The sequence below is a fragment of the Xanthomonas sp. NCPPB 2922 genome (genome assembly GCF_041520885.1).
GTDB classification, from domain to species: Bacteria; Pseudomonadota; Gammaproteobacteria; order Xanthomonadales; family Xanthomonadaceae; genus Xanthomonas; species Xanthomonas campestris.
Map to the genome: position 1 here is coordinate 1 of NZ_JBGOFY010000012.1, position 57671 is coordinate 57671.

The window sequence follows — 57671 nt, forward strand, 5'->3', positions numbered from 1 at the left end:
AAGACATTTTGGCACCTCCAACGGCGGCAACACCTCCATCAACACCTGCCCCTCGCTGGCAGTAATCCGTAGCTTTGTGCCGATAGCGAAGCCCAGTTGTTCCAGCCATAGACCGCTGAGGCGGACGTGAGGCACGTGTTGGTCGCCGGCGTGGTCGTGGGCGCCGGGGTACTGGGTGTAGCTGACGGTGCATTGGCGCGGGCGGCGGGCGCGGCGCGGTGCATGCAAACGGCCGGGGCCTTGCGGCGTTGTGTCTGGCTCGGGCGGGAGCATCGGTGGCAGCTGGGTGCGATCGGGTTCGACGATGACCCATTGCACCCGCTTGGGTGGCGCGGGGCGCGCGCGTTGACGGGTGGGCCGTGCGGTGGCGGACGCGTTGGGTAGGCGGCGGCGTGTCATGGCGCCTCCGGGTGGCGAGTGTTGGTGACAGGTGCAGCAACGCACTGCTGCAAGGCCACGTCGATGCGGGCAGATAGGCTGCGCAAGGCCTGCGACAACACACCGGGCTGGCTGAGCAGCTGCTGCGCGGGATCGTCGCTGGCTTGCTCAATAGCTGCGCGTGCAGCCAGCCGGCGCAGCACCTCGCCTACATCCCACAGCAGGCCGTGAGCAGAGGCTGGCAACAGATAACCCGGCACCGCTGCCGGCATGGATGGTGCGGTAGACATGGCAACGCCCTCCTGGAACAACCCAAGAACCGCCGCCAACGGCGACGGGATGCCGGGAGGTTCGAAACCGCTAAGAGCCGGCGGGCGTATTCCCCTTGCGAGTGTTGTATTAGCCGCCCTCCCGACGCAGGCATCGCATCGGCTTGTACCTGCGGGATGCAGGCACAAAAAACCCACCGGTTTGACGGAGGTGGGTACCGCTCTTAGAGGAGTTTCGACGCTCCTTAAGGCAGAGGTTGCAACGCGCAGATTGCGATGTCAACCCACGTGATCTCGACTTAGAAGGCGACTACAAGAAGCACCGACACGCAGCCCATGTGCCCACACCCTCAGGATCACAAGCTCCCGACTTGCTCCGCGCGCGCTCGCGCAGAATGGGTTTCGTGCTGTCGCAGAATTTCTACCTAGCCGTGTCGGCCAGACAGCTCTAATCTTGCCGCATCATTCAGCAGTGACGGGCGACATGGAAAGTAGCGATGTAGCACCGAGCGTGCCTTTGAATTTTAAAGCTTTAGAAGAACGCCTAAGGGTGCTGCCAGAGTTCCCGGCAGACACTGCCAGCCCTAGCCGCCTAGTGCGCGGCGCTGCCATCGTTTTGGCGTGCGGAATAGCCTCTACGCTGATTGCGTCGTTCTTCAGTTTTACGAGTATTCAAACCCAGTTGCTAGCGAAGGTCGCAACCGCCGGCTTCTGGGTTGCATTGGCGGCGCTAGGCGTCCTGATGATAATTAGTCTCTACGGGATAGTGAGTGATCTACGTCAATGGACAGTCGATCAGGCTATGCGCACTGATCATCAGCTAGAGCAATTTCTGCAGGAAGTGACTTGGTTGAAGGGGTATCCGGCAGCAACCCTGCAACTCATGCTGGATCACGCCCGCTACAGCCATACGCGCCGTGCGGGTCGAATTGCGTTATTAGCCGGTAGCGTCGACAAGCTAGGTCTGCTTCCAGTCGCGGCGTCGCTCTTCCTGGTTATGCGCGCTGGTGGAAATCCTCTAGCGATGTCTCCAATGACAGCGATGGTTGGTATTTTGCTGCTGTTCTTTTGGATGGTCTGCTGGGTAGCCACCTTGGCTAGGGGCAAGCTTCAGACCTATGAATATTTGCTCGAGATGGCATTGAAGAGCAAAGAAAAGGATGAAGCAGCAACCGGCGCATAAACTTGATTCAAACGAGGTCAAGTTGACCTGACACTGTTACGTCCTAGCTCCATTACTTTACGGGAGCATACTTGCAACCGACATCCACATGGATGATCGTCTGTGTGATTGCGTTGGAGTTGTCAAAACATGCAAACAAATCCTTTGGCCAACCGCAGCCTTCTGGCAATACTGGCAATCGCTAGTCTTTTTTTTATATCAGGATGCTCTGCCATGCAGCAAGACCCACGGCTCGGCTTTGATCCTCAACAGTCTGCCGCTAAAGCAAGGCAGCAGCTTGAAGCGGCCAACCCGGCTGGTTCGTCCGTCACGGCCGTGCAAAGGAGTCTTGAGAACCTTGGCTTTCATTGCAAAGCACCGAGCTCTCCGGGAGCAGGTTACAAGACATCAGTTGCGTGCACGCTCCCGCCCATCGTGAAAGAATCACAGCCATCAGTGACAGCACCAGCCGTAGCGGTTACCTGGATGGTCGGATTTCATTCAACTGACGGAATCCACTTAAGCAAGCTCGTAGTGAATCGAGCTCCTCAGGATATTGGGGAGTAGTCGCCAATCTATTTAGACGAGTCCACACAGGGGCATTGATGTGAATTTAAAAATTAGGCTGACTCTTGCTGCGGGATTACTTGCGATATCAACTTTGACTGCGTGTACAGTAGGAAAGATACGCTCTGATTACAAGAAAAAAGATGTTCAGCCGGTCAAGATCGAGAAAGCAGAGGGAAACGTAATCCGAATTAGCTACTACATGCCTGCAGAAAGCCTCTTTTATTCTCCCGGTGTGGATTTCGCGAACGACCACGGCGTATTGCGTATTGCCATTCGCAGATGCGGCATCAATGAGCAATGTGACCCCATGGCGAAAGTTGAAATTTCCAAGACTGAGTCCTCGTCACCTGAGGTCGCCTTACCGTATGCAGGCGAAAAGGTCGTGCTGGTCTACGCAGATACCGAAGAAACGTTGACCTTCTAATTCAATTATAAGAACGATAAAACCGTAATCTGCCATTATTCATGGCAGCGGCAGGGGCCCAGCCAGGCTGTCTTTCAAGCGTTGCTCGAAGTAAGGACCTGCTGCTTCGTCGGCGTCAAGCTCACTTATCGGTCACGCAAGCCAAGTGCCGCCAACTGATAAGTAACCCTGACCCCAGCTATTCCCTCACTAACCGCCTCCCTTTCCCAGCCAAACGAACGGCGATCAACCCATCTGCATCGGCGCCCGACTTTGCTCAAGTGCAGGCTCCTGCTGTGCTGCCAACGCACGTTCCTGTTGGGTGTTAGAGATTTGCTCGACCTTTGCGAATGACTGCTCGACAGGTGTTTTTGCTGCTTCTTCGGCCTTTATCGATGATCTGAGGTGAGCAGGGTTATTCAGCTCGCCTTGCACTACAAATAGGCGCTGGCCTGCTCCATCACCGGGAGTATTTCCGAGTACCACGTGGTCTACGCGGCTTAGTCCGCCTTCCTTCGCGGTTGCCAGTAAGCTAACTGAAATCTTCTCGCTAGTGGCATCGTAGGTCCTGCCATGTTGTTGATCGATGCCTGCAACCTGTTCCCGAATCGTGTTGAGCATCTGACGATCTTTTTCTGGCAACTGCGCATCACTGATCACGCGCTGCAGGAGTGTCCGCTCCGGCATGCGATTGTACTGCTCATTGTTCAGTTCGCTGTCGGGAACAGGAGCCTGGATACTACGAATGTACTCAACGTTGCTGAGCGGCTTCAGTCCACCCTCGAAGTCCTTATCCTGTATGACCTTCAGGTCGGTACGATGCAGACCAGCATAATTGATAGCACCCCATGTGTAATCGATGCAGCTGTTCATTGCGCCGTGATACTGCGTATTGAAGCCATGTTCGCCGGGTTTTGCACCAAACTCCATCAATTTTTCGTATTGATCCTTGCTGATCTCCATCGTGCGTTGATAGAAAGGCTTTTGGTATTGATCTGCATCATCGTTGTAGACCCTTCCAGGCCCTCTCATCACGCCGTGCTCGATGGGTGCAAACCCGAAGCTGGTTTGCTCCTTCCCGTGCGTGACTGTGTAGTACATGTGCCCTGCTGCCGATGTCCCACCGTCAAGAAGCGGTGTCCCCGGCGCGGCAACGTAGAGAGTGACAGAGTATTTATCGTCCATGAAGTTTTCCCTACTTTGATTTGTGTCGGTAAGCGACCAGCAACTCGGATTGGATCGGTGCAGGCTGCGGCGGCTGGCCAAGCAGCCTGATGCTCAACTGATACTTGCCAGGATGAATTCCTTGCGCCCATGCGAAGGCAAGCTGCGTGTAGCGGCGCCCTGGAGATTCCAAACCCGCAGATTGAAGGGACGAGCCGTCCACCTCGTCCAGCCACATGCCAGGAACATGCCCGTCTGCACACACCGCGATGGTCCGAGCGGGAGCTCCTGCCTGCGATTCAACACGCACCAGTGGCATCTTGATTGCGCCACTTGGTTCAAGCCGCTTCAGAACAAGCTCGGCCTGCAAGCCAGATCTGCGGAGTGCTTGAGCAGCTTCAAGTGACTTCAGAGCATCCTCGTCACCAACGCGGATACCCAGGAAGAGTGTGCCAGTCGCATTCTTGCCAGGAGGCTGCACGTTGAATTCGACCATCATCGGACTGGTCATCTCAGCCAACTGCAGCGGTCGTACGATGGGAAGCTGCCCATCAGACGCAGCGCGCGTTGGCACGTCCTGCATCTGGTTTGTCTGTGCGTGACAGCTTGTCAGAAGCAAGATGCCTGAGCAGACCAGAACACATAGAAGTAGTTGCCCGTATCGTTGCATGTGTATTCCTTCACTTTAAGCACGACTAGCAAGCCGCGCGTCTATGGCTCTACTTATTTATACACCGCTAACAGCGGTCAAGTTTACTTCCTACCCAAATTTCAGGCTACGGCCTCAGCTTTCGGGAGGGTGTCCTCGCTATCGGCACCAACGCCTTTCCGCGAGTATTGCCAGGTGGCCAGACTTCCGCGCATCGACCTTCCCGGCATCCCGCAGCACATCTTGCAGCGCGGGAACAACCGCTTGCCGTGCTTTCTGGATGATGGCGACCGATTGCGCTACCTGCACTTGCTGCATGAGGCTCTGCACGCCACAGGCTGCCAGCTGCATGCCTATGTATTGATGGACAACCATGTGCACTTGCTAGTCACGCCACCTGCAGCGGGACGAGTCGGGCAACTGATGCAGCGGATTGGGCGCAACTACGTGGCGCTGTTCAATGGCCGCCACGGGCGCACCGGCACGCTATGGGAAGGGCGCTACAAAGCCTGCCTTGTGGACAGTGCGGACTACGTGCTTCGCTGCTATCGCTACATTGAGCTCAACCCGGTGCGGGCTCGCCTGACCGACAACCCGGCAGCGTATCGCTGGTCCAGCTGCCCAGCCAATCTAGGCCAGCGCAAGCACTCCGCACTGGCACCACATCCCTGTTGGCTTGCGCTTGGCAGCGACCCAATTGAGCGATACAAGGCCTACCGCGCACTGCTCGATGAAGCTCTCTCCGACGAACTGCTCGCCAGCATTCGCCTTCATCTACAGCAGCAGCGAGCATTGGGCCACGATGCCTTCCGCGCAATGGTCGAAGCCAAGACCCGCCGCTTTGCGGGCATCAGGCCCGCGCATCGGCCGCGCAAGCCGAGCGCAGTCGATTGATAAGTGAACCTGACCCTGAGGTTTCCTCTCGGGCTAGACCCGCATGAAGCCACTTGCATAGACAGACACCCGCTCGGCTGCATCGCAGCCAAGATGCAGATACGCCTCGCGCGACGTGATGCGCTGGCTTTTCATGCCCCCCAAATGCGTGTGCACGCTTGGCCACTGGTACTCGGTTGGCAATGCCACCATGTGGGCACGCACCAGATTGAGTTCGATGTAGCGCAAGACCGTGAGCACATACCGTTCGGTCTGCACCAAGCAGGACTTGAAACGCCCCTGCCACAAGGTTCTGCTGCGCCGGTGCCTGACGTTGAAGGCCTGCACATACGATTGGCCGCTGAGCCGCATCGCCGAAGACACTGCGCCAGCCTTATCCGCCGAGACCAGCAAGTGCACGTGGTTGTCCATCGGCACAAACGCATGCACCCGCACAGCAAAGCGCTCGCAGGCCATGCGTAACAGCAGGCAATAGTGATGACGATCCTCATCATCCAAGAAGATCGCGCAACGACTCACGCCTCTCTGCACGACATGCATCGGAACGCCGGGCAGTTCCAGACGCGGCTGACGCGGCATGGCCGGGCCTCCTGCTCAAGAAGAAGATCTCAGCCTGACCGCAGCGACACAGGTCCGCTATCAGACATCACCGCGCAGGCCCGTACGACCGGTTCGCTTAATTACCTCCGTCCCCTTTTACCAATTGCCTCCGTCCCCTTTTACCCCCTTTTTCCCGCAGCACATCGCCCGCCTCAAACAATGTTTCGCGGCCGGAGGCGTGTAACAGCTCTAAAGAAGCAATATATAAAACCTCATACCATTCGGTGTTGAGGAGCAATCGTCTGCTCGTGCTGCTGCTCGTGCTGCTGCTCGTGCTGCTGCTCCTGCTGCTGTGATTGCTGCTGACGCTGCGTCTCGCCCAAGGCCTGCAATTGCGCTAACGATTGGTCGACCGGCTGGGCAATGGCATCGCTTGTCTTCATATGCGCCATCTTGTGAGCGGGGTCGTTCAACGCGCCCTCCACAACGACGACGTTCTCGCCCTGCTGCACGGACTTGGTATTCTCGCTCAGTACGACATGATCGATCCGCGACAGCCCGTGTTCCTTGGCCAGGTACGCGCTGCTTGCCGCCAGGCGGGCACTGTTGCCGTCATAGTCGCGGCCGAGGCCTTGCTCGAGGCGACGCACAGCGTCCTCAGCTTGGCGATGAAGTGGATCTTGTGATGGTGACAAAGCGCCATGCCTGGGCGGCACAGGCTGCTGATCAATAGGTGCTGGCTGGGCTGGTTGCTCTGTCACTCGCAGTGGGACAGCATGCGGGTCGACATGAAGCAACCTACGCTGCTGACCATTCTCGCTAACTGTGAGGTCCGTGGTGCCATCTCCATTTCGTGTACGGGCAAGATTTCCCCGATCAACCCCACTCCAGGTACCACCCAGAAATGCGTGACCTTGGCCCGTCTTGTCCCAGATCACCAGATCATTGCCTGCAGCATAGAACCCAGCCCCGTTGAACCGCGTAGGGTCCGCTCGATCTGTCGAAGCATTTTGATAGGTGACGCCACGGTCCAGCGCACCGACAAACTCCTCCGCCCGGTTGTAGTGCAAGAACAGGTTCTTCACCGTTGGATATTCGTGCGCAAGATTTGGACCTGTGTGGGCCGCGGCAAGGGCTGTCGGGTCCACCAACGGGTCGGCGACCACACTGGTCCAAGCTGATGCAAGCGGACTCGCAGGATCCGCATTGCGCAAAGCATTCACAACATCAGCACCCTCCAAAGCTTTGTCCCGTCCCATTTCAAGGTAATCACCACGCCCGGTCACTCTTGGGTTCAAACCGTCAATGGCAGCGCTGACGTCGGCAACCGAATGGTACTGATTGGCCTCTATGTTGCGAATCATCGGCCCCGTGCGCGTTTCGTTCTGGTTGTAGGCTTTGCCAACCATCGTCGCTAACTTCACTTGATCGTCCAACGAAGCATTTTTGTAGAGCTCACTTCGCTGCAGTGGCGCAATAGCGCGGTCCATCAACTTGTCGATCTGCGCGACATCGCGTTGATGCACCCAGCTAATCCCTTCATTCGACGAAAGGAACGTGTCCAGCCTTGATTTCACTTCGACATCAAGTGGTCGCCCTGCGTCGGCGCGTATGGCACGACCATTGCGGCCAAGGTCAGCAATAGCCTGGTCAACCTGCTGCTCACTCAGGACAAGATCGCGCTGCTGCCCATTGGCCCATTGTTGATAGGCATTCACCAGGTCCCTTGGAACGTTCTCTCCGTTGGGGACATTTGGTTGATAGTGTTGCCCCAAATCCGTTTGGATAGTGCCGATCGTATAACCGCTGTTATCGGCTGGCTCTAGCAACGGTGTCCTTGGGTTGTCACCAGCGACCTCCAATCGATAGGCCGCGTATCCGCTCTCGGATGTCACACCGACAGCGAAGTACAAGGTCGCTCGCAACTCCTGATCTGTGAGGGTGCTCATGAACCGCTCTCCGTGTCTGCACAGTCCTCGGCTGGAATCTGTTGCCCCTCGACATCCGGACGCAGGACAACATCTCGCTTGTACTCAGCACCAAACTTCTGATAGCGAGCCAAGTTCCCCTGCTCCAGCACGAAGTGATCCTCTTCTCCGGAGAACTTTGGACATGCTTCATAGCCTGCCTCACCATCATCGCTGCAGTAGCGGACATAGAGCTTGCCGTTACGTACATCTCCCTCCAACTTTCCACCACCTCCGCGAGCATTGGTGCCTTCACTCCACTCACCCGTAACATGGTTCTTCTGCTGATGGAGGTCGAGACTGAGAAAGTGGCCAGAATCGCACTGCGTGGCATATACCCACTTCTTTGCGAATTTTGCGCCCACTGCGCTAGCAGGAGGCGAAGCGTTGGAGCATGCAGCACTCAGTGCGATCGCCGTCAGCACCATGCACCGCGTGATCTGTCTACTGCCTTTTTTTTGAGTTGTCATTAAGACCTCATTAATCTGCACAATCGGCGGGCTGGGTAGGACTGCGACTTTATTGCAAACAACAGTCTGGGTCCTGCCGATGTCTGTTATATCTCAGAAAACAGCGAAAACGGCGACCAGCGCCAAACAGTGGATCGGATCCATCTTTCAGTAGCACGCTACTTATGTCATGAAATGCATAGCCAAATTAGCTATGGAGTCAGATTCACTCCCACCGTATGTCCTCAGCTTTTGGGAGCTGTCCTTGCCGCTAACGGGGTCATGTTTACTTCCTACGCTAATTTCAGTCTACGGCGTTAGCTCTTGAGAGGTCTCCTGGATATCAGCATCAACGTCTAGCTGCGAGTCTTGTGCTATGGCCAGACTTCCGCGCATCGACCTTCCCGGTATCCCGCAGCACATCGTGCAGCGTGGGAACAACCGCTTGCCGTGCTTTCTGGATGATGGCGACCGATTGCGCTACCTGCACTTGCTGCATGAGGCTCTGCATGCCACAGGCTGCCAGCTGCATGCCTATGTATTGATGGACAACCATGTGCACTTGCTAGTCACGCCACCTTCGGCGGGACGAGTCGGGCAACTGATGCAGCGGATTGGGCGCAACTACGTGCCGTTGTTCAATGGCCGCCACGGGCGCACCGGCACGCTGTGGGAAGGCGCTACAAAGCCTGCCTTGTGGACAGTGCGGACTACGTCCTTCGCTGCTATCGCTATATTGAGCTCAATCCGGTGCGGGCTCGCCTGACCGATAACCCGGCAGCGTATCGTTGGTCCAGCTGCCCAGCCAATCTAGGCCAGCGCAAGCACTCCGCACTGACACCACATTCCTGCTGGCTTGCACTTGGCAGCGACCCGATTGAGCGATACAAGGCCTACCGCGCCCTGCTCGATGAAGCCCTCTCCGACGATCTGCTCGCCAGCATTCGCCTTCATCTACAGCAGCAGCGAGCATTGGGCCACGATGCCTTCCGCGCAATGGTCGAAGCCAAGACCCGCCGCTTTGCGGGCATCAGGCCCGCGCATCGGCCGCGCAAACCGAACACCGCCGACTGATAAGTTAACCTGACCCCGTTATCCCCGCTCTGCCGTTATTCCTCCATCTCGGCCAGGAAGATCTCCCGGCGGGTCTGCTTGCGCTTGCCCAGGCCCTCAGCGTCACCGAACTTCAGTTGCATGGATCACTCCTCAACATCAGGCGGGTAGTGTCGCGTATCTGTGGTGCGTTGTTCAGAGGTTCCCTAAGCCTCGTCACCAACGGCGCCCAGATGTCGGGAGGTTATAGTCCGCATACAACACTTGGATGCGGCATAACCAAATTGTGACCTATGCCTAAATTCATATCTAAACTTCCGAGCAATTAGGCCGAATCTAGTAGTTCAGCCAAAAAGGATGATCATGGAAAATTCAAAAGAAGAAACAAAAGCCTGGATCAAGGACACTTTTGAATTCGGCCATAACATTGGACTCGCATTAGCCCTTGCTGGCTTCGGAGCAGTGGCGTATCACGTTGAAACGGTTGGCCGGATGGCAGATTGGAACAAGTATCTCGCGGTCCTATGTCTAGTTGTAGCCGCACTGTGGGGAGGATTTTCAGCAGACCATTTTGTCAATCAACTGCTAAAGCACACAAAATTGAAGAGAAAAGTCTGGGCAAGCATATTGATAGGCGCTCTTGGAATAGCGCTAGGGGTATCAGTTATATTTCTCGCACCACTCATCCCAGACAATAACCATATTGTGGCTTTATGTGATAAATACAAGGACGCCGTCGGCGACAAAATCCACGATAGCGAAGAATGCCAGCGCCTATACAAGAAGCGCGCCGACTATGAGCAACTTCTTCGCGGGAAGTGAATTACGGTAAATCGACAACTGCACACTAGCGAACCTGTGATCATTTCAACAGATAGCTCTGAATCGTTTCGCACTCGCCCGACCGGCGCCCTGGTGGCGTATCGCTGGTCCAGCTGCCCAGCCAACCTGGGTCAGTGCAGGCACTCGACGTTAACGCCTTACCCTGTTGGCTTGCGCTTGGCAATGACCCGATTGAGCGATCCAACGCCTACCGAACCCTTCTCGATGAAGCCCTGTCCGACGAACTGCTCGCCGGCATCTGCCTTCATCTAGAGCAACAGCGAGCCCCGGCCACGATGCCTTTTCGTGCGATGGTCGAAGCCAAGACCCGCCGCCATGCGGGCGTCAGGCCCGCTCATCGGCATCACAAACCGAGCGCTGCCGGCTAATAAGTGAACCTGACCCCGTTACCCATAAGTGAACCTGACCCCGTTATTCGCGATCACAATCATGATCACCGGAACAGCTATAGAAATACCTCCGGCCTGCAACAGCTGCTTTATTACTGCGTCCATACGCTCCCCGTAAAGCAATCGCTAAAACTTCGGCAATTTATAATCCTAAGAGTTTATTTTTTTCATAAGCTCGCTAAATGAAACCTCTTCAACGTCACGACTTGTCCATGCAAGCGTACAGTTGGCTCTTCTGAGCGCCTCTATTAAATCAGTTATAACAGAAGCACTACCAATAGTGTGGATGTATAATTTCCTCAAAGTTTTATCTTGAGGCTTACTCCCTACTGGGAGCTTTTTTATACCCATGAGATTAACTTTATCTGCCTGATCAACTACATTGATCAACTTTTGGCCAACCTCGGGCCATATCTCGCGAATTTTATCAATCTTAACTTGGAGTGGCAGCTGATCAGGTATCTGCCGGTTTATTTGCCCTAAAAACTCTTCGAAAATAAATACCCCACCAGTTCCGGTCAGCATGAGCTCATCAATAACCGCCTTCTTATCAAATTCATCAAAGTATATATAAAAATCACCATTTCTGTGACTACCATAGAGTTTCAGCCTCAGCAGATTTTTCGTGTTTCTTAATTGAACAAACAACCTATCCCTTGACTCCTTGTCTTCTTCAGAGAAGAACATCATGAAAACAAATCGACCTTTGCCCTGAATTATTTCGAAGGCAATCGTAGGCTCAGATCGCCTGATCGACTCCTTATAAATATCACCAAGCCCTGTAAGATTAAACTTAATAGCCATTTGCGCCTCCAGATATTTAATATCGGATTGAAGCCCGCTACAACGAAGCCAGCTTTCGAAACGAGTCTAGGATGCGTCGTGACGCCAGCTCGACTTCGATCTCCCACAGCTCAGCAAGCGTTTGAACAGACGCCTGGCACTGGGCAGGCTGCAACGGCTTCCCGTTCTCAGCGGCGAAAGGTCCGTCGGTTTCAGTCAGCACTCGGTCCGGTGGCATCATCGCCGCCAATGTCCGCCCTTTTTGCCCCTGCAGCATGCCGCTGCCCACAGAAAACCAGCATCCCATCTCGATTGCCCGGGCCAATTCGCGCTGGCTGCCAGAGAACCAGTGCAGAATCGCCACGCCATAGCCAGGGTGCCGCTCTAACGCATCAAGCACCGCCGTTGCGGCTCTGCGACTATGTAGGGTGAGAATGCGTCCGCCAGCCCGCACGCATGAGGCCAGCACATGGTCGAAGACGGCCACCTGTGCCTCCCAGCTTGTCCGGTATTCGGTACGGCCATCTAATCCAACCTCCCCGACATAGCGGGCGCGTGGCAGCAGCGCATCAAACAAGGCGAGCTCCGAGCGCCGTTCGGCCGCCAGCTGGGGATGCAGACCCAGTGCCGTCTTGATGCGGCTGTGCCCAGCGGCTAAGGCGGAGGTTTTCTCCCACGCACGGGGTGTCGTGGTAACCGACAGCACATATGCGCCGCTGGACCTTATGGCACTGACTTGCGCCGCGGGCTCTGGATACAAGTCCAAATGACAATGCATATCGATAAGCGGTGCGGCCATTACACGAGATGGTGAGAACCCAGGAAATCCCTGACCTCCATCATCCCACGATGCACCGCTTCCACGCGCGCCTGACGGTCAACCGCCGCCAATGGCATGGGTCCTGTTTTGGCTACCCATGCGCCCATATCCATATCATCCAGCGCCTCAGTAGCCAGCATCATGGCCATAAGGTCATCCGAGCCTGAGCTATGCTGGAAGAAGTGCAGCAGGTTTCTGGCATCGGGTGAATAGACGGTGTTGTCCTGCCATCCTGCAGCGTGAAAGGATGCTCGCCGGATCAAACAGGGCACACATCGACCGCACTGCACGCCCGTGCGCTTCCACTTGCCGCACGACACGGTCCGAGACGCCATCGCCGCCAATCGTGGTTGGGAGGCGCAGGCCGTCATCATTTCACCCTTTGTCATCTGGGCGTAGGGATTTAGCAGCTCCACATCAATCCCCACCATGTCCATCACAGTCTGGATTTGATGGAGATAATAAGGATGGGTGGTGCGGGTGCTCAGCGCTCCGATGCGTCGGTTTGTCAAAGGCGGATTGATGGCAATCAGACCGTTCTCTGGCACGAACAGTGTCGTGCGCCTCGGTCCAAGGGAAGCAGCCATAAGCGCGCCCATGGCCAGAAAGTTCAAACTGCGGGTACGCATCTGTACATCATGGCCACGACCCAGACTCGCAACTGGTGAGGCCGACGTCGCAAACCGCACGACACTTGGCCCCAAGTGAGCCAAGAGTTCCTGCTGTCTGCTGCCATCAAGACGATACGCATGGCTAACCAGCACGGGATTACGTCCTTGGCTACGCAGGTCCAAAACACCAATGGCGGAGTCCAACCCGCCCGAATACAGACATGCACTATCGCAGTCATCCAGAATGATCTTGCGCTGCACACGATCACGCGGCACCGGCGGGCGCATGCCCCCGCGCACGAATTGCAAGGTCCACTCATCACCACTGAGAAAGCCCAAAGCTCGCTGGAGAATGGGAATGGCCGGTCGCCAGCGCCCAGGGTCTATCAAAGCTACTTTTAGCTTAATCTCTCGAGCCCAGCCGTCAGGCGCTCCGCCGCGATCAGCAAATGTATCAGCTGCAGTGACGGCCAAGGATAAGGACAAAAAATCAAACGCTGCCCGGTTCAAGTGACTTTGCACCCGGGACAATTTGTTCAACACCGGGCCGCCTACGGTTCCCCCGCCCACATACTGAGGACGCCGCCCATAGAGATGCACAGGCACAAGTGATTCGGAGGGGATCGGGAGTTCGTCTGCATCGGGATGCACGATGATCTGGTTCATGGCTCGAAGCCCTCCCATTCGCTCCACACTTCCTTGATAGCCGCCAACTGCGCAGCTTGCATGTCCGCTTGACTCATCTGACCAATTCGATCTTGCAGTAGCGGTTGCATGTGCTTATCGGTCGTGGCTTGGACCAGTTCCCACAGCTCCTTCTCCGCCTCCCGCGCGCGATCAGTAGACTCAGCCTTGGTGAAGGCTTCATTGGAATCGAGAACGATCTGCTCAAAAACGCAAAGCGCTGTATAGGCCACCATTAGCTCCACGATGATCTCTTCGGTGATTGAAGCAAAGTCGAAATCTTCCACACCTTCCAAACACGTGGCGAGCGCCTCGGTTAGCGCTACGCGAATTCGCTCCGCGTCACCGTTCACCGGAACTAACGCCCCCGCCAAAGCATCGATCAACTCTCGCGTAGAGTGACCTGCTAGTGCTCCAAGATTGAACGGCGCAGCCGCCGGGTTAGTTCGCAGGGCATTTAGGGCATCGAATAACCCGGAACCGGCCTGAGCCATCGCACCAAATCGACGTGGACCATTTGCCGATCCACCGGTTGACGTCTGTGCATAGGCTCGCAATCCCTTCCGCAGGGACTCCCCGTCACCAGTCGCGACAAAGCGACCGAGAGAGGTGCGAAAACCCTGAAAACGATTGGGCTCAGGTTTGGGACCTGGCCCCTTTCCATCGACATCGGCCCAAGGCGGCACCAAAGGACTGCGGTTATTGGCGCCTTTACTAGACGTAGAAGTCCCCATTTATGCCTCCTCCTTAAACCAATCTGCGTCTTTCACACTGACGGTCAGCCAGCCAGGCAAAGGCGATGGCAGACTGCGGATGAACACGGCCAGTTGCCCTGCGGCGCTGGAGTCTGCATCGGCAAGCAGCTTTGCGCCTACGAAGCCATCGGGCTTCTTCTTCCAATCGGCGTGGCCACGCATCTGACCGATCAGCTCGCGCATGACATCGCTACGCTCACCCGGCGGTAGCGTTCGCACGGCACCCAATCCCATCGGAGAGGACAATGTCTTAGCCTCACGCAAGCCTGCCAAGGCGCTCACTGCGACAGCTGACAACCCGGAAGAACTGGTGCGCAAGACGGCCGTTTCACGGCTCAGATACACAAGCGAGCGCAGATCCAGTTTTCCTAGCTTGGGTTCAAGACCAAACCAGTCGAAGATGAAGGCTACGCTCTTCTCCCACTCCTTAGGCGCCTTGGTCACGAACTTCTCGCGATCCTTCGACAGCGCTTCAAGCTCGGCCATCAGTGGTACGGTCCCCTTTGGCGCACTGGTGATCAGCGAGTAGAGCTGATTAATGGCTTGCTCATCGGCGCAGCGCTCAAACAACGCGAATTTTGCGACCATCGCCTCATTGACAGGCATCTTCCTGCGAGCGGCAATCGCTACACGCAATCGCACCGTATTGAGCAACCGCTTAATCAAGCGCGGATTACCGAGCACATGCTTAGAGTTAACCAGCAGAGGCGCCAATCGGTCAGCGGTCTCAAAGCTACTTCTCAGCTCGTCGCTAGGGTTCTCGCAATAGGCCAACACTTCCTCAACAGTCAAAGGGTCTGTCTCCCAGCTCTTTCGAAGATTGTCTTCAAGCCCTGCCTGAAGGGCGCTCCGGTTGGCCTCAGAGACATTGCCGGCATCCGCGAATAGCATGAATAAATAAGCGCGGATCTCAGTGATCCCAAGACGTGGCACGCGCACCGGGATCTGGATCAGCTTATCCAGGTAGTCGGTAACATGCCGAGCGCCGGCACCGTTGAAGTGCTGACTAACCGAATTTCGGACCATGTCCTCGTCAGCCGCCACCACAAAAGCCGACTGCTTCATGAAAAGGAACAGGCGTAGCGCTTCGAGTGTGTGGATGGTTTGCGCGGGAAGACAACGATCCAGGTTGTCCACAAATACGACCATGGGCTTCTTGAGCCCCTCCAACACCAGGGCAAACTCCTCGCGAAAAGCATCGATCTGCTCGGGCGGACTCTGCTCCTTGGCGGGCCGAACCACCTTTGCAACCTGCTTTCCACTCTCCACCAGCGCCTTGCCATCCTCCTCGTCGGCCTTACCTGCCACGGCATCGCCTAACGCACCCATCGCCCGCGATGCAACACCGAACAGCGGAATCCCGAAAGCGGCGGCCGCCAACTCCACCCCGACGCCCAAGGCTCGCACCTTATCTACTCGGTCGAGCATCCGCGTGGCCGTTCCAAGTAGGCCAGCATCCTCCTTTGCGGCTTCATACAAGGTGCGCGCGATGACATCCATCAGCGCGGCGCGCGCATCGTCGTAGCCTTGGTACAGCCAAGCATCAAAACGGATGACTATGACCTCATCCTTGGCGCTTTCGCGCAGCTTGACCTCGATCAGGTTGAGAAGGCTCGACTTACCTGTGCCCCAAGTGCCAAACACGCCCACCGACACCGGGCGCATTGAGGGATTAAGAAGTATCTCTGAAACGACCTCTGCCAGTTCCAGATAGTTCAAATAGTCGCGCCTGGTTTCAATATCCGACCACATTGCCGCCTCCCGTCCGTGCTATGCCTGCAAAATTCCCTGTCCATGCAACTGCATGGGCGCCTGTTAGCCGCAAAGCCTCCTTACCCCAAGCGGTGTGCCTCCCAAAAAAAGCACCCAGCCCCTACGCTAATAGAACCACTTCTGCGAACGAACAACAAACAGGCTCCAGCCTAAGCGTGAGAGGCAGTCAGACTACCCGCCCGCCTTACTCTAATCACATGGCCGCCATAATCGGCAGCTAATTGATCGAAACTTTGGAGAAAATGCCGTCGACTGCACTGTTATCCGTTATGACGATCTTGTGTAACCTAGGCGACCTCACGATACGTCATAAGGAAGCCGCCTGATACTCGTGTTGTTTTGGTCTCTACCGATACTTCTTCCATTGGCTGCCACCGCACTACACTTGCTAGCCAGCTAGGCAATTGAGATTAAACACAAAAGAAAGGGCGGCCATTGGCCGCCCTTTCTTTTTCTAACCTTTGTATGAAACTCAAACCCCAACAGGATTCGCCTTCTCAGGATCAATCTTGTACTGCTTGATCGCCCGGGCCACATCCTTGCCTGTCATCTTGCCGTCCTTCGCCAGCGCGGCAATCGCCGCGTGTGCGATGTAGTAACGGTCCACTTCGAAGAAGCGGCGCAGGTTGGCACGCGTATCCGAACGACCGAACCCATCCGTGCCGAGCACGGTGTAGGTCATCGGGACGAAGGCGCGGATCTGGTCGGCGAAGGCGCGCACGTAGTCCGTTGCGGCGATGGCCGGGCCCTGGCGGCCTTCCAGCAGCTGGGTGACGTAGGGCTTGCGCTGTTCGGCTTCCGGGTGCAGGCGGTTCCAACGTTCGGCGTCGAAGCCGTCGCGGCGCAGTTCGTTGAAGCTGGGGCAGGACCAGATGTCGGCGGTGACGCCGAAGTCCTTGTCCAGCAGCTCGGCTGCGGCAATGGCCTCGCGCAGGATGGTGCCGCTGCCCAGCAGCTGCACGCGCAGCTCGCCCTTCTTGGGCTTGCCGGCGTCCTTGAGCAGGTACATGCCCTTGATGATGCCTTCCTGCGCACCGTCCGGCATGCCGGGGTGTGCGTAGTTTTCGTTCATCAGGGTGATGTAGTAGTACTCGTCGATCTGGTCTTCCATCATCGCCTTCATGCCGTGCTGCATGATGACGGTGACTTCGAAGCCGAAGGTCGGGTCGTAGCTCCGCACGTTGGGGATGGAGCCGGCGATGACCTGGCTGAAGCCGTCTTCGTGCTGCAGGCCTTCGCCGTTCAAGGTGGTGCGGCCGGCGGTGCCGCCGAGCAGGAAGCCACGCGTGCGCATGTCCGCTGCCTGCCAGGCGATGTCGCCCACGCGCTGGAAGCCGAACATGGAGTAGTAGATGTAGAACGGCAGCATCGGCACGTCGGAGACCGAGTAGCTGGTGCCGGCGGCCATCCACGAGGCGATGGCGCCCGGCTCGCTGATGCCCTGCTGCAGCACCTGGCCGGTCTGGTCTTCGCGGTAGTACATCAGCTGGTCGGCATCGACCGGCTTGTACTTCTGGCCGAACGGGGCATAGATGCCGATCTGGCGGAACATGCCTTCCATACCGAAGGTGCGCGCTTCATCGGCCACGATCGGCACGATGCGCGGGCCCAGTTCCTTGTCGCGCAGGGCGATGTTGAGGCTCTGCACGAACGACATGGTGGTGGAATAGCTGCGCTCGCCACTGTCCTTGAGCAGGCGCTCGAACTTGTCGAGCGTGGGCGCGACAAATGATTTGCTGGCCTTGGGACGGCGCGAGGGCAGGAAGCCGCCCAGCACGTTGCGGCGCTCTTTGAGGTACTGCACTTCCGGGGAGTCGTCGCCGGGGTGGTAGAACGGCACCTTGCCGTCTTCCAGCTGCGCGTCGGTGACCGGAATGTTGAAGCGGTCGCGGAAGTGCTTGACCGCCGCGTCGTCCAGCTTCTTGGTCTGGTGGGTGGGGTTGAGCGCCTCACCGGCCGAGCCCATGCCGTAGCCCTTGACGGTCTTGGCCAGGATCACGGTGGGCATGCCCTTGGTGTTCACGGCCTGGTTGTAGGCGGCGTACACCTTGTGCGGGTCGTGGCCGCCACGGTTGAGGCGCCAGATGTCGTCGTCGGACAGGCCGGCGACCATGGCCGCGGTCTCCGGGTACTTGCCGAAGAAGTTGGCGCGCGTGTAGGCGCCGCCGAAGGCCTTGCAGTTCTGGTATTCGCCGTCGACGGTTTCCATCATCAGCTTGCGCAGCACCCCGTCGGTGTCCTTGGCCAGCAGCGCGTCCCAGTAGCCGCCCCAGAGCAGCTTGATGACGTTCCAGCCGCCGCCACGGAACACGCCTTCCAGCTCCTGGATGATCTTGCCGTTGCCGCGCACCGGGCCGTCCAGGCGCTGCAGGTTGCAGTTGACCACGAAGATCAGGTTGTCCAGGCCTTCGCGACCGGCCAGCGCAATGGCGCCGAGGGTTTCCGGCTCGTCGGACTCGCCGTCGCCGATGAAGCACCACACCTTGCGGTCGGACTTCTCGATCAGGCCGCGGTTTTCCAGGTAGCGCATGAACTGCGCCTGGTAGATGGCGGCCAGCGGGCCCAGGCCCATCGACACGGTGGGGGTCTGCCAGAACTCGGGCATCAGCCACGGGTGCGGGTAGGACGAGATGCCCTGGCCGTCCACTTCCATGCGGAAGTTGTCCAGCTGGGCTTCGCTGATGCGGCCTTCCAGGAAGGCGCGGGCGTAGATACCCGGGGCGCTATGGCCCTGGATGAACAGCAGATCGCCCGGGTGCTGGTCGCTGGGCGCGCGCCAGAAGTGGTTGAAGCCCACGTCGTACAGCGTGGCGCTGGAGGCGAACGAGGCGATGTGGCCGCCCAGGTCGCCCGGCTTGCGGTTGGCCCGCACGACGGTGGCCATGGCGTTCCAGCGGATGATCGAGCGGATCTTCCACTCCAGCGCGGAGTCGCCGGGGTTCTTGGCCTCGTTGGCCGGTGCGATGGTGTTGACGTACTCGGTGGTGGGCGAGAACGGCAGGTAAGCGCCGGCGCGGCGGGTCTGTTCGACCATGCCTTCCAGCAGCTGATGGGCGCGCTCCGGGCCTTCGACGTCGATGACGGCCTTGATCGATTCGAGCCACTCCTGCGTCTCTAGCGGGTTCGGATCGTTGTGCAGCACTTCGTTCAACCAGTTCATTAGCGCTCCCGGGGGGACACACCCCGCGGGTGTGTCGACATCGTGAATTCGTGAACCCCCAAGTGTACCGCACGCACCTGTTGCCATTCCTCGCTACGGGTGCGTATGGAATGGGATGGTGTTGTGCGGTGAATGCGTTGGTGGCGGATGCCACGCATGCGGCCGCTACTGGTGTACGACCAAAGGATAAGGGCCGCTGGCGGCGGAGTCGCCGCATGCCCCCCCCTTCTCCCATCGGGAGAAGGTGCCCCGCAGGGGCGGATGAGGGTACGGGCGAAGCCTCGTGCAGTTGTAATTACACGAGGGCTTCGCCCCGTACCCTCACCCCAACCCCCCGCTGCGCGCCCCGGCCCGCGCTTGCGGCGCGGGCGCTCCAAGGCACGCGCGCCAGTGGCGCGCAAGCCGTGCCTTCTTGCCCCGAGGGGAGAGGGGCGGCGAGTGGGCAAGCAAACGAGGCCGATCAAAACGCCTGCAGTGCTTCGGTGAGCCGGCCGTTGCTGTCGACGGCGCCCATCGTGTAGCCCTGCCAGCCTGGGTAGGCGTTGGGTTCCCAATAGAAGATGCCGAGCATGCGTGAGCCGATGGCGTTGCTGCGGGTGATCAGGTTGCCGAGCATGGCGCGGGTGGTGGCGGCCTGCTGCCAGTCCATGCCGACTTCGGCCACGATCACGTCGCTGCCGTAGCGGGAGATCATGTCGCGCAGGTTGGTGTCCAGGCGGGTGTTGTAATCCTGCCAGCTGCCGACCGGCGGGTAATGCGACATGCCGATGACGTCCCACTTGCCGCCGGCCGAGCGCAGGTTGTCGAAGAACCAGCGAAAGTTGGCGTTGTCGTAGCCGTTGGCCAGATGCACGATGACCTTGGCGTTGGGATACACCGCCTTGGTGGCGTTGTAGCCGCTGTTGATGAACTGGCCGAGGTTGGCAAAGTTGGGCGTCTTGCCCTGATCCCACAGCATGCCGCTGTTGATCTCGTTGCCCACCTGCACCCAGGTGACGGTGATGCCGTTGTCCTTGAGATATTTGAGGATGCCCTGGGTGTGGTTGTAGACGTCGGTGTTGAGCTGGGCCACTGAGTGACTGGCCCAGGCGGCCGGTTTGGTCTGCTTGCCCGGGTCGGCCCAACTGTCGCTGTAGTGGAAGTCGATCATGATGCGCATGCCCTGCGCGGCGGCGCGCTTGGCCTTGTCGAGGGTGTCGCGGCCATCGTTCCAGCCGCCTTGCGGGTTCACCCACACGCGCAGGCGGATGGCGTTGCCGCCCACGTCCTTGAACAGCTTGATGAAGTCGGTGGTCTTGCCCGATGCATCCTGAAACACCTGCGGCGGGTTGGCGGCGGCCTGCTGATTGATCCAGCTGACATCGGCGCCCTTGGCCAGCCCTTGCGCGCCCGCACCGGCACTGACGATGCACAGCACCAGGATCAGCAGCAGACGGGTGTGACGCGTAGAAAACATCCTCATGAAACGCTCCCTTGATCGATGGATGACGCGCCAGGTGGCGCTGTTCCGGACCCCCCCGATGTGCATGTCGTCGCGCGCACGTGCTGCCATTCCAGCTAGCCAGGTGCTACGACGAACCGCTGGCGATTCAAGCATGGCGATCCAGCGCGGTCGAGGTCGCTATAGGCGAACTGTGATTGCGGAATATCTCAGCGCGAGAAAACACCGCACTGGCGCACCTGCGCATTGGTTGCGGGCGGTTCTGTTGTGCGTGTGCAGCACAAAACCGGTGCATCCGTGCGCAAACAGACAACAAAAACGCCGGCAAGCCGGCGTTGTGTCGAAGTGCTGAAGGCTGCGCGTTGCGGAGCAGGACGCGCCGCACCAACTGCAACCGCGTAGCGCACTCAGCCCATGGCGCGCGCGCCCTGCTGCTGTTGCTGGGTCTGCGTCTGCTGCTGTTCCAGCGCCACGGCCTGCCGCGCGGAGTTTTCTGCCACGCGCTGGCTGCTCTGCTCCAGCGGGGTGTTCATTGCGGTCATGGTGTCGACGCTGACGCGCAGCTGCGCCGGATCATCGGCACGGCCCTGCACGGCAAACGTGCGCGCCGCATCCGGGCTCATCGCCACCGAATCAATGCGCTGGCCGCCAGCGGCATGCATCTCCGAGGCGAGCACGCCGGAGAGCTGCGCGCTTTGGTGATCCGGCGCACGGCCGGCACGCAGGTCCTGCGCATGCACGCCGCGCTGGGCATCCTGGAACAACGGGTTGCCAGTGTGGCCGGGCTGATCGATCCGCAACGACGAATGGTCGTTGCTGTGATCGCGCTTGGCGGGCTCGCCTGGGGCTAGCGGGCCGCGGACGGCATTGATTGCATCCTTAGCAAGTCCTTCCGGGCCTCCCGTAAGCACTCCCGTAGTTGCTCGAATAGTATTCAAGTCACTGCGATAATCATCAATCATGCGCTTGTTTTGTTCTGCAAGCGGACGCGCATTGGGATCCTTCAGCGCAGAACCTTCGCCAAGAAAATTTCCAAGCTTATGCGACCCGACAGATACGACAGCGGCGGCGAGCGGGTCATCCGGGATCAGAAAGCTGGCCCTACTGTTGCTATAGCCAGTACCAGCTAGCAACGTAATTTCGCTCGGCTTTGCATAAACATGAACTTCGCCGAAGTGTGGTGAGGCGGCGCTCACGGGGTCTGCCGCCATCACATGATTCACGACGCTGTGGCCACCTTCTGGAATGCGATAGTTGAGGCTGGCAGCGCCGTACGCATTAAAGGTCTCTCCCTTGAGCCCGTAGTGGTGCGCGGAGATCTGTGCGAGCGCGCCGCCGAGCGAATGACCGGTGACGGTCACTTCAGGTGCGCGCCCTTCTTCTTTCCCGATTTCCTTTGCATAACTCAAGGCATGCTTGGTCAACGCCAACGCATCGGCTGCCTGCGGATTGGTCCGCGAGGTAACCATGGTTGCATCAGTGAGGATGTCATTGACCGCGCCCTCGGTGCCGCGATGCGCCACCACTATCTCGCCGCTGCCTTCGCGGCGATAGATCGTGCCCTGGTAGCCATTCGCCTTGTTATTGACATGCTCGAGAACAGCGTAGCGCTGTCCTTCGATCGTGACGATCTCTTCTTGCCCAGGTGCACGCCGACCTACTGCACGGTCCTTGTAGACGTCATCGGAAAGGCCGGCATATTGCGGAGACGGGATGGTCATGGCGCAACTTCCTTGGCGGCCAACGTGATAGTAAAGAGCCTGTCGCGAATTTCCGGCTTGAATTCTTCAGCGTTAGGCTTGCCCATGTCCGGAAAGTTACTCATCTCAGAACGCGGATAACGCTCGCTCCAGTAATACTCCGTTGACGCCTGCTGCGCCGTCACCGTCTTGGCTTCGATAAACGAAAGGAACCGCGTCTCTTCTTCCGCACCGGTCGCCTTGAGCATCACGCTGGCGCCACTGAATTCCCAATGGCAGACGCCACGGCCGTAATAGTCTTCGTCCTGCATCAGGTCCAGGTACACCGTGCCGCGGTACTCGGTGTCGGACACCTTCTTCAGCGCGAAATCTTCCTGGGTGGTGATGCGCCCGGCGGTCCCGGTTTCCGGCTGGATCTTTCCGCACGCGTCTTCGTTGCTGACGTCGTATTGCGCCGCACCCTGGACAAGGCCAAAGGCGCCTGGGGCATTTTTCAGGGTAAGCGTGACTTCGACGGCCTTGCGCGGGTTGGGATTCAACTTGGCAAGGCCGCGGCCGCCCGCTTCGACGTCAGCTTCTGCGGCGGCCTCGGTGGCGGGGGATTGGGTCTGGGTCATGCTGGTCTCCGGGGCGCTACAGGCCGAAAGCAAAAGGGCCAGCAGGCTCGGGGTAAGAATCTGGCGCAAGGCCGGCCTCCATGGCGGTAGGGGGGCCAATCTAGTCCGCTTGAGCCCGCGAGGTCAATTTACCGCAGCTAAGCATGCGCCCGACGTGCGGCCATTGTGGGCGGCCGCAAAGCTGCGATGATCCTGGGCATCTGCCAGGGAGCGCACGCCATCACCACCGGCCCCATTCCACCTGTTGATCGGGCTGCGGTCATCACCCCGCGCGTGCGCTGGCAGCGCAGCCTGCGCATGCGTGTGCTGCTGGCGGCCACCGGCGTGCTGGTGGTGTTGCTGGCGGCATTGGGCACGCTGTTTTATGTGGGCGCCCGCGCGGAACTGGTGGATGCCGCACGCAACGAGGTGGACGGGCTGACCGAGCAGACCGCGCGCAGCCTGGCGGCGATGCTGGATTCGGTGCAGGTGAGCGGGCGCACGCTGGCGGCGAGCAGCAGCGCGGTGGGGCTGCAGCCGTTCAATCTGCGGGCATTATTGCTGGCCACGCTCAGCGGCGACCCGGATACCGGTGCGGCGCGCCTGATCATTGCGCCCGGCACGCAGAAGGCCAACGACACCGGATTTGTCTGGTACGTGCGCCGCGATGGCACGCGCATGGTCGAGCATTCCGCGCAGGAACTGGGCTACGACTACCTGCGCATGCCGTGGTACCTGCGCACCCAGCGCGAGGGGCGTGCTTGGTGGTCCGAGCCGTCCGTCAACAGCGCCGGTGGCGGCGAGTTGTACACCAGCTACAACCTGCCGTTGCGCCGGCCCGGCGATGCGCCCGATGCCGCGCCGGTGGGCATGGTGAGTGTGGATCTGCCGCTGCGGCATCTGCGCGAGATCATCGACCAGCTACCGCGCGATATCGGCATCCAGCCGATGCTGTTGTCGCCGGAAGGCATGCTGGTGTTCAGCCCGGACCCGGCGCTCAACCTGCGCCGCACGCTGGCATCGTACGTGGCCCGTTCGCGGCCGGATCTGGCGCCGTTGCTCAAGGCCGTGGCCGCCGGCCAGCCGATTTCGTTTTCGCATACCGCACCCGATGGCGAGCGCTTCCTCACCCATAGCGCAGCGGTGGGGCATAGCGGGTGGACGTTTGTGCTCTCGGCCTCCGAAGGCTATGTGTTGTCCGGCCTGAACTGGCTGGCGGCCTGGGTGGCCCTGGCGGCCTTGGTGGGTGCGTTGGTGTGGTGGTGGCTGATGCAGCGCATCACCCGCAAGTTGACGCGGCCGATCGAGGAACTGACCGATACCGCCGAGCATTTCCGTAGCGGCGAATTCGAGTACCCGCTGCGGCATATCGAACGCGACGACGAAGTGGGCGTGATGGCGCGTGCGTTCGATAGCGCACGCGGGGCGATCCGCGACCATATCGCCGAGATTGGCGAGATGACCGCCGCGCGCGAACGCATGCAGAGCGAGCTGCAGATTGCGCGCGAAATCCAGCAGGCGATGCTGCCCTCCGGGCGCACCTTCGACCGTGCCAGTTCGCACCTGGAAACCTGCGCATGGCTGGAGCCGGCCAAGATGGTGGGCGGGGACTTCTACCACTTCGTGGAGACCGAACCAGGGTTGCTGTGGTTCGTGGTGGGCGATGTCTCCGACAAGGGCGTGCCGGCGGCCTTGTTCATGGCGCGCGCGGTGAGCGTGCTGGAGATTGCCGCGCGCCGCCACACGCGCCCGGACGGGATCTTGATCGCCGCCTCCACGCGGCTGGCCGAGAACAACGAGACCTGCATGTTCGCCACCGTGCTCTGCGGGTTGATCAACGTGGTGAGCGGCGACTACTGGCTGGCCAGTGCCGGGCACGAGCCGCCGCTGTTGATCGACCTGGATGGCCAGGCGCGGCCGCTGCCGCTGGAAACCGGCGCGCCGCTCGGCATCGAAGTGCAGGACCATTACCCGGTGCTGCAGGGGCGCATGACGGCCGGGCAGACCTTGCTGGGCTACACCGACGGCGTGATCGAGGCGATGGACGAACACGGCGCCAGTTACGGGCTGCCGCGGCTACTGGCGGCCATGCACCCGCGGCGCAGCGCGGCGGCGCAATGCAAGGCGCTGATCGCGGACATTGCCCGCTTCACCGGCCAGGCCGACCAATACGACGACATCACCCTGCTGGCGATCCGGCTGCGCCAGGAGCATGCTGGCACGGTCGACACCGCTGGCCGGGAAGATCCCGGGGAGGCCGGGACCTAAATGAAGCTCGATCTGGCCATCGCCCCGTCGCTGGCGCAGCTGGCCGGCGCCAACGACGTGCTGGAAGACTCGCTGGCCCGTGAAGGCCTGCACGCCGAGCGCATCGGCCAGGTGCGGCTGATTGTGGAGGAGCTCGGTTGCAACGCGCTCACCCACGGCCAGTGCGCCGAGCAGCCGCTGCAGCTGTATCTGCAGCTCGACGCGCAGGCGCTGGTGCTGGAATTGCGCGACCCCGGCAGCGCATTCGACCCCTCCCAGGCCGGCACGCCGGAATTGGAGGCCGACCTGGAGGCCCGCCCCATCGGCGGTCTGGGCCTGTATCTGGTGCATCAGTTCGCCGATCACATCCACTACCACCGCGATGGCGCATACAACGTGGTGCGCATCACCCTGTTACAGCCGTACGCCCCCGTCCCCGAGGCATTGCCATGACCACGCTCGCCATTCAGATCGACCCGCCGCAAGACACCCGCCAACGCGTCACCCTCAGCGGGCGCCTGGACACCCACACCTTCCACGACCTGGACGAAGCGCTTTCGCCGCTGCTGGCCACCCCCATCACCACCCTGGTGCTGGACCTGGCCGACCTGGAGTACATCTCCAGCGCCGGCATCCGCAGCATCTTCAAGGCACGCAAGGCCCTGGCCACGCGGCACGGCAAGGTGCTGGTGGCGCACCCGCAGCCGCAGATCCGCAAGGTCTTCGACATGGTCAAGGCCGTGCCGTTGAGCGATGTGTTCGCCTCCACCGAAGAACTGGACGCGTACTTGTCCACCATGCAGCGCAAGGTGATCGAAGAACACGCCAACGGCGACGCGCCGATCGTGTCGCACTTCGCCAACGCCTGACGCCGTCGCCTGCGCGCACACGTGGGGACGTGTGTGCGTGCGGCGAACGTGTGCCGGCGCGTACGCTGAGCCGCCCCATACCCCTGCGTCGCGATGCCCGCACTGATCATTTTCGATTTCGACGGCACCCTGGCCGATTCGTTCGGGTTCTTCCTGAGCACCCAGCGCACCCTGGCCGCCCGCCACGGCTTCCGCGCCGCCGAAGCGCATGAAGTGGATGCCGCACGCCGGCTGACCACCCGCGAATTACTCAAACACTCAGGCCTACGCAGCTGGCGTGTGCCGCTGGTGGCCGCCGACTTCATCCGCCTGATGCGCGCCGCACCACCGCCCGCACTGTTCCCTGGCGTGGACGCGGCACTGCGCGCGCTCCACGCCAGCGGCACACGGCTGGCCCTGGTGTCGTCCAACTCGGTGGAAAACGTGCAACGCGCCCTCGGCGCGGAGCTAAGCGCCCTGTTCGCCGTCTTCGAAGGCGGCGCCCACCTGCTCGGCAAACACCGCGCCCTGCGCCGCGTGCTGCGCGCCACCGGCCACACCCCCGCACAAGCCATCTACGTCGGCGACCAAGTCGCCGACTGGGAAGCCGCACAGGTGCTCGGCCTCCCATTTGCTGCGGTTGCCTGGGGTTACGCCCATCCGGACGTCTTCATGCAACTGCCAAACACACACCTGATTGAAGAGGTTGAGGGATTGCTTGCGTTGCCTGGGCGTTAGCGTTTCAAATGTCGCCTGGCATGTCCTTTGGATCGTTGTTCGAGGAAAGCCAAACGTGCTGGACGCATCTGTCCAACATGCACTGGTTGAACAGGTTGGGGGATTGCTTGCGTTGCCCGAGCGTTAGCGCTGCAGCCGCAGCCTCGTCTGTTCGTTAGGCGCCTTCTCGGGGGAGAGCCGGACGTATTGACGCAACCGCCCAACACGCACCTGATTGAACATCTGGGCGGATTACTCGCGTTGCTCGGGCTAATGCAACGCCGCATCCTCATCCACCTTCGGGACACTTCCCCGAGCGGAGCAAACGTATGACGCACCTATCCACATGCACCTGACGACCACTGCGCTGACTGCTAGGGTTCGCCAAGCGTAGTGCAGCACCCGTACCCTCATCCGCCCTTCGGGCACCTTCTCCCGAGGGGAGAAGGGAGTGGTTTACGTGTTCGTGCGGATCGCCTCTAGCCCTGCCTCTGCCTCTGCCTCTGCCTCTGCCTCTGCCTCTGCCCATATTTTGAGCGTCGGCCTTTGCTCTGTCGTTGACCTTTGCTCTGCCGTTGGCTTTTGCTCTGTTGTTGGCCTTGCTCTGCCGTTTGCCTTGGCTCCCTCCAAGTCGCCTTAAAGCAAGCCGAGCACCGCAGTCACGCGTGGCCGAAGAGGCGCCCTTGTCTGAGCGTAGCGAGTTTGGGCGCCGTGCCGCGCGTGGCGAGGAGCGCAGGGCACCGGTGCGGCTTCACCGCACCGGATTGCGTCGGGCGACAGCGGTTTTGGTTCCTTTTGCCAAGACAAAAGGAACTCGCGCCGCAGGCGCGAAAGCCCTGCACTTGCCGTGCCGTGCACTTGCCGTGCCCTGCACTTGCCGTGCCCTGCACTTGCCGTGCCCTGCACTTGCCGTGCCGTGCACTTGCCGTGCCGTGCACTTGCCTTGCCTTGGACTTGCCGTGCTCCGCACTTCGAACTTCGCACTTCCCAATTGCAGCGCCCCGCACCGCACTCGGACCGCGCTGCAACACCGCCCAAAAAATCGATACAGCGAAACAGCCACATGCCGCTGCACCCTCACCCATCCAGCGAACAACGCCTCAAAACAGCAGAAAGAAACCCCCCCTAAACCCCACCCGACCGCGGCAACGGCGCAGGCACATTCAACATTCCCCCTGCCGCCACATACGCCGCCAACGCCTGCCCCTGACTCAACAGATGCGTGTGCATGGTCCGCTCGGCACCGTCTGCATCGCCGCGCCGCACGCACTCCATCAACTCCCGATGCTCGGCCAACGACTGCGCCATGCGCCCGGGCGTGAGCAACTGCCTGCCGCGGTGCATCTTGAGAATGCGGTGCAGATCGTGGGTGACGCGGATCAACCACGGATTGCCGGCGTAATGCTGCACGGTTTCGTGGATCAGGTAATTGTTGCGGTAGTACTCGGCCAGATCGCCAGCAGCAGAGGCCGCTTCCATCGCCGCATGCAGTTCCTCCAGCCGCCGCACACCGGCCGCATCGATGCGCTTGACCGCATCGTGCGCGCAGCGGCCTTCCAGCATCGCCATCACCGGGAACAGCTGGTTGAGGTCTTCCAGCGACAAGCGCGTGACCCGGCTGCCACGGCCGGCGTCCAGCTGCACCAGGCCTTCGGCCGCCAGCAGCTTGAGGCTCTCGCGCAGCGGGGTGCGGCTGATGCCCAGTTCCTCGGCCAGGGCGGGTTCGTCGATCCATTCGCCCGGTGGCAGCACGTAGTCGTAGATCTTCTGGCGCAGGCGCTCGGCCACTTCCTCGTAGAGCGGTACGCGCTTCTTGGTCGTGCGCGAATCGGGGGCGAGGGTCATGGCGGGAACATCGTCGTGGCAAGGAAGAGGGCGCCCATTCTACGGGCGCGCCCCCCTGCCCTGCCGACGGCATGACGGTTCACAGCCAACCCGGCACCACGAACAGCAGCCACGCCACCAGCGGGCCGAGCACCACCACCAGGCCGCTATAGACCAGGAAACGGCGGAACAGCGCGTCGCGCTCTTCCTTGGCGGCCGAGGCTACCACCAGCGCGCCATTGGTGGAAAACGGACTGACATCGACGATGGTGGACGACACCGCCAGTGCGCAGATCACCCCGGCCGCACCCAGATGCCCTTGCATCAGGAACGGCACTGCCAGCGGAATGGTGGCACCGAGCACCGCCGCCGACGAGGCAAACGCCGACACGATGCCGCCCACGTAGCAGACCAGCAACGCGCCCAGCAGCGGCATGCCGATGTGCGAGACGCCGGTGCCGATGTAGTCCACCGCACCAGCCTTTTCCAGCACCGCCACATAGGTCACCACGCCGCTGATCAACAACACCGTGGACCAGCTGATGCCGTCCACCGCACCCTTTTGCGCGCTGGGCGAAATCAGCGCCAACGCCACCGCAACGGTAATCGACACCAGGCCGACGTTGAGGTTGTAGACCAGCGCAGCCACGCCCAGCCCGAGCAGGCCGACCAGGGTGATCACGCGGTCGCGGGTGATGGCCACCGCTTCCAGCGCAAGCGGGTTGGTCGACAAGGTGCCGCCGCCGGCCGCCACCAACGCGCCGTGGCCTTCGATGGCGAACGGCCGCTTGGAGGCCTGGTCGTCGGCCACCGGCACGTATTGCGCATCGGCCAGCGACAGCTCGTTGCGGCGCATCAACTGCAGGCCACCAAAGGCGCAGAAGCAGATGATCGCCATCATCAGGTTGAAGCCCAGGCTGGTGAGGAATACGGCCATCTCGGTGACATCGAGTCCGGCCTTTTCCACCACCTTGTTGGTGATGCCGCCATACACGCTGATGGGCGAAAACCCGCCGCCCTGCGCGCCGTGGATCACCAGCAGGCCCATCATCAAGGGATTGATGCGGTACTGCTTGGCAAAGCGCAGTGCCACCGGGCCGATGATGGCCACCGCGGCCGGCCCCAACGCACCAAACGCGGTGAGCAGGCCGGTGATGAGGAACATCACCCACGGAATGGCCACGATGCGCCCACGCACTGCGCGGACCGCCCAGTGCACCAGCAGATCGATGGTGCCGTTCTTCTGCGCGATGGCGAACAGATAGGTGATGCCGACCAGGGTGAGGAACAGATCGCCCGGGAAGCCGGCCAGGACCTCCTTGCCGTCCAGCCCCACCCACACGCCACCAATGATGAAAGCCAGCGCGAACGCCACCGCACCCATGTTGATGGGCAATGCGGTGGCCACGATGAACATGATCACCAAGCCAAGAATCGTTGCAATTTGCGGGGTCATGCGCCCTCCCAGACACCTGATACGCGTACAGCACGGATGGCCGCCCGCCACCCCAGGGTTACTACCTGTGCACCACGGTCAACCGCACCTCACCCCACACGCTCGCAGGCGGCGCTCACCCACTCGGCGGCACCGTCCAGGCTGTGGAAATCTTCCACCGAGCGCGCTTCGCACACGGGCAGCAGCTCACGCGCCATGCGTGCCAGCGCGCTGCCCGGGCCAAGTTCGAGAAACACCCGCGCGCCACGTTCGGCGGCCTGCACCAGCACGTCATGCCAGCGCACGGTGCGCGCGATCTGCGCAGACAGGCTGCTCACCACCGCCTGTGGCGTGGTGACGGCACGCGCATCGATCCCGGCCAGCACGCGGTGCATTGGCGCACGCACGGCGCTGTCGTGCAGCACCGCGGCGAATGCATCGGCTGCCGGCTGCAGCCAGTGCGTATGCGCGGGCACGCTGACCGGCAAGTGGGTGACGCGCGCCCCGCGCGCGGAGGCGTCGTTGCCCAGTGCAGCCAGCGCACTGCGCGGCCCACCGAGTACGGCATGGTCGTCGCCGTTGATGATCGCCACGGCCGCGCCATGGCTCTGGCAGAGCGCGTCCACGGCGGGGATCGACAGGCCGACCACGGCCATCAGGCCGGCGTCTGCCGGGCTGGCGGCATCCATCACATGTGCGCGGGTGGCGGCGAGGTGCAGGCAGGTAGGGATATCGATGCTGCCGGCCACCGCGTGCGCGGCAAGCTCGCCCACGCTGTAGCCGAGCACCAGCGTCGGGGTGGGCAACTGCGCACGCAATGCCTGCCAATGCGCCAACGTGCCGGCGCAGACCAGCGGTTGCGCAATGGCGTTGTCGAAGCGATGTGGATCGGCAGCGAGTGCGATGGGATCGGCGCCAAGCACACTGGCAGCCGTGGCGATCACCTCGGAGGCCGCAGGCAGCTGCGCGATGCGCGCGAACATGCCGGCGTGTTGACCGCCCTGCCCCGGGCACAGGATGGCGAAGCTCATGCGCAGCCTCGCGATGCGTGCGCCTGACGCGTGCCGCGCGTGTCGTTGTGGCGGCGTGCGCGCTGGCCATTGCCGCGCAGGTGGTGCTGTTTGCCCTGCAGACCTGCCGCGCATGCAGCCGGCAGGCCTGAAAGCTGTGCTGCCCGCAGTGGTGCGCGCATGCTTACAGCGCCTCCTGCGCATGCAGAAACCACGCACAAGCCAACAGGTCGGCGCTGCCGCCCGGGCTGAGCCGGCGGGCGACGAACCCGTCAGCAATGTGCGCCAGCTGCGCACGCCAGCCCGCCTGTGCAATGCCGCCGGCTGCCAGGAACGCGCGCGCCTGCTGTTGCGCATGTGCCAAGCCGGCCTGGCCACCACGATGCAGCAGATTGAGATCGTCCACCTCGGCGATGAGCTGCATCAACGTCTGCGCCAAGGCCGCCTCACGCGATGCGCCGCCAGCCAGCGCGGCACGCAGCGCCGGCAAGGCCACATTGCGTAGCAGCGGGTAACCGGCTGCGGCCTGCTCGCGCACGCCGGCCACGCGGTACTGCGCACGCATGCGTTGGCCGTGACTTTGGGAATCCAGCTGTGCAGCCTGCAGCGCGACGCTCCACGCCTGCACCGCGCAACACACCTGCTCGCCGCTGGGGTTGCACCTGTGCACCGCACGCAGGCGCGCTGCCTGTGCAGTGAGCAGGCCGAGGCTGAAGATGGCGCCACGGTGGGTGTTGATGCCGCCGGTGGCACGCGCCATCGCGGCTTCGGCAGCAATGCCGAGCTGGCGCAGGTGTTCGAATGGCGCCTGCGTACTTCCGGCCTGCGCGATGGCGACAAAATAGCCACGCAACGCAAACAGGCTGCGCAGGAAGGTGGACGCATCCATATCGCTATGACTGCCTGCATCGAACGGCGTGACCAGACCCGGCTTGGGCGCGCAGGCCAGCTCGGCGTGCAGCGCGCCCACTGCAAGGCGGCCGAGGCGGTGGGCCAGGGGCGATGCAGCGCCTGTAATTGTCACGCTCGTTCGGGTGTTCGCAGTGTCAGTGATAGCGCTTGCGTGTGGAACGTCGCGCGGTCTTTCGCCTGTAGACACTGGAACTTGCCGAGGCGCCGCATCGGCATGGAGTGCCTGCGTAACGCGATTCGGCAGCGTGCTGCTGCTTGAAGTGTCAGGCTCTGATGCTAGGCCGGTAGTGACCGAGGAGAGACGAGTGTCCTCCATATCGATAGCGCACGCTGTTTCGGGCGCGTTACCGGGAATGCCCGTCGCGCTCAGGCGCGCTCCTACGGGAGCTGCGGTGATGCCCCGCGATGCAGGGTGATGTGCTGCACGCATATTCATGCCGCGCATCGCTCTGGAAACAGCGCGGTGCGCGGCAGCAACCGGCATCCGTCGTTGCGCTTCACCAGCACCTGCTGCGCACCGCCGGCATATTCGCGCCAGTTCACCGCGGCGCCGTCGGGCAGCAGCAGTTCGCCATCGGCACGTCGTGCCGTGACGTGTTCCCACTGCTGCAGCAGCGTGACCACCGCGTGCGCCTGCGTAGGTGTGTCCAGTGTCCACAGCAGATCCACGTCCGAGGCGGCATGCACATACGGCAGCCCGGTCACTGCCTGAAACGCAAAGCTGCCGAAGACGCGCGGCTGCATGCCGATGGCTGTGGCCTGCGCCTGCAGCGCTTGCAGCGCGGCCTGCCACTGCGGTGGCGCATGCGAGATGACCTCGGGCAAGGCCAGCGCAGGCACGCTGCGGGCGATGTCGCTCACTTGCGCGCACAACGCAATGCGTTGTTTGCCCTCAGCAGGTGGCAAGGGCACGCCCAGCCGCACTTGGCCGGGCTGTTCAGCGCCATCGCGGCGTGCAACCACTGCCGGAAACCCCGCCGCAAACCAGGCCTGCAGCCGCGGCTGTACGCCAGGCGTGAGCGCCTGCCACGGCCCATCTGCCCGTAACCACACCAGGGCGTGGCGGCCGGCCATGCTCAGGCCTCGCCCGCTGCCACGGCGGCGCTGACATCGCGGGCCAGCGTGCGGCCACCGCGCTCGGCACCGAGCGTCCGCCGCTGATCACCGGTGCCGGGCGTTGCCAGGGCGTCGAGCAAGGCTTGCGCCGGGTCGCCGTCCCACAGAGATTCCACTGCGCCCATACGCACGTAGTTTTCGACGCCGGGCGCAAACACCGGCGAGCTCTTGCTCAAGGCCTGCAACGTGTCCACGGTCTGCTTGGTCACGCGCGCCATCGCACGCAGATCCATCACGCGGATCTGCGCATCCGGCAAGGCATGGATGTGGTCGGCCATCAAGCCGAACGACAGAAACCCGCCGCTCACCGATTCGCCATACACCAGCGTCACCAAGCGTGCGCCGCGTGCGCGTGCCAAATCGAGCGACTTGGCCAGGTGCGCGAAATAGCCATTGATGCCGAGCAATTCGTCACGCCGTGCCAGCCGTTGCCCGGCGGTGTCGGCCAGCATCACAATCGGCCGCTGCGGATGCGTGCGCGTGCTGGCCAACACCGTGGCGGCCAGGGCGAGCGCATGGTCCACACCGACCTCCAGCTTGTTGGCGGTGCCGATTACGGTGACCTCGCCGGCTGCGGTGGTGGCGCTGCCGGTCAGCACATCGTCGTTGCAGGCGATGGCGTGGCCCAGCGGAAACAGCTGGTCGAATAACGCGCTCAGGGTCATGGCGTGCTCCGGTCGGCAGTGGCCGCGAGAAAGGCGTCGGTGTCCAGCAGCGGCAAGCGCTCCGGGTCGGCAATGCCCTGGCGGCGCCAGATCTCCACCCCGTCGCGGCAATCGCCATACGCGGTGATGCGCGCAGCCAGCGCGTGGTGTTCGCGCTCCAGTGCCTGCAACGCGGCATCGCCCTGCGGTTCGGCCAGTGTGTCCAGCGTTGTGGCCGCGGCGTCTGCAAACGCGGCAATGCGGTCGGGCACCAGCGTCTGTGCATCGCCAATCAAATAGCGGTGCTTGCCGCCGGTGACGCGCCATACCAACGCACGATCGCGTGCGTCGAATTCTTCCACGCCACGCACGGTTTCGATCACATCCGGGCCGGACAACGACAGCCGCCCTTCTTCGGACATGATCACGGCGCTGCAGCAGCGCGCCACGATGCCCATGCCGCCGAAGGCGCCATTGCCGCTGCCGATCAGCGCCAGCACCGGCACGCCGGCCGCGCGGGCACCCAGGGTGGCGCGCATGATTTCGGAGATGGCGATCAGGCCGGCATTGGCTTCGTGCAGGCGCACTCCGCCGGTGTCGAGCAACAGCACCACCGCATCGGGCATGGTGGCCGCCGCGCGTTCCAGCAAGCCGGTGAGTTTGGCGCCGTGCACTTCGCCAACGCCACCGCCCATGAAGGCACCTTGCTGGGCGGCGATGAGCACGTGGCGTCCGCGCAGGCGTCCTTCGCCGACCACGATGCCGTCGTCGAATGCGCCGGGGGTATCGAGTTGCGCCAGGTGCGGGCTGATCAGGCGGCGACGTGGGCCGACGAATTCAGTGAAGCTGCCGGCGTCCAGCAGTCCGTCGATGCGCTCGCGCGCGTCGGCTTCGTAGTAGCTGCGCTCGGCCATGGGAATGGTGGTGCTCATGCGCGGCTCCGGATGGCGTGTGTAGCAGCGCAGGTGGGCGCGATTGAGGCGTTGTTACTGGTAATGCCCATCGCGCGCGAGCGTGCTCCTACGGTGCTGATGCGTTGGCTGGGGACTGCTTGCGTAGGAACGCACTTGTGCGCGATCGAGGCATGACCGGTAACGCCCATCGCGCGCAAGCGCGCTCCTACGAGGTCAGGGGTGTGTGCTGGATCGCGGCGGCTCATACGTCGGCTCCTTGCAGCACGTCGATGGCCTGCTCCAGACGTAGGCTCACCACCGCCGGCGTAGCGCCAACATCGTTGATGCTGATGCGCACGTCTTGCAGCGGGTGACGCGCGGCGAAATCGTCCAGCACCGCTTGCCAAATCTCACCGAAGCCGCGTGCAGCGGTGACGATTTCGATTTCCATCGCGCCGCCCAGCGACACGCGCTCGACCAGCACTTCCAGATTGCCGGAGGCGACCACGCCGACCAGGGCGTGATCGAGCCCGGTGCGTGCGCCATTGCGGCCATCGAAGCGATAACGCAGGGTTTCCATGCAATACCCCTACCAGTTGCGAAAACGTTTCGGCGGGTCGTACAACCCACCGGACCAGCGCACCAGGTCCTTGACCGTGCGCGCGGCAAGCAGATCGCGCGTGGCATCGCGCGGGCGGATGCCCAGATCGTCGGGACGCTTGATGACGCCGCGGTCGCGTAGGTTTTCCACCATGCGCTTGTCGCGGCCCAGGCCGACCGCGGTGTAACCGGACACGCCGCGAATGGCCTGCTCGCGTTCTTCCGGCGTGCGGCACAGCAGCAGGTTGGCGATGCCTTCTTCGGTGAGCACATGGCTGACGTCGTCGCCGTAGATCATCACCGGCGGCAGCGGCAGGTTGGCGCGCTCGGCCAGCTCCCACGCATCGAGCTTCTCAACGAAGGCCGGCGCCATGTGTTCGCGAAAGGTTTCCACCATCTGCACCACCAGCTTGCGCCCGCGCGGCATCTCGCCCGGCCGTGCGGCTTCACGGCCGGCCTTGAGCCACGCAGCGCTTGCATGGCGGCGACCCCGCGCATCCGAGCCCATATTCGGCGCTCCCCCGAAGCCGGCGATGCGATCGCGCGTGGCGGTGGAACTGTTGCCTTGCAAATCGATCTGCAAGGTGGAACCGATAAACATGTCGCACGCATATAAACCCGCGGTCTGCGAGAGCGCGCGGTTGGACCGCATGCTGCCGTCGGCACCGGTGAAGAACACATCCGGGCGCGCGGCGATGTACTTCTCCATGCCCAGTTCCGAGCCGAACGAATGCACCGATTGCACGAAGCCCGATTCAATTGCCGGAATCAGCGCCGGATGCGGATTCAGCGCCCAATGCCGGCAGATTTTGCCCTTCAGCCCTAGCGACTCGGCGTAGGTGGGCAGTAGCAGCTCGATTGCAGCGGTATCGAAACCGATGCCGTGATTGAGCCGGTCCACACCGTATTCGGCGTAGATACCCTTGATGGCCATCATCGCCATCAGCACCTGGATCTCGGAAATCTGCGCCGGGTCGCGGGTGAACAGCGGTTCGATGTAATTGGGCTTGGGCGCGTGGGTGACGAAGTCCACCCAGTCGGCCGGGATGTCCACGCGCGGCAGCGTGTCCAGAATTTCGTTGACCTGCGCGATGACGATGCCGCCCTTGAATGCGGTGGCCTCCACGATCACCGGCGTGTCTTCGGTGTTGGGTCCGGTGTAGAGATTGCCGTGGCGGTCGGCGGCCTGCGCGGTGACCAGCGCGATGCGCGGGGTGAGGTCGATGAAATAGCGCCCGAACAGTTCCAGGTAGGTGTGGATGGCGCCGATCTCGATGCGCCCTTCGCTCACCAGCCCGGCCAGGCGCGCGGCCTGCGGGCCGGAGAACGAGAAATCCAGACGCTTGGCGATGCCGCGTTCGAACACGTCCAGGTGCGCGGGCAGCGACAGCACCGACTGCACCATGTGCAGGTCGTGCACGCGCGTGGGGTCTACCTCGGTGAGGCAGCGCGCCAGGAAATCGGCCTGCTTCTGGTTGTTGCCTTCCAGGCAGACGCGGTCGCCCGGCTCGATCACCGCTTCCAGCAGCGCCACCACATCGTCGGCGGCCACCACCCGCCCGCGGGGCGCGAGCGCGGCGGCGCGCTGCAGGCGCTGGCGGCGGCTCTCGGCCTGGGTGTCCCACTGTCGACTCATCGCGTACGCCTCACCGGGCCGAGCCCGTAATGTCGAAGTAATTACATCGTAATTATGCAACCTTTCCCTGTCTAGCGGCGCTGCAGCATCAAGCTGCGCCAAGCAGTTTCCGTGCCGTGCAAGTCAGCTGGGCGACAGTTGCACGCTTGCCGCAGCCTGCCTTTCGATATATCGTTTCGAAAACTTCGATATATCGAATGCAAACTCCCTCAGACCTCATCGCCGCGTCAGATTTCGACAGTCCCACAGGGCGCGCCCGGCGATCCGGCACCGCGCGCCCGCTTGGCCATGGCGACCTGCGTCTGCTGCTGCTGGCGCTGATCGAGCAGCAGCCGCGCCATGGGTACGAGCTGATGCGCCAGATCGCCCAGCTGTTCAAGGGGCTGTATACGCCCAGCGCCGGCACGATTTACCCGGCGCTGGCGCAGTTGGAAACCGACGGTTGGGTGCTCACCGACCAGGACCACGGGCGCAAGCGTTACCAGATCACCGAAGCCGGCCGCGGCCACGCCAGTGCGCACCGCGATGCGCTGGACGCCGCCCTGGCACGCACGCACCGCCGCGCGCGCGACCTGATCAAGGCACAGACGCCGGCGCCGATCCGCGACGCCATCCACCGCATCAAACACGGCCTGTTCGCCCGGCATGGGCAATGGACCGAGGCCGAAACCGCGCGCATTGCCGCGCTGCTCAACGCCGCCGCCGACGGCATGGAGCCAGGCGACACCTGAGCCTGCGCACCGCGCTTGTACCGTGACATTGGCCCGCCGCCGCCAGCCTGACCGCGCCGATGCGCCCCTCCCCCGCCACGTGCTGCGTGGCCTTCCCCAGGAATTGCACTCCATGGCTGTCCACACCAATACCCAAGTTCGCCGCGACCCCCGCCTGCGCTCCGTACAGGTACTGCGCTGCGAAACGATCACCCCGCAGATGCGCCGCATCGTGTTTGGCGGCAGCGAGTTGGCCGGCTTCCAGAGCGATGCCCCGGACGACCACGTCAAACTGTTCTTTCCCAATGCCGACGGCGCCTTCGTGCTGCCGACAATGACGGCCGAAGGCCCGCGCTACGACGCGGGCGCCGTGCCCTCGCCCGGCCGCGACTACACGCCGCGCTATTTCGACCCGCAGAGTAGCGAATTGAGCATCGATTTCGTGCTGCATGGCGATGGCGTGGCCTCCAGCTGGGCGGCACAGGCGCAGCCCGGCGATGACTTGAAAATCGGCGGCCCACGCGGCTCATTCCTGGTGGCCGACGACTACGACCACTACGTGCTGCTCGGCGACGAAACCGCGTTGCCCGCAATCGGCCGCTGGCTGGAAGCCATGCCAGCCGACATGCACGCGGAGGTCTACATCGAAATTGCCGACGCGGCCGAGCGCCAGGAACTGCTCAGCGCTGCCGACGTGGACATCTACTGGCTGGAGCGCAACGGCTTCGACGCTGCCACCAGCACGCTGCTGGAAGACAGCCTGCGCGACTACGAGCCGCACGACGGCGATACGTTCTACTGGATCGGCGCCGAATCGATGCGCGCGCGGGCAATGCGCAAGTTCCTGGAAGAGCACCTGCAGGTGGACAAGGAGTCGGTGCGTGCAAAGGGCTATTGGAAGGCGAATCCGGCTGGGGAATGAGGCGTTGGTGCGTGGTTTACGGCGTGGGTGGTGTTTGGAGTTGGGCTGAGGGTGGAGCCCTCGCGGCCTAGGCCGCTCCTACACGAGCTGATTGGTCGTGCGCGGTGTTTGGGCTGACGGTGAAGCCCTCGCGGCCAAGGCCGCTCCTACACGAGCTGAGCGATTGTGGTTCACCGCATCACTGCATGGCGCCGGCCACGCGCACAAACAAAAAGCCCGCCAATTGGCGGGCTTTTGTATTCCACACATCGGTGCGATTGCGCGCACCGGTGCGTCGGCAGCGCGGCGAATTACTTCGCGGCGGCGTCGCCGGCCTTGGCCTGCAGGGCCTCGGTGGTGATGCGGATCTTGACTTCGTCGCTGACGTTCGGCGCGTACTGGCCAACACCGAAATCGCTGCGCTTGATCGTGGTGGTGGCGTCGAAACCAGCGGCCGGCACCTTCTTCATCGGGTGCTCGCCGGCACCGTTGAGGGTGACGTCCAGCACGACCGGCTTGGTCTGGTCCTTGATGGTCAGATCACCGGTGACGGTCAGCTTGTTGGTGCCGGCCGACTCGACCTTGGTGCTCTTGAAGGTGGCGCTCGGGAACTTGGCCGCGTCGAAGAAATCACCGCTCTTCAGGTGTTCGTCGAACTTGGCGGTGAAGCTGTTCAAGCCGGACAGCGGCAGGGTCACCTGCACGGTCGACTTGGTCACGTCGGCGGCGTCGTACACCAGGGTGCCGTCGACATTGCCGAAGTGCGCGGTGGGGTTGGAGAAGCCGAAGTGGCTCCACTGCGCCAGCACGTCGGTGTGGGTCGGGTCCAGCGTGTAGGTGCCGGAGGCCACCTGCACGGCCGGCGCGGTCGACGCATCGGCAGCCGGTGCGGGCGCAGCGGCGGCGGCATCGGCCGGGGCGGTGGCGGCCGGGGTTTCGGCAGCCGGCGCGGCGGCGTTGTCAGCCGGCTTCGAGCAGGCGGCGATGGCCAGGGTCAGGGCGAGCGGCAGCAACAACTTATGGGTGGTCTTCATTGAAACTCCTTGAGATGGGTGAGCGCGCCGAAGCGACGCGATGGGACAGGGGCAGACGGACGAGGACTGCGGGAAACAGCGACCGCGCGCTTAAGCGATGCGTGCGGCTTCGTCGAAACTCAGGCGCGGCAGGCGCGGGAACAGCCCGGCCGGGTCACCGTACCCGAGATTGACCAGAAAGTTGGATTTAATCGGCGTGCCGGCAAAGAACGCGGCGTCCACCTTGGCATTGTCGAAGCCGGACATCGGGCCGGCATCCAGGCCCAGCGCACGCGCGGCCAGGATCAGGTACGCGCCCTGCAGCGAGCTGTTGCGGAATGCCGACTCGGTGCGCGCCGTACGCGGGCCGTCGAACCAGCTCTTGGCATCGGCATGCGGGAACAGGTACGGCAGCTTCTCGTGAAAGTCTTCGTCAAACCCAATGATCGCCGTCACCGGTGCGGCCAGGGTCTTGGCGGCGTTTCCCTCGGACAATGCGGGCTTGAGCTTTTCCTTGCCCTCGGCGGTGGTCACGAACACGAACCGCGCCGGCGAGCCGTTGGCCGCGGTGGGGCCCCACTTGACCAGGTCATAGAGCTCGCGCAACAGGTCTTCGCTGACCGGCGTATCGAGGAAGGCGTTTTGCGTGCGGGCGGTGCGAAACAGCTGATCCAGCGCGGCAGCGTTGAGCAGGTCGGACATGGAGACTCCGGGAGACAGTGGGATGGCGACAGTAGGGTGCAGCAACGGCGCCAGTGTGAAGACCCGCAGTGTAGAGTGGTGCGATTGCTGGAACACACGCTCAATCTGAAACAAATCTATGTCGGATCTGAAACGATGGCAGTGACCTGGGCGGTAAGCGACGGGCGCGCCGGCAATGCCCGCCAGGCCGAAGCGCTGGCCCGCGCCCTGCACCCCGACACCGTGCATGCACTGCATCTGCAGGCCAGAGCGCCCTGGCGCTGGGCCGCGCCGCGACGCCTGCCCGGCGCCAGCGCGGCCTTCGGGCCGGCATTTGCCGCGCAGCTGCAACAGCCGCCCGGCCTGGTGATTGGCTGCGGACGCCAGGCGGCGTTGGCCACGCGTCTGCTGCGCGCCCGCGGCAGCGTGGCGGTGCAGATCCTGGACCCGCGACTCGACCGGCGCCAGTGGGACCTGGTGGTGGTGCCCGAGCACGATGCACTGCGTGGCGAGAACGTGCTCACCCTGCTTGGCAGCCTGCATCCGGTGGACGACGCCTGGCTGGCCGCCGGGCGCGTGGCATTCCCCGCAGTGGGCAGGTTGCCGGGGCCACGTGTGGCGCTGCTGATCGGCGGGCCCACCGCGCAGGTGCCGTGGACACCGCAGGCGCTGGCAGCGCAGTGCAATGCCGTGCAGGCGCAGGTGCGCGCCGCAGGCGGCAGCCTGCTGATCACCGCCTCGCGCCGCACGCCGCAGGAGGCCGTTGCGCTGTTGTGCACCCTGCAGCAGGGCAACCCCGGCCTGCTGTGGTGCGACGCGCGCGATGGCGCCAACCCGTATGCCGGCCTGCTGGGCTGGGCGGACGCGATCGTGGCCAGCGCCGATTCGGTCAACCTGCTCTCCGAAGCCTGCGCCACACCCGTGCCGGTGGTGGCTGCTTGTGCAGAGGTTGCGCGCGGCCGTGTCGGCGCCTATGTGCAGGCACTGCAGCAGCGCCAGCGCCTGTGCGCAGTTAATGAAGTTTTGGCTACCACGGCCGCTATGCCGGTACGCGAAACCGAACGGATTGCGGCGCAGGTGCGTATGCGCCTGGGCTTATGACCGGGCCGACAGCAACGCCATGACCGTACAAGGAAGATGCCCCCAGATGCAGCGCTCTCACGGACACCGCATGCGCTACGCAATGGCGATCATGCTGTTCCTTGCCACCCTACCTGCGATCGGTGCGCCGACCTGCATCCCGCACTACCCGACACCGGCCACGCTGGCGGCCATGTTCGACCTGGCCCGGTCCACGCAGCAGACGCTGGACAGGCTGGACGGTGCACGCGTCGTCCTGTTGGCACGCGGTGGCCAGGACTTGAGCCGGTATGGGCTGAAACATAGTCATCTCGCCTTCGCACTGCGCGAAGACGATGGCAACTGGCGCGTCACGCACCTGCTCAATCACTGCAAATCCGACACCTCCGAGCTCTATCGCGAAGGTCTGAGCAATTTCATTGGCGAAAGCGCGCTGCATGCGGATCTGCGCGTCGGCGTGCCCTCGCCTGAGGTGCAACAAACGCTGCAGCACTTGTTGCAGGATCCCGGTACCCTGGCGCACGCCCTGCACACGCCGCGCTACAGCATGATCGCCTACCCGTTTTCTACCGATTACCAGAACTCCAATCAGTGGGTGCTGGAGGTACTGGCCGCCGCGCTTGCGCAATCCGACGCACAGGCCACAGCGGTGGCGGCGCCAGTTGTAGATCGCCGTAGCGCGCAGGCCTGGCTCAAGCATGCCGATTACTAACCCACCCGCCTGCATCTCGATTTGAGTAAACGCATTGGGGCCCGCTTCTTTGTGGCCAATGCGGCAGTGAGCGACCATCCGGCCAACGAACGCATCTCCGGCAATTACTCGGTGATCACGGTCGAGTCGGTGTTCGACTTCCTGCAACAGCGCAAGGCGCTGCTGCAGGAGTTCTCCATTCCACGCAGCGCTGCCGCGCACGGAGCATCTCCATGACCTCATCCTTCCGATCCGTCAGCCTCGTGGCGCTGCTGGCGCTCAGCGCCGGCCAGCCGATGCAGGCGCAGGCCGGCCTGACCACCATCACCCGTGGCGACGCGTCTGCGATGTCGGCCATTCTGGTGATCTCCGCGCCGTACTTCGTGTCGTTGGCACTGACACACAGCGCAGTAGCGGGCTCGGAGGCGCTCACCCATGCGTCGAACAAGGCATCCGCCGGGCCGTTACCGCCAATGCGCGTGACATCGGTAGGCCCCACGCCCGACGGCGGCAGCGAGGTCCAGCTCCAGGATCCTGCGCAAGCTGCCAACACCGCATTGCTACGTTGGCCTGTCCGCAATGACGCACCGGCTGCAGGGTTCCGCGTTGGCGAGACGGTGACCTTCCAGCCAAGCCCCGCCGGTGCGGGCTGGACCGTGCAATCGGCGCAGGGCGAGGCGCTGGCATTCGTGCCGACTGCGGAATCGGCTGCACAGAACAGCAGCCAGGCCTGGTAACACGGCCCTGGCGAATAGCGCGCTGTGAGCCTGCAACAGCACATCGCACGCATTGCCTACTGCAGCTGATCGCTGTGTGTTGGCTGTTTCGCGCCCTTCTTTCGCGCGAGCGTGCCTCAGTCCGTGATGACCGCTGTTAGCACAGTGAAGTCTGACCAGAAGCCGCAGTAGCCCATACGCGGCGACGCACGGATAATTAGCGCCGCCCACGACTGCTGTTGTCCCGCCATGCCTGCCGCGCCTGCTCCCACCTTTGCACCGCTCACCGTTCGCGCCCTGTTGGGGGCGGTCTCGGCCATGGGCGCAGTGGTGCTGCTGTCCAACATCCTGGTGCAGTACCCGATCAACGATTGGCTGACCTGGGGCGCATTTTCGTATCCGTTGGCGTTTCTGGTGAGCAACCTGATCAATCGGCGCTTCGGCCCACGCGCGGCGCGCACGGTGGCCTGGTGCGGCTTTGCGCTCGCGGTGGTGTTGTCGATCTGGCTGGCGACGCCACGGATCGCAATCGCGTCGTGCAGCGCGTTTATCGCTGCGCAGTTGCTGGATATCAGCGTGTTCGATCGTCTGCGTAATGGCAACTGGTGGCGCGCGCCGATCGTGGCGACCACCTGCAGCGCCACGCTGGATACGGCGATCTTCTGGAGCATCGCCTTTGCCGGCGCCGGCCTGCCGTGGATCAGCTGGGCGGCCGGCGATCTGGCGGTGAAGCTGGGCATGGGCGTGTTTCTGCTCGGACCGTTCCGCGCACTGCTGTGGCGGAGTGCGCCGCGCGCGAGCGGGTGACTGCAGCACACACCTGGATCGACATGATACGGGTACGTCCTGCATCCAACGGCAGTGCATCGATCGCACACGCTCCTGATACGAGCCACAGCGTGGCTGCTCGCTTATGACATCACATCTTCGCAGTCGAAATGGAAGCGTGCGCAGATCTGCGGCACAGTCGTCCTGTGAGTCAACTGGGATCAAAAACGCTTGGTTTACAGGTCGACTACGGTTGATGCGCCCACCCTGTTGCACGCACCATCGAGAACACCGGCATATCGCGTTTGGTCAGCAACGTCCTAGTACAGGAAAATCCAGGTGACTCCACCGTGATAAGGCGTATTCATTATCACGTGGCGGAACGAGAGATTGCTTACACCAAATTGATTGGGCGGTCCGCATCTTCAATCACAGAGCTGACCGATGATGGATGAAACCACCAGACGGCACCCGCAAACGTTGTGCTACGCCCCTCAATTCTCTACTACGTACGCTCTGTTCATTACGTTCGGTCATAGGCCCGTCTAGCATCGACTCAACCGGCATCGCTGATTTCCGTCCTGCACTCTAGGAGACCCATCATGCGAACAAAAACCTCACTGCCGTTGGCCACCGTCCAGCGGCTACTGACCCCTGGCACCTCCACCGGGTTATCCACCCCCGCGTCGGCGTCAGCCACTCCCTGTGCAGAAACGACGGCAGGCTTACTGGGAGCGTTGCCAACTCGAAAGAACAAGCAAAAACAGCAAAGCCAGCGTCCACCCAATACGCAGGACGGTACACCAAAGAATGGCAGAGACCATGGCGGACAGTGGGCAACACGAGCTGCCAAGTACGCTCTTGGCATTGCTGGCGCAGGCTATGTGGCAGACAACTTCTTTCTTTCAACGACCTCGCTCCGCGACGGCAAGGCCGGATTTAGCAGCAATGATCGGCTTGAGAAAGCATGCGTGAAAGCGGAGAGCTATCACGCGCGGTATCACAGCGCTACCGAAGGAGAACGCGCATCGCACAGCCGTCCCTTCGTACCGATCAGAACGTGCGGGTCCAACCAGTTCGCCACCATGAGCGACTACCGTGCGGCGACCAAGGTTCATATCGGCCACCTCTTCGACAGCCAGCACGCACGGCAATCGCTGCTCACCAACCTTGCCTGCCTCAAGGGCGAGCGCATCAGGGACGAGTGCATTGCCCAGTACGCCCCTACGCATGTCCCGGCCAATCCGGACCTGAGTAGAAGCCCGCTCTACGAAACCAAGAACAAGTACTCTCTGACCGGCGTACCCAATGCTCAGACCGGTGCAAGCGGATATACCTCACGATCAATCACCCAGCCCTTCATCAATCGCGGCATGCAGCATTTCAAGCAGGATTCCCAGAGCGACAGAGCGTTGTCGCTCAAACAGTGCATGGAATTGCTTGAACGTACACTGGAGGGCGACGACAAACTTGGCAAGCAGGCACAACACGCTGCCGGCCAAGCGATCCTGAATTTCCGTCAGGTGTATGCCGCCGACGAGCATTGGGGCCACCCCGAAAAAGTCATCATGAAAACGCTGATCGCCAACGGGCTGCTATCGCAGGAGCAAACGGACAGGATCGATGCGACCCTGATGTTCGAAGATCCGTCCATCAGCGTATTGAAAAAAAACACCAGTGTCGCCGGGCCGTTATTGCAACATTTGGAAACGAAGTTCCAGTCCAGGCGCCTGCAGGATCGACCCGAAGCTCTTGCAGACTTCATGGAGATGGCGAAACAGAAGAATATGGAAGGCCTGCCGATCGTGCACTTCAAGCTCAACGCGCAAGGCAATGGCTTCGAAGACTGTTCCGGGTTAGGCGATTCATTCACCAGAGCAAATGCCGTTGCATGCATCAACCACGCACGCTTGATGAGCGGTGAGCCCCGTCTTTCCAAACAGGATGTAGGGGTAGTGGTGGCATGCCTCAATGCTGTATACGACGATGCGAGCAGCGTCAGGCATACGTTGCATGAAATCGCGCGCGGATGCTTCGTCGGAGCCGGCTACACCACCGAGGATGCCGATGTATTTTACGAGAATGTCTGTAAGGATGCTGCACAGGCGTTCTATGCAGGAAGGTCCATGACCAGAAACGCCTAGACCCGAGCGAGTGCTGATGCGTAGCGCACAAGGACTGCCGGGCGTGCCGCACTGCGGAGAACGGCTGGCTCCGCCGACGTCTTTAGGCACCTTTTCCTGGCTGAAATCGCAACTGCTGCGCATCTGCAATCGCTGCAACAATTTGGCAAGCATCCCGAATCGGAGGCGTGGAGACCACCAAGCGTGGCCGACGGTCCAATGTGCAACTCAGGCCCGCCTCCACCAACGTGGCGTGGGCGTGATGCAGCGGCGCTGCACTCTCGGCCGGTAGCCACTGCACCTGCACCAGCGCGTCGATCAATGCGGGCGTGGCGCAGGCCAACAGCAACGCCGGATGCTGGGCGGCCTGGCCGAGCACGCCGGCCTGCAACAGGAATTCCAGGTCGACCAGACCGCCGGCCCCCTGCTTGAGATCCAGTCGCCCGGCATCGCTGCGATCGAGTTCGCTGCGCATGCGTGCACGCATCTTGCGCACGTCCTCGTGCAGCAGAGCGGGGTCGCGCACGCGTGTCAGCGTCTCGCGACGCACCTGCACGAACGCTTCGCAAAGCGCGGCATCGCCGGCCACCGCACGTGCGCGCACCAGTGCCTGATGCTCCCAGGTCCAGGCACGATCGCGTTGATAGTCGCGATAGCTGGCGAGCGAGGACACCAACGCACCCTTGCCGCCGTCCGGGCGCAGCCGCACATCGATGTCGTAGAGACGGCCGGCGCCGGTTTCGGCGCCCAGCAATGTCATCACCTTCTGCGCAAGGCGCGCAAACCAGCGCCCGGATTCCAGCGGGCGCGCGCCATCGGAGGCTTCCACCGCGCGCGGGTGATCGTAGAGAAACACCAGATCCAGGTCCGAGCCGAAGCCCAGTTCCATCCCGCCCAGGCTGCCGTACCCGATGATGGCGAACGCACCACCCGGCACCTGCCCATGCGCGGCCTGCAATTGCGTCTGCGCCAGCTGCAGCACCGTCTGCACCACCGCTTCGGCCAACCAGGCGAGTTGGCGGGTGCTATCCACCGCCTGCTGGCGCCCATCCAGCGTGGCCAGCGCGATGCGGAAACTCAGCGCAAGCCGGCGCTCGTTGAGTTCGCGCAGCGCCGCTTCCGGGTCGTCGATCTGCAGCGTGTCCACGCACGCGGCATGCAGTGCCGCGCGGTCCGGCAATGGCCCTGCAATGCGGGTATCGAGTAGTTCGTCCAGCAGCAGCGGATACGCGGCCAGGCGCTCGGCCAGCAAGGCACTGCGCGAGAGCACATCGACCAGGCGAGCCAGCGCGCTGGGCTGCTCGTCGAGCAGCGCCAGGTAGCTGGTGCGGCGCAGCGTGGCCTGCAGCAGGCCGAGCACGCGCCGCAACGCGGCGTCTGGCTGGGTCGCGCGGATCGCCGCATGCAGCAGCGCCGGCATCACCCGGTCCAGCCGCGTGCGCGCGCCATCGGACAGTGCGCGCACGCCGGAGGACTGTGCGAAATCGGCCAGCATGTGATGCGCGTTGCCGGGATCGTGCAGGCCGATGCCCAGCAACGGCGCCGCGTCACCCTCGGGCAGCGCGCGCCAGTAATCGGCCAGCGTATCGGGCGCGGTGGCGTGCACGCGCGGTGCCAGCAACTCGGCAAATTCCGCCGCCACCCGCGTGCGGTGCGGTGCCAACGCCTCCAGCAACGCCTGCCAGTGCGCATAGCCCAGACCGAGCGCGATGCGTTCGCGCTCCGGCTCGCCCTGCGGCAAGGCATGCGTCTGTGCGTCGCGCAGCATCTGCAGGCGGTTCTCCACCCGGCGCAGGAAGCGGTAGGCCTCGGCCAATGCCTGACCGGTGGGCGGATCGATCTGCCCGAGGTCCACCAGCGCCTGCAAGGCTGGCAACAAACGGCGCTCGCGCAAGCTGGCTTCGCGCCCACCGCGAATAAGCTGCAGCGATTGCGCCAGGAATTCGATCTCGCGGATGCCGCCCGGCCCGCGCTTGATGTCGTCCAGGCGTGCATGGCGCGCCACCTCAGCCGTGATCGCGGCCTTCATGTCGCGCAGCCCGTCGAGCGCAGTGAAATCCAGGTAGCGGCGATACACGAACGGGCGCAGCGTTTCCAGCCAGGCTTCGCCGGCAGCGATGTCACCGGCCACCGCGCGGGCCTTCAACCACGCATAGCGCTCCCAGTCGCGGCCTTCCCGCTGGAAATACTGATCCATGCCGTTGAACGACAATGCCACCCGCCCGGCGCTGCCGAACGGGCGCAGGCGCAGGTCCACGCGATGGCTGAAGCCATCGGCGGTGGTTTCGTCGAGCAGCTTGGCCAGCTGTTGGCCCAGCCGCGCGAAATATTCTTCGGCCGCCAGCGGGCGCGCGCCCTCGGACTGCCCGGCCTGCGGATACGCATAGACCAGGTCCACGTCGGAGGAAAAATTCAGTTCGCCACCGCCGAGCTTGCCCAGCCCGAACACCACCAGCCGCTGCACGCTGCCGTCTTCGGCAATCACCTGCCCGTGGCGGGTGGCGAATTGCTGTTCGAGTGCCTGCAGCGCGCATTGCAGGCAGGTTTCCGCCAACGTGGTAGCACCGGCCAGGGTGGCGTCCACATCGTCCAGGCCGAGCACGTCGCGCCAGACCAGGCGCGCGGAGGCGGCTGCACGGTAACGGCGCAGTTGTGCGGCCCAGTCCTGCGGCTGCGCCGGGTCCAGGCGTGGCACCGGCAGCGGCGGCGGGTCTGGCTGTGCCAGGTGGGCGAGCAGCGCAGGTTGGCGGGCGAGCGTGTCGACCACGAAGTCACTGGCCAGCGCTACGCGTGCCAGCGGGTGCTCAACACCTTCGGGCCACGGCGCATCGGCAGGCAGGGCGTGGCGGACGCGCGCCACGGCCCGCTCGATCAGAGCGGCCAGCGCAGGAGAGGCAGACGGAATGGGCTGTGACATGGCCCGATTCTGGCATCCCTGCCGGGTAGCACCATGTGCAGGTGCGCTGCCGCGCGTGCGCCGCCACCGCCGTGCACAGTGGGAGCGCGCGCGTGCGCGAACGCGTCACCGGCACTGCCAAGCGCGCGCGCAAGCGCGCCTACCCTGGCAATGACGCACCCGCTACGCATCTGTGCGCTGCGCTCGCGCTAGCCGAGCCCCAGCACCGCGCCGGCCGCAGCCACGCCGCCCAGGCATCCCACCGCTACCGCCACCCAGGCACTGCGGCGCGGTGCAGAGGCCAGCCCAAGCACCACCCACAAGGCCCCGGCGCTCGCCATGCCCAGCCATAGCACCGCGCCCGCACTGCCGCCCCAGGCGCGCACGCACACGCCCAGCGCGCTCAGCAGCAGGCATGCACCGAGCACGCGCAACTGCCAGCGCTGCGCACGCGGTGCGGTGCGCTGGCCGGTGAGTTGTTCGTAATGGCGATGCATCGCCGCGCAAATCGCCATCATGCCGGCGTGGCATAGCGCCAACGCGGTGAGCGGGGCGATCATGCCGGCCATGCACTGCCCCGCAGCACCCAGTCGATGCCTGCCAGCACCGCCAGCGCGACGAGCATCGACAACCACATCCGCCACGCACTGCGCGCGCGGAACATCCACATTGCCAGCAGCGTGTAGACCACGAAACTCAGCAGCGTGGTCACCAGCACCGCAACGGCCGGCGCCACGCCTGCCACGCGGGCCAGCAGCTGCGCGGCCACGCCGCTGCCACTGGCGGTGAGCGCATAGCCGCCCATGCTGGCCGCCAGCACGCGCCCGGCGACAGCGCCGCGGTAACGCCATGGCGATGCCTGTGGCGGTTTACTCATGCACCGGGCTCCGCTGCCGGCGTGCGCCGCGCCGCACGCACGGGTGGCGGCGCACTGATGCGCTGCTGCACGCGATATGCGGCATAGGCGAAGCTCACACCGAAGCCCACGGCAGTGAGTTCCACCGCCGCGCGCTGCAGATCGCCATCGAGCAGATAGCGGCCAACATGCTGACCGGTGCTGGCCGCGTTGAGCAGCGGCAGACCAATGCACAACGCGGCGGCGCTACCCAATTGCTCCACCCAGGCACGCAGCGGTGGGCGCAGCAGGCCATGCAGCAACGTGCCGGCCCACACCCACAGAAACACGCGGATTTCCGTCTGCGCACGCGCCTCCAGCTCTGCCGGCAGCAAGCGGTTGGCATAGAAGTACGCAATGCAGGCCAGCGCGGTGCCGGCCAGTGCGGCCACGTTGCACGCTTCCACCACCCGATAGATGCCTGCCGTGGCAGCGCCGAATTCCTGCTCGCTGCGGCGCCGGCGCTTGACGGTGAACAACACCGTGCCGGTGGCGATCATCGCGGTACCGGCCAGGCCACAGACGAAGTACAGCCACTTGGCGGTCCAGCCGCCAAACCCGGCCACATGCAAGGTCTTGATCGTCGCGTCCACATCGGCGGCTTGCAGCGGCGTGTGCGCCGCAACGGCATGCCGCTCCAGTAGCGCGCCACTGCCGGTATCGAACACCACGCTGGCCGGTGGATTGAGCAACTGCCGCGAGTGCGCGGTGTCTGCAACACGCGCAATTACACGCAGCGTGCCACCAGGCTGGTCCGGGCGTTGAATGACCAGTGTTTGCGCAGACTGACCATTGAGCGCTGCGGCGCGCTGCACAAGATCGGGCAGATAGGTGTGCATCCGCTCGTGCTGGGTTGGCTGCGCCGCTGGTGCCGCGGCGGCAGGCGACAACGCCGCCTCGTACCGGGCGTAGGCGTCTTCGTCCTGGCCATACAGCGCGTGCAGCGGCGCGGAGAGATAGCTGGTGGAGAAATACGCCAGCCCGGTGTAGACGATCATCAACAGGAACGGCAGCGTGAGCACGGCGGTGGCGTTGTGCGCATCCAGCCACGAGCGCTGCCCCTTGCCCGGGCGGAAGGTGAAAAAGTCCAGGAAGATGCGCTTGTGCACCACCACGCCGGACACCAACGCAATCAATCCGCACATCGATACCCAGCCCACCAGCCAGTAGCCGGGAATGCCGCCCTGCAAGGTGTAGTGGAAGCTCATGAAATGCCGCCCGCCTTCAGTCTGGCGGCCCCACGGCGTGGGCAGGACTTCGCCGGTGATGGGGCTCAGCGTGGCCTGGCCGGCGCCAGCGGGGCCACGCCAGACCACATCCAGCGTGTCGCCCAAGTGCACCGGCAAACTGATGCGCCACAACGTGGCCTGCGCCGCCTGTTGGCGCAGGTGTGCCAGCGCGCGTGGCACCAGCTGTGCCTGGGGCAGCGACGCGTGCGTGGCGGCGCCGGGCAGTGTTGGCCTGGCCTGCATCCAGCTGGTGATCGGGTCGCGGAACACGCTGAGCGTGCCGGTGAGGAAGATCGCGCACAGCAGCCAGCCGCAGGTGAGGCCGCACCAGGTATGCAGCCACGCCATGCTTTGCCGAAACCCCTCCCTCATGCGGCCATCGTCCCGTGCATGCAGCGGCGCATCACAGCGCGCCGCGTAGGGTCACCATCACGTTGCGCGGCTCGCCGTAATAGCGGCCATTCACGAAGCTCGACAAGGTGCTGTAGTAGCGCTTGTCGAACACGTTGTTGAGGTTCACCGCCAGCGACCACTGCCGGTTCACCTGGTAACGCGCCAGCGCATTCCACACCGCACGCCCGGGAATATCTGCAGTGGCCGCGCCGATCTGCCGATACGCCGCACTCTGCGCGCTCACGCCGCCCCCCACGGTGACGTCCTGCAACACGCCCGGCAGCCGGTAGGTGGTCCACACCCGCAGCAGGTGCTTGGGCGTGTAGCTGTTGAAGGTCTGGCCCTGGCTGCTGACATCCTGCAGATAGGTGGTGCGGTTGAAGGTGTAGCCGGCGAACAGGTTCCAGTCGCGCAGCACTTCGCCACTGACTTCCGCATCGAAGCCGCGGCTGCGCACCTTGCCGCTGTCGATGTAGCAGAAGTCGTTGTTGCGGCAGGTGGGACTGGTGCTCAGGTCGGCCTGCGCGCGGTTCTTCTGCTCCACCTGGAACAGCGCAAAGGCGGTATTGATGCGGCCATCCAGCCACTCGCCCTTGAGCCCCAGCTCGTAGTTGGCGCCGGTCATGGGCTTGAGCATGTCGCCGGCTTCGTTCTGCGCGTTCTGCGGCTGAAAAATATCCGCATAACTGGCATACGCCGACCAGGTGGGCGTGAGCGCGTACAGCAGGCCGGCATACGGGGTGACCTGCCCGGTTTCGCGGGTGTGTTCGATCGACTGCGAGGGCGACAGCCCGGTGGTGGTGGTGGTGTTCCATTTGGTGTCGTGCCAGCTCACGCGTGCACCCACGATCGCCTTCAGCGGGTCGGTCAGTTGCCAGCGCAACGCGCTGTACAGACCCAGCTCGCGCGAGGTGCCGTGACGCGCCTCGCGCGCACTGGCAAAGATTTCTTCATCGCTGATTGCACGCACGTTGCGTTGCAGCGAGAACACGTTGAAGGTCTGAAAGTTGTTCTTGTTGCCGTAAACCGTATCCACCGTGGTTTCGGCGTAGTTGCTGCCTAACACCAACTCGTGGCGCCGCCCGAGCGCGTTGAAATGCCCAATCACATTGGCATCCACGCCGGCCACGTCCGCTTCGGAAATCGTGCGTGCTGCCAGCAGGGCGCCGGTGCCGTTGGCCGGGTTGATCGCGCGGCTGGAGCTGGCGTACTTGAGGTTGTGCCGCTCATGCACCTGCACCGCGCTGAGCTTGAACACCCAATCGGCGTTGAAGCGATGGTCCAGGTCCAGGTACAGGCCGCGGTTGGACGAGGATTGCCGGTTCCACTGCGCGCCCAGGTTGGTGCTGCGCGGCAGGCCGATATCGCGGCCGTCGGTGTAACTCGGCAGGCCGCCAAAAAATGGCCGGCCTTCGACTTCTTCGTAGCTGGCGGCCAGGCTGACCTGGGTCTGCGGCGAGACGCTGTAATCCAGCGTGCCGTAATAGGTGGGCGTGCGCCGCTCCACACCATCGACGAACGAGCGCTGGTCCTGGTAGTCGATCACGCCGCGCGCGCGCAGGGCACCATCGTCGGTGAGGTTGGCGCTGGCATCCAGCAAGCCGCCATAGCGGTCCCAGGAGCCGGCCTGCAGCATCACGCTCACGCCGGGCACATCCAGCGGGCGCTTGCGCACCAGGTTCACCGCACCGCTGGGGTTGCCCGCGCCCTGCAGCAGGCCGGCGGCGCCGCGCAGCACTTCGGCACGGTCGTAGATGCCCATGTTGGCGCTGTAGTTGCTGGCGCGGCCATACATGCCGCGATTGAGCGGCACGCCGTCGTACTGCACGGTGGTGATGTCGAAACCGCGCGCATAGATGTATTTGCCACCCTGCGGGCTCTGCACGATGGTGATGCCGGTGGTGCTGGCCAGCGCGTCGTAGATCGAGGTGATGTTCTGCTCGTCCATCAGTTGGCGGGTGACCACGCTGATCGACTGCGGGATGTCCTTCAGGCGCTGCTCGCCACGGCCGATGCTGACCGCGCGCGCGGTATAGCTGCCGGTGCCGCTGGTGGCGGCGCGCCGCTCGGCCTGTGCGGTGACTTTCACCGTCGGCAGCAGCCAGGCATCCACTTCGCCCTGGCTGGTCACCGCCGCGGGCGCCGGGCGCAACACGTAGCCGCCGGTCTGCAGTGGCACGGCCTGCAACCCACTGCCGGCCAGCACCGCGGTGAGTGCGCCGGCAGCGGTGTAGTCGCCGTCCAGCCCGGCGGTGGTGCGTCCATCGGTCTGCGCAGCGGTGAAGCTCAGCAGCAGGTTGGCCGAGCCGGCCAGACTGCGCAGGGCCGGTGCCAGCGGCCCGGCCGGGATGCTGTAGCGCTGCCGGGCCGCGGACGCGGTTTGAGCATCCTGCGCGGCGGCAGCGGGACTGGTGGCGAGCACCGTCAGGCCGCACAGGGCCAGCGCAATCGCGGTGGCGATGGGCCTGGGCAGTGCAGCGCGCGGCAGTGAGAAGGGCAGCGAAACAGCGTGGTGGCCGCGGCGGCGGTCGGAGATGGACATGGGGGTTCCCGCAATCTGAGGTGGCGTCGCACTGACACCGTCATCAAGGAGGTGCCACGAGCGCGCCGATCGGGCAGACCATCGAGCAACTTTTTTTCGGGACTTGCGGCGGCGGTGTCTGCCGGGCGTCTGCAGACGCGGGCCGGACTGGCTGATGACCGCAGCGCGCGGTCGTCGGACAGAGGTGTCTTGCGCGAGCACCCGCAGATGGCGCGTTGGGAACTTCGGGCGCATACCGACTCGCCGACACCACGGCGTTGCGTGTCTGGCAGCCGCACCGGCGGCCTGACCAGCCCGGCGATGCGCACCTCGCCCATCGGACGTGCCCGCCCAGTTTTATTCAGCGCTGCGCCGCGTACGGCACGATCTGCAAAGCGCCGCAGCGCGATCGCCGCGTTTGGATCCGCGAAAAACGTAGCGAGCAATCGTCAGCAGATGCGGACGGCGCGGAGGAACTGGAGTGTCCGTAGGACCATAGGATTTCGAGTAACGGCCGCACCCGCCTCGCAGCTACGCAGTCGTTGATCGCTGCGCCTAACCGGCCGCCTGGATGCTCACCCAGTAGCGGCTGCGCTGGCGTACCCGCACTGGCAGCACGCTGGGCAGCATGGCCAGGATGCGGTCGGTATCGTCCAGCGGAAACACCCCGGAGACGCGCAAGCCGGCCACCGCCGGGTCGCAGCGCAGCAGCCCGGGGCGATACCGCTCCAGCTCGGCCACGAACGCATCCAGCCGCAACTCGTCGGCAATCAACTGCCCGCGCTCCCAGGCAGTGGCCTGCGCATCGGCCGGCCCCGGCGCCTGCAGGAACGCGGCATTGAACACGCATTGCTGGCCGGCCTGCACGCGGCGCGCGGCGTGAGTGGCATCACGCGGGCGGATCTCCACCGCGCTCTCCAGCACCGTGACCCGGCTCTGCGCCTGGTCCTGGCGTACGCAAAAGCGCGTGCCCAGCGCGCGGACATCGCCGTGCACGGTGCGCACCAGCAGTGGGCGCGGGTCCTGCGCGGCGCCCAGCGCGTGCGCGGTCACCACCATGATCTCGCCGGCCACCAGATCCAGCAGGCGCTGGTGCGTATCGAAGCGCACATCCACCGCGCTGCGCGTGTTGAGGGTCAGGCGGGTGCCGTCGCCCAGTTGCAGCACCCGGCGCTGCCCGGTGGCGGTGGCGTAGTCGGCCGTTGCCTGCTGCCAGCGCTGGGTGCGGGTGGCTAGCAGCCCGGTGACGCCGGCCACCCCGCCCCACAGCACCAGGTTGAGCGCCTTGCGCCGGCCCGGCGAGGCGGGGCGCTTGCCGTCGGCATACGGCGACAGGCTGCGGTAGGCCGCCTGCGGTGCCAGGGTCTTCAGCCGGCCGGTCACCGCCTCCAGATGCGCCCAGGCCCGCGCGTGGTCCGGATGCGCGGCGCGCCAGTGTTCCCAGTCACGTAATTGCGCCGCGCTGGCGGTGCCGGACATCAGCACCGTCAGCCACTCGGCGGCCTGGTCGGCCACCTCTGCGCTGATCGGCTGCCCGCCGGCCAGGGGCGTGCGCGGCGTGCTGGCGTTGCTCGCAGACATCGGTGCCACCACTCAGGCCGACACAGCGAACAGGCACTGCCGGTTGGCGCGCGTGAGGTACTGCTTGACCGAGCTGCTGGACACCCCCAGGCGCTGCGCGATCTGCGCGTAGCTGAGCTCGTGCAGGTGCGCCAGCAGGAAGGCCTCCTTCACTTTCGGCGGCAGGCCGTCCAGCGCCTGGTCCAGCTGCTGCACCGCCTCCAGCGCCAGCAGGTGCAGCTCCGGCGAAGGCGCCAGCTCTTCCGGCAACGTGGCCAGCATCTCCAGGTAGCTGGCCTCCAGCAGCTTGCGCCGCTGGCGGTGCGCCATCAGCCGCCGCGCGATGGTGGCCAGGAACGGCCGTGGCTCGCGGATCTGGTCGGCCGCGCCGGCATCGATCACGCTGATGAAGGTGTCCTGGGCCAGGTCGGCCGCCACGCACCCGTCGCCCAGCTTGCGCCGCAACCAGCCCTGCAGCCAGCCGTGGTGGTCGGTGTACAGGCGCTCCACCTGCTGCTGAAGCGCGACTTGCGTGGCCGACACGATGACCTCCTGGACGCCGGACCCGGGCAGGGGTGCGCCCGGGATTAAATGAGAATTGATCTCATTCTAACGGATGCGGCGCCGTGTTGCAGACGCGACCGGGTCTGCGCTGTTCCGGCGGGCAGCGCTGCTTGGCGGCAACGGAGCTCAGTTGCCACTGGCGGAATTCCTGGAATGCCAGTCGTTCGTGGATGGACAGCGATACACGGCTGCAATCGCAGGACGTGCGTATCGCGCTCATGCGCCAGGCAGTGCAGCTGAAGCTACGCGCCGGCGACCGACGCGCCTGCCCGAACTGCGCGCCAAGGCATGCCGTGCTGATGTCATCGCCATCGTCAGCAAGGCCACGCGCACCTGCCAGCAACGCGCATGCACCCGTCCACAGTCGCCCTGTGCACCGGTTCGACCTTTTACGCCTCGCAGACAACGCCCTGACAAACGCCATGCTGCACTGCGGTTTTCGCACGAGGTCACCGCATGTCGCCCACCCTGTTGCCCGCCGCGGCCCTGCCCTCGCAGGTCGCGCTGCATAACGACGGTACCGATCAGGCCCTGCCGCCCAGCCTGCCGTTCCTGCATCTGTGGACCGGCCCGGACGGGCTGAGCCGGCTCAATGCCTCGCAGTTGGCCGGCTTCCAGAGCAAAAGCGTGGGCGGTGGCGCCGCGCCGCAGTGGCTGCGGCCGTTTCCCGGCGAGGTGGTGGGCGTGCAGTTTGCGGTGCTGCCGGTGGGCTGGGTCGGCGACTGGCACGAAAGCCCGCACCCGCAGTGGGTGATCCCGCTGCGCGGGCGCTGGTTCATCGAAACCGGCGACGGCACGCGCGTGGAAATGGGCCCCGGCGATATCCACTTCGGCCAGGACCAGGGCACCACCGATGCACGTGGCCACCGCTCCGGCCAACTGGGCGACACGCCCTGCCTGCAGATGATGGTGCAGTTTGCGCACTCCCCCGGCGTGGCGGCAGCGCATCCGTTCGATGAAGCAGCGGCGCCATGATGGACAGCCATTGCCGCGTCCGCCCGACCGGCCCGGCCGCTCCCGCCGACTGCGACCCGCCCCGCACCACGCATGCCGCCCTGGCCGCACGGCTGGGCGATGCGCGCCTGCTCACCCTGTACGACCAGGCCACCTGGAGCGAAGGTCCCACCTGGTGGGAGGCCCGGCGCACGCTGGTGTGGAGCGACCTGGTTGGCCGCCGCGTGCTGGGGTGGCGCGAAGACGGCGCCGTGGATGTGCTGCTGGATGCCACCGCCTTCACCAATGGCAACGCGGTGGATGCGCAGCAGCGCCTGGTGCACTGCGAACACGGCCGGCGCGCCATCACCCGCAGCGATGCCGATGGCCAGGCCCACCTGCTGGTGGGCCGCTACGCCGGCAAGCGGCTCAACTCGCCCAATGACCTGATCGTGGCGCGCGATGGCGCGATCTGGTTCACCGACCCGCCGTTCGGCCTGCGCAAGCCCAGCCAGGGCTGCCCGGCCGATCCGGAGCTCGCCCACCACAGCGTGTACCGGCTGCCGCCGGACGGCGGCCCGCTGCAGCGCATGGCCGACCTGGACCACCCCAACGGGCTGGCGTTCTCGCCCGACGAGCAAACCTTGTACGTCTCGCAGACGCCGGAGCAGGGACACGGCAGCGTGGAAATCACCGCGTTTGCCTGGCGCGATGGCGCGCTGCACGACCGCCGCCACTTCGCCAGCGTCCCGGACGGGCTGCCGGATGGCTTTTGTGTGGATCGCGGCGGCTGGCTATGGAGCAGCTCCGGCACCGGCGTGTGCGTATTCGACAGCGACGGGCAGCTGCTCGGGCACATCCCCACGCCGGGCACCGCCTCCAACTGCATCTTCGACCAGGCACAGCAGCGGCTGTTCATCACCGGCGGGCCGTGTCTGTGGATGCTGCCGTTGCCCTGAGCATATGCGCAGACGCGCGGCGTAGACTGTTCAGGCAATAAAAAAGCCCGCTTGCAGCGAACTGCCAGCGGGCTTTGCTCCCTCCCCCACGTCGGGATGCAGG

The 57671-nt window shown here is 63.4% G+C and carries 51 protein-coding genes, 1 other RNA gene and 2 pseudogenes; 19 read left to right on the plus strand and 35 right to left on the minus strand.

The annotated features are described in order from the left end of the window. Together ACD584_RS13805 and ACD584_RS13810 are read right to left on the minus strand one after the other, a co-directional pair. On the minus strand, window positions 1–399 hold a 399-nt coding region (locus ACD584_RS13805; protein WP_372357295.1), incomplete at its 3' end, for a SymE family type I addiction module toxin. Further along, window positions 396–668: an XAC0095 family protein gene (locus ACD584_RS13810; protein ID WP_175611703.1), complete on the minus strand. Its 273-nt coding sequence runs from the start codon at window positions 666–668 to the stop codon at window positions 396–398. The genes ACD584_RS13810 and ACD584_RS13805, both read right to left, overlap by 4 nt. A 463-nt stretch (window positions 669–1131) precedes the next feature. On the opposite strand from ACD584_RS13810, the gene ACD584_RS13815 reads away from it, so the two are divergent. Together ACD584_RS13815 and ACD584_RS13820 are read left to right on the plus strand one after the other, a co-directional pair. Beyond that, window positions 1132–1830: a hypothetical protein gene (locus ACD584_RS13815; protein WP_228438033.1), complete on the plus strand. Its 699-nt coding sequence runs from the start codon at window positions 1132–1134 to the stop codon at window positions 1828–1830. Window positions 1831–2416: 586 nt separating this feature from the next. After that, complete coding sequence (locus ACD584_RS13820; protein WP_228438034.1) at window positions 2417–2803, plus strand: hypothetical protein; 387 nt, start codon at window positions 2417–2419, stop codon at window positions 2801–2803. A gap of 225 nt (window positions 2804–3028) precedes the next feature. Here the strand turns inward: ACD584_RS13820 and ACD584_RS13825 are convergent, their stop codons facing one another. Beyond that, window positions 3029–3967, minus strand: a complete 939-nt coding sequence (locus ACD584_RS13825) for an XVIPCD domain-containing protein (protein ID WP_081391597.1) — start codon at window positions 3965–3967, stop codon at window positions 3029–3031. 10 nt (window positions 3968–3977) lie between these two features. After that, window positions 3978–4457, minus strand: a complete 480-nt coding sequence (locus ACD584_RS13830) for a hypothetical protein (RefSeq protein WP_228438035.1) — start codon at window positions 4455–4457, stop codon at window positions 3978–3980. Window positions 4458–4790: 333 nt separating this feature from the next. On the opposite strand from ACD584_RS13830, the gene ACD584_RS13835 reads away from it, so the two are divergent. Further along, window positions 4791–5489, plus strand: a complete 699-nt coding sequence (locus tag ACD584_RS13835) for a transposase (protein WP_076037280.1) — start codon at window positions 4791–4793, stop codon at window positions 5487–5489. 33 nt (window positions 5490–5522) lie between these two features. Here the strand turns inward: ACD584_RS13835 and ACD584_RS13840 are convergent, their stop codons facing one another. The 3 genes and pseudogenes from ACD584_RS13840 to ACD584_RS13850 form a co-directional block, all read right to left on the minus strand. Then, a complete protein-coding gene (locus tag ACD584_RS13840) occupies window positions 5523–6068 on the minus strand; it encodes a transposase (protein ID WP_372357296.1) in 546 nt (181 codons plus the stop codon). Window positions 6069–6301: 233 nt separating this feature from the next. Next, window positions 6302–6727 (minus strand): annotated as a pseudogene (locus tag ACD584_RS13845) (XVIPCD domain-containing protein); the annotation flags it as partial. 1247 nt (window positions 6728–7974) lie between these two features. After that, window positions 7975–8466 (minus strand): hypothetical protein, encoded by a 492-nt coding sequence (locus ACD584_RS13850; protein ID WP_228438037.1) that lies wholly within the window; start codon window positions 8464–8466, stop codon window positions 7975–7977. A 355-nt stretch (window positions 8467–8821) separates the two neighbouring features. On the opposite strand from ACD584_RS13850, the gene ACD584_RS13855 reads away from it, so the two are divergent. The 3 genes from ACD584_RS13855 to ACD584_RS13865 all read left to right on the plus strand — a co-directional run bounded on the left by ACD584_RS13855 (window position 8822) and on the right by ACD584_RS13865 (window position 10320). After that, entirely contained in the window at window positions 8822–9211 is a 390-nt protein-coding gene (locus tag ACD584_RS13855) for a transposase (protein ID WP_228438038.1), read from the plus strand. After that, window positions 9142–9519, plus strand: coding sequence for a transposase (locus tag ACD584_RS13860; RefSeq protein WP_228438039.1), 378 nt, complete (start codon window positions 9142–9144; stop codon window positions 9517–9519). The genes ACD584_RS13855 and ACD584_RS13860 overlap by 70 nt, the downstream gene beginning before the upstream one ends. Window positions 9520–9861: 342 nt before the next feature. Continuing rightward, window positions 9862–10320, plus strand: coding sequence for a hypothetical protein (locus ACD584_RS13865; protein ID WP_139328397.1), 459 nt, complete (start codon window positions 9862–9864; stop codon window positions 10318–10320). Window positions 10321–10880: 560 nt separating this feature from the next. Here the strand turns inward: ACD584_RS13865 and ACD584_RS13870 are convergent. From ACD584_RS13870 to ACD584_RS13910, 9 genes are all read right to left on the minus strand, one after another. Then, on the minus strand, window positions 10881–11534 hold the full coding sequence (locus tag ACD584_RS13870; protein ID WP_076037282.1) for a hypothetical protein: 654 nt from the start codon (window positions 11532–11534) through the stop codon (window positions 10881–10883). Between the two features lie 37 nt (window positions 11535–11571). Next, entirely contained in the window at window positions 11572–12312 is a 741-nt protein-coding gene (gene qatD, locus ACD584_RS13875; RefSeq protein WP_076037283.1) for a Qat anti-phage system TatD family nuclease QatD, read from the minus strand. Then, the gene (qatC, locus tag ACD584_RS13880; protein ID WP_076037284.1) at window positions 12312–13610 is read right to left on the minus strand and encodes a Qat anti-phage system QueC-like protein QatC; all 1299 of its coding nucleotides are present in this window, start codon (window positions 13608–13610) and stop codon (window positions 12312–12314) included. The genes qatD and qatC overlap by 1 nt, the downstream gene beginning before the upstream one ends. After that, window positions 13607–14122 carry a hypothetical protein gene (locus ACD584_RS13885; RefSeq protein ID WP_126965225.1) on the minus strand — a complete coding sequence of 172 codons (516 nt, stop codon included), beginning with the start codon at window positions 14120–14122 and terminating at the stop codon, window positions 13607–13609. Before ACD584_RS13885 ends, qatC begins: the two co-directional genes overlap by 4 nt. A 240-nt stretch (window positions 14123–14362) precedes the next feature. Beyond that, window positions 14363–16135: a P-loop NTPase fold protein gene (locus ACD584_RS13890; RefSeq protein WP_076037286.1), complete on the minus strand. Its 1773-nt coding sequence runs from the start codon at window positions 16133–16135 to the stop codon at window positions 14363–14365. Window positions 16136–16628: 493 nt separating this feature from the next. Beyond that, window positions 16629–19316, minus strand: coding sequence for a pyruvate dehydrogenase (acetyl-transferring), homodimeric type (aceE, locus tag ACD584_RS13895; protein WP_076037287.1), 2688 nt, complete (start codon window positions 19314–19316; stop codon window positions 16629–16631). 460 nt (window positions 19317–19776) lie between these two features. Continuing rightward, on the minus strand, window positions 19777–20778 hold the full coding sequence (locus ACD584_RS13900) for an arabinogalactan endo-1,4-beta-galactosidase (protein WP_076037289.1): 1002 nt from the start codon (window positions 20776–20778) through the stop codon (window positions 19777–19779). Between the two features lie 386 nt (window positions 20779–21164). Further along, a complete protein-coding gene (locus tag ACD584_RS13905; protein WP_076037290.1) occupies window positions 21165–22478 on the minus strand; it encodes an XVIPCD domain-containing protein in 1314 nt (437 codons plus the stop codon). After that, window positions 22475–23074 carry a hypothetical protein gene (locus ACD584_RS13910; RefSeq protein WP_175611704.1) on the minus strand — a complete coding sequence of 200 codons (600 nt, stop codon included), beginning with the start codon at window positions 23072–23074 and terminating at the stop codon, window positions 22475–22477. Before ACD584_RS13910 ends, ACD584_RS13905 begins: the two co-directional genes overlap by 4 nt. 297 nt (window positions 23075–23371) lie before the next feature. Here ACD584_RS13910 and ACD584_RS13915 point away from each other — a divergent pair, with 297 nt between their 5' ends. From ACD584_RS13915 to ACD584_RS13930, 4 genes are all read left to right on the plus strand, one after another. Next, window positions 23372–25321, plus strand: a complete 1950-nt coding sequence (locus tag ACD584_RS13915) for a SpoIIE family protein phosphatase (protein ID WP_228438043.1) — start codon at window positions 23372–23374, stop codon at window positions 25319–25321. Further along, entirely contained in the window at window positions 25322–25753 is a 432-nt protein-coding gene (locus tag ACD584_RS13920; protein ID WP_076037293.1) for an ATP-binding protein, read from the plus strand. It abuts the gene before it with no gap. Beyond that, window positions 25750–26169 carry an STAS domain-containing protein gene (locus ACD584_RS13925; protein ID WP_011038703.1) on the plus strand — a complete coding sequence of 140 codons (420 nt, stop codon included), beginning with the start codon at window positions 25750–25752 and terminating at the stop codon, window positions 26167–26169. The genes ACD584_RS13920 and ACD584_RS13925 overlap by 4 nt, the downstream gene beginning before the upstream one ends. 93 nt (window positions 26170–26262) lie before the next feature. Beyond that, entirely contained in the window at window positions 26263–26886 is a 624-nt protein-coding gene (locus ACD584_RS13930; RefSeq protein WP_115007165.1) for an HAD family hydrolase, read from the plus strand. Between the two features lie 1104 nt (window positions 26887–27990). On the opposite strand, the gene ACD584_RS13935 is transcribed toward ACD584_RS13930, so the two are convergent. The 9 genes from ACD584_RS13935 to mdcA all read right to left on the minus strand — a co-directional run bounded on the left by ACD584_RS13935 (window position 27991) and on the right by mdcA (window position 36935). Continuing rightward, entirely contained in the window at window positions 27991–28710 is a 720-nt protein-coding gene (locus ACD584_RS13935) for a GntR family transcriptional regulator (RefSeq protein WP_116923779.1), read from the minus strand. 79 nt (window positions 28711–28789) lie between these two features. Then, window positions 28790–30145: an SLC13 family permease gene (locus tag ACD584_RS13940; RefSeq protein ID WP_014509127.1), complete on the minus strand. Its 1356-nt coding sequence runs from the start codon at window positions 30143–30145 to the stop codon at window positions 28790–28792. An 89-nt stretch (window positions 30146–30234) separates the two neighbouring features. Beyond that, window positions 30235–31155, minus strand: a complete 921-nt coding sequence (gene mdcH, locus ACD584_RS13945) for a malonate decarboxylase subunit epsilon (protein ID WP_116923780.1) — start codon at window positions 31153–31155, stop codon at window positions 30235–30237. 163 nt (window positions 31156–31318) lie between these two features. Continuing rightward, window positions 31319–32188 carry a triphosphoribosyl-dephospho-CoA synthase MdcB gene (mdcB, locus tag ACD584_RS13950; RefSeq protein ID WP_181921314.1) on the minus strand — a complete coding sequence of 290 codons (870 nt, stop codon included), beginning with the start codon at window positions 32186–32188 and terminating at the stop codon, window positions 31319–31321. A gap of 290 nt (window positions 32189–32478) precedes the next feature. Continuing rightward, entirely contained in the window at window positions 32479–33120 is a 642-nt protein-coding gene (gene mdcG / locus ACD584_RS13955; protein ID WP_116923782.1) for a malonate decarboxylase holo-[acyl-carrier-protein] synthase, read from the minus strand. 2 nt (window positions 33121–33122) lie between these two features. Further along, on the minus strand, window positions 33123–33827 hold the full coding sequence (gene mdcE, locus ACD584_RS13960; protein WP_116923783.1) for a biotin-independent malonate decarboxylase subunit gamma: 705 nt from the start codon (window positions 33825–33827) through the stop codon (window positions 33123–33125). After that, window positions 33824–34720 carry a biotin-independent malonate decarboxylase subunit beta gene (locus ACD584_RS13965; protein ID WP_176994153.1) on the minus strand — a complete coding sequence of 299 codons (897 nt, stop codon included), beginning with the start codon at window positions 34718–34720 and terminating at the stop codon, window positions 33824–33826. Before ACD584_RS13965 ends, mdcE begins: the two co-directional genes overlap by 4 nt. A 241-nt stretch (window positions 34721–34961) precedes the next feature. Further along, a complete protein-coding gene (gene mdcC, locus ACD584_RS13970) occupies window positions 34962–35279 on the minus strand; it encodes a malonate decarboxylase acyl carrier protein (RefSeq protein ID WP_076037294.1) in 318 nt (105 codons plus the stop codon). 9 nt (window positions 35280–35288) lie between these two features. Then, window positions 35289–36935 (minus strand): malonate decarboxylase subunit alpha, encoded by a 1647-nt coding sequence (gene mdcA, locus ACD584_RS13975; protein ID WP_076037295.1) that lies wholly within the window; start codon window positions 36933–36935, stop codon window positions 35289–35291. Between the two features lie 197 nt (window positions 36936–37132). On the opposite strand from mdcA, the gene ACD584_RS13980 reads away from it, so the two are divergent. Together ACD584_RS13980 and ACD584_RS13985 are read left to right on the plus strand one after the other, a co-directional pair. Beyond that, window positions 37133–37666 (plus strand): PadR family transcriptional regulator, encoded by a 534-nt coding sequence (locus ACD584_RS13980; protein WP_076037296.1) that lies wholly within the window; start codon window positions 37133–37135, stop codon window positions 37664–37666. Between the two features lie 112 nt (window positions 37667–37778). Then, window positions 37779–38567 (plus strand): siderophore-interacting protein, encoded by a 789-nt coding sequence (locus ACD584_RS13985; protein ID WP_076037297.1) that lies wholly within the window; start codon window positions 37779–37781, stop codon window positions 38565–38567. A 290-nt stretch (window positions 38568–38857) separates the two neighbouring features. On the opposite strand, the gene ACD584_RS13990 is transcribed toward ACD584_RS13985, so the two are convergent. Continuing rightward, window positions 38858–39580 (minus strand): YceI family protein, encoded by a 723-nt coding sequence (locus tag ACD584_RS13990; RefSeq protein ID WP_012437248.1) that lies wholly within the window; start codon window positions 39578–39580, stop codon window positions 38858–38860. Between the two features lie 90 nt (window positions 39581–39670). Beyond that, complete coding sequence (locus tag ACD584_RS13995; protein WP_011038689.1) at window positions 39671–40261, minus strand: malonic semialdehyde reductase; 591 nt, start codon at window positions 40259–40261, stop codon at window positions 39671–39673. Between the two features lie 135 nt (window positions 40262–40396). On the opposite strand from ACD584_RS13995, the gene ACD584_RS14000 reads away from it, so the two are divergent. The 5 genes and pseudogenes from ACD584_RS14000 to xopAG all read left to right on the plus strand — a co-directional run bounded on the left by ACD584_RS14000 (window position 40397) and on the right by xopAG (window position 45639). Then, window positions 40397–41341: a mitochondrial fission ELM1 family protein gene (locus ACD584_RS14000; protein ID WP_076037924.1), complete on the plus strand. Its 945-nt coding sequence runs from the start codon at window positions 40397–40399 to the stop codon at window positions 41339–41341. Between the two features lie 46 nt (window positions 41342–41387). Beyond that, window positions 41388–42248, plus strand: a pseudogene (locus ACD584_RS14005) (DUF2145 domain-containing protein). Continuing rightward, entirely contained in the window at window positions 42245–42748 is a 504-nt protein-coding gene (locus tag ACD584_RS14010; protein ID WP_011269490.1) for a hypothetical protein, read from the plus strand. The pseudogene ACD584_RS14005 and the gene ACD584_RS14010 overlap by 4 nt, the downstream one beginning before the upstream one ends. 228 nt (window positions 42749–42976) lie before the next feature. Beyond that, complete coding sequence (locus ACD584_RS14015) at window positions 42977–43534, plus strand: VUT family protein (protein WP_076037298.1); 558 nt, start codon at window positions 42977–42979, stop codon at window positions 43532–43534. A 563-nt stretch (window positions 43535–44097) separates the two neighbouring features. After that, window positions 44098–45639 carry a XopAG/AvrGf1 family type III secretion system effector gene (gene xopAG / locus ACD584_RS14020; RefSeq protein ID WP_274340406.1) on the plus strand — a complete coding sequence of 514 codons (1542 nt, stop codon included), beginning with the start codon at window positions 44098–44100 and terminating at the stop codon, window positions 45637–45639. A gap of 82 nt (window positions 45640–45721) precedes the next feature. Here the strand turns inward: xopAG and glnE are convergent, their stop codons facing one another. From glnE to ACD584_RS14060, 8 genes are all read right to left on the minus strand, one after another. Further along, the gene (gene glnE, locus ACD584_RS14025; RefSeq protein ID WP_076037300.1) at window positions 45722–48535 is read right to left on the minus strand and encodes a bifunctional [glutamate--ammonia ligase]-adenylyl-L-tyrosine phosphorylase/[glutamate--ammonia-ligase] adenylyltransferase; all 2814 of its coding nucleotides are present in this window, start codon (window positions 48533–48535) and stop codon (window positions 45722–45724) included. Window positions 48536–48723: 188 nt separating this feature from the next. Then, entirely contained in the window at window positions 48724–49074 is a 351-nt protein-coding gene (locus tag ACD584_RS14030) for a DUF3325 domain-containing protein (protein ID WP_228438040.1), read from the minus strand. Then, on the minus strand, window positions 49071–49391 hold the full coding sequence (locus ACD584_RS14035; protein ID WP_070689552.1) for a DUF3649 domain-containing protein: 321 nt from the start codon (window positions 49389–49391) through the stop codon (window positions 49071–49073). The genes ACD584_RS14030 and ACD584_RS14035 overlap by 4 nt, the downstream gene beginning before the upstream one ends. Further along, the gene (locus tag ACD584_RS14040) at window positions 49388–51010 is read right to left on the minus strand and encodes a PepSY domain-containing protein (RefSeq protein ID WP_076037302.1); all 1623 of its coding nucleotides are present in this window, start codon (window positions 51008–51010) and stop codon (window positions 49388–49390) included. Before ACD584_RS14040 ends, ACD584_RS14035 begins: the two co-directional genes overlap by 4 nt. A 31-nt stretch (window positions 51011–51041) precedes the next feature. After that, on the minus strand, window positions 51042–53573 hold the full coding sequence (locus ACD584_RS14045) for a TonB-dependent receptor (protein WP_175611707.1): 2532 nt from the start codon (window positions 53571–53573) through the stop codon (window positions 51042–51044). Window positions 53574–53977: 404 nt separating this feature from the next. Further along, window positions 53978–54049: non-coding RNA, sX9 sRNA (locus ACD584_RS14050), on the minus strand. A gap of 58 nt (window positions 54050–54107) precedes the next feature. Beyond that, window positions 54108–55133, minus strand: a complete 1026-nt coding sequence (locus tag ACD584_RS14055; RefSeq protein WP_070694233.1) for a FecR domain-containing protein — start codon at window positions 55131–55133, stop codon at window positions 54108–54110. Between the two features lie 12 nt (window positions 55134–55145). Then, window positions 55146–55655: a sigma-70 family RNA polymerase sigma factor gene (locus ACD584_RS14060; RefSeq protein WP_011038677.1), complete on the minus strand. Its 510-nt coding sequence runs from the start codon at window positions 55653–55655 to the stop codon at window positions 55146–55148. A gap of 477 nt (window positions 55656–56132) precedes the next feature. On the opposite strand from ACD584_RS14060, the gene ACD584_RS14065 reads away from it, so the two are divergent. Together ACD584_RS14065 and ACD584_RS14070 are read left to right on the plus strand one after the other, a co-directional pair. Beyond that, on the plus strand, window positions 56133–56651 hold the full coding sequence (locus tag ACD584_RS14065; protein WP_076037303.1) for a hypothetical protein: 519 nt from the start codon (window positions 56133–56135) through the stop codon (window positions 56649–56651). After that, complete coding sequence (locus ACD584_RS14070; protein WP_076037304.1) at window positions 56651–57568, plus strand: SMP-30/gluconolactonase/LRE family protein; 918 nt, start codon at window positions 56651–56653, stop codon at window positions 57566–57568. Before ACD584_RS14065 ends, ACD584_RS14070 begins: the two co-directional genes overlap by 1 nt. The last annotated feature ends 103 nt before the right edge of the window (window positions 57569–57671 follow it).

Bases quoted from the DNA above. Each gene is read 5' to 3' on its own strand.
- ACD584_RS13910 (WP_175611704.1), bottom strand. From the start codon at position 23,074: ATGACCCAGACCCAATCCCCCGCCACCGAGGCCGCCGCAGAAGCTGAC.
- ACD584_RS14065 (WP_076037303.1), top strand. From the start codon at position 56,133: ATGTCGCCCACCCTGTTGCCCGCCGCGGCCCTGCCCTCGCAGGTCGCG.
- ACD584_RS13905 (WP_076037290.1), bottom strand. From the start codon at position 22,478: ATGACCATCCCGTCTCCGCAATATGCCGGCCTTTCCGATGACGTCTAC.
- ACD584_RS13830 (WP_228438035.1), bottom strand. From the start codon at position 4,457: ATGACCAGTCCGATGATGGTCGAATTCAACGTGCAGCCTCCTGGCAAG.
- ACD584_RS13855 (WP_228438038.1), top strand. From the start codon at position 8,822: ATGGCCAGACTTCCGCGCATCGACCTTCCCGGTATCCCGCAGCACATC.
- ACD584_RS14015 (WP_076037298.1), top strand. From the start codon at position 42,977: ATGCCTGCCGCGCCTGCTCCCACCTTTGCACCGCTCACCGTTCGCGCC.
- ACD584_RS13925 (WP_011038703.1), top strand. From the start codon at position 25,750: ATGACCACGCTCGCCATTCAGATCGACCCGCCGCAAGACACCCGCCAA.
- ACD584_RS14000 (WP_076037924.1), top strand. From the start codon at position 40,397: ATGGCAGTGACCTGGGCGGTAAGCGACGGGCGCGCCGGCAATGCCCGC.
- ACD584_RS13840 (WP_372357296.1), bottom strand. From the start codon at position 6,068: ATGCCGCGTCAGCCGCGTCTGGAACTGCCCGGCGTTCCGATGCATGTC.
- ACD584_RS14030 (WP_228438040.1), bottom strand. From the start codon at position 49,074: ATGATCGCCCCGCTCACCGCGTTGGCGCTATGCCACGCCGGCATGATG.
- ACD584_RS13850 (WP_228438037.1), bottom strand. From the start codon at position 8,466: ATGACAACTCAAAAAAAAGGCAGTAGACAGATCACGCGGTGCATGGTG.
- ACD584_RS13870 (WP_076037282.1), bottom strand. From the start codon at position 11,534: ATGGCTATTAAGTTTAATCTTACAGGGCTTGGTGATATTTATAAGGAG.
- ACD584_RS13810 (WP_175611703.1), bottom strand. From the start codon at position 668: ATGTCTACCGCACCATCCATGCCGGCAGCGGTGCCGGGTTATCTGTTG.
- ACD584_RS14045 (WP_175611707.1), bottom strand. From the start codon at position 53,573: ATGTCCATCTCCGACCGCCGCCGCGGCCACCACGCTGTTTCGCTGCCC.
- mdcC (WP_076037294.1), bottom strand. From the start codon at position 35,279: ATGGAAACCCTGCGTTATCGCTTCGATGGCCGCAATGGCGCACGCACC.
- ACD584_RS13920 (WP_076037293.1), top strand. From the start codon at position 25,322: ATGAAGCTCGATCTGGCCATCGCCCCGTCGCTGGCGCAGCTGGCCGGC.
- mdcH (WP_116923780.1), bottom strand. From the start codon at position 31,155: ATGAGCTTCGCCATCCTGTGCCCGGGGCAGGGCGGTCAACACGCCGGC.
- ACD584_RS13900 (WP_076037289.1), bottom strand. From the start codon at position 20,778: ATGAGGATGTTTTCTACGCGTCACACCCGTCTGCTGCTGATCCTGGTG.
- mdcG (WP_116923782.1), bottom strand. From the start codon at position 33,120: ATGGCCGGCCGCCACGCCCTGGTGTGGTTACGGGCAGATGGGCCGTGG.
- ACD584_RS14035 (WP_070689552.1), bottom strand. From the start codon at position 49,391: ATGAGTAAACCGCCACAGGCATCGCCATGGCGTTACCGCGGCGCTGTC.
- ACD584_RS13965 (WP_176994153.1), bottom strand. From the start codon at position 34,720: ATGGCCGAGCGCAGCTACTACGAAGCCGACGCGCGCGAGCGCATCGAC.
- ACD584_RS13885 (WP_126965225.1), bottom strand. From the start codon at position 14,122: ATGGCTCAGGCCGGTTCCGGGTTATTCGATGCCCTAAATGCCCTGCGA.
- ACD584_RS14055 (WP_070694233.1), bottom strand. From the start codon at position 55,133: ATGTCTGCGAGCAACGCCAGCACGCCGCGCACGCCCCTGGCCGGCGGG.
- ACD584_RS13890 (WP_076037286.1), bottom strand. From the start codon at position 16,135: ATGTGGTCGGATATTGAAACCAGGCGCGACTATTTGAACTATCTGGAA.
- qatC (WP_076037284.1), bottom strand. From the start codon at position 13,610: ATGAACCAGATCATCGTGCATCCCGATGCAGACGAACTCCCGATCCCC.
- ACD584_RS13940 (WP_014509127.1), bottom strand. From the start codon at position 30,145: ATGACCCCGCAAATTGCAACGATTCTTGGCTTGGTGATCATGTTCATC.
- qatD (WP_076037283.1), bottom strand. From the start codon at position 12,312: ATGGCCGCACCGCTTATCGATATGCATTGTCATTTGGACTTGTATCCA.
- ACD584_RS14040 (WP_076037302.1), bottom strand. From the start codon at position 51,010: ATGAGGGAGGGGTTTCGGCAAAGCATGGCGTGGCTGCATACCTGGTGC.
- ACD584_RS13985 (WP_076037297.1), top strand. From the start codon at position 37,779: ATGGCTGTCCACACCAATACCCAAGTTCGCCGCGACCCCCGCCTGCGC.
- ACD584_RS13935 (WP_116923779.1), bottom strand. From the start codon at position 28,710: ATGACCCTCGCCCCCGATTCGCGCACGACCAAGAAGCGCGTACCGCTC.
- ACD584_RS13915 (WP_228438043.1), top strand. From the start codon at position 23,372: ATGCGTGTGCTGCTGGCGGCCACCGGCGTGCTGGTGGTGTTGCTGGCG.
- ACD584_RS13815 (WP_228438033.1), top strand. From the start codon at position 1,132: ATGGAAAGTAGCGATGTAGCACCGAGCGTGCCTTTGAATTTTAAAGCT.
- glnE (WP_076037300.1), bottom strand. From the start codon at position 48,535: ATGTCACAGCCCATTCCGTCTGCCTCTCCTGCGCTGGCCGCTCTGATC.
- aceE (WP_076037287.1), bottom strand. From the start codon at position 19,316: ATGAACTGGTTGAACGAAGTGCTGCACAACGATCCGAACCCGCTAGAG.
- ACD584_RS13980 (WP_076037296.1), top strand. From the start codon at position 37,133: ATGCAAACTCCCTCAGACCTCATCGCCGCGTCAGATTTCGACAGTCCC.
- ACD584_RS13995 (WP_011038689.1), bottom strand. From the start codon at position 40,261: ATGTCCGACCTGCTCAACGCTGCCGCGCTGGATCAGCTGTTTCGCACC.
- ACD584_RS13825 (WP_081391597.1), bottom strand. From the start codon at position 3,967: ATGGACGATAAATACTCTGTCACTCTCTACGTTGCCGCGCCGGGGACA.
- mdcE (WP_116923783.1), bottom strand. From the start codon at position 33,827: ATGACCCTGAGCGCGTTATTCGACCAGCTGTTTCCGCTGGGCCACGCC.
- xopAG (WP_274340406.1), top strand. From the start codon at position 44,098: ATGCGAACAAAAACCTCACTGCCGTTGGCCACCGTCCAGCGGCTACTG.
- ACD584_RS13865 (WP_139328397.1), top strand. From the start codon at position 9,862: ATGGAAAATTCAAAAGAAGAAACAAAAGCCTGGATCAAGGACACTTTT.
- ACD584_RS14010 (WP_011269490.1), top strand. From the start codon at position 42,245: ATGACCTCATCCTTCCGATCCGTCAGCCTCGTGGCGCTGCTGGCGCTC.
- ACD584_RS13990 (WP_012437248.1), bottom strand. From the start codon at position 39,580: ATGAAGACCACCCATAAGTTGTTGCTGCCGCTCGCCCTGACCCTGGCC.
- ACD584_RS14070 (WP_076037304.1), top strand. From the start codon at position 56,651: ATGGACAGCCATTGCCGCGTCCGCCCGACCGGCCCGGCCGCTCCCGCC.
- ACD584_RS13930 (WP_115007165.1), top strand. From the start codon at position 26,263: ATGCCCGCACTGATCATTTTCGATTTCGACGGCACCCTGGCCGATTCG.
- mdcA (WP_076037295.1), bottom strand. From the start codon at position 36,935: ATGAGTCGACAGTGGGACACCCAGGCCGAGAGCCGCCGCCAGCGCCTG.